The organism is Microbacterium sp. MPR-TSA4 (genome assembly GCF_058792815.1).
On sequence record NZ_JBXAFF010000018.1, the window covers coordinates 9,776 to 64,325 of the forward strand.

General features: G+C 72.3%; 48 protein-coding genes. 30 read left to right on the forward strand and 18 right to left on the reverse strand.

The window, feature by feature from the left end:
- Window positions 1–60: 60 nt before the first annotated feature.
- The 3 genes from AC1Q49_RS09235 to AC1Q49_RS09245 are packed head-to-tail and all read right to left on the reverse strand — an operon-like array spanning window position 61 to window position 2,695.
- Window positions 61–888 (reverse strand): ABC transporter permease, encoded by an 828-nt coding sequence (locus AC1Q49_RS09235; RefSeq protein ID WP_060961007.1) that lies wholly within the window; start codon window positions 886–888, stop codon window positions 61–63.
- Window positions 885–1,757, reverse strand: a complete 873-nt coding sequence (locus AC1Q49_RS09240; protein ID WP_060961008.1) for an ABC transporter permease — start codon at window positions 1,755–1,757, stop codon at window positions 885–887. Before AC1Q49_RS09240 ends, AC1Q49_RS09235 begins: the two co-directional genes overlap by 4 nt.
- Window positions 1,754–2,695 (reverse strand): ABC transporter ATP-binding protein, encoded by a 942-nt coding sequence (locus AC1Q49_RS09245; protein WP_060961009.1) that lies wholly within the window; start codon window positions 2,693–2,695, stop codon window positions 1,754–1,756. The genes AC1Q49_RS09240 and AC1Q49_RS09245 overlap by 4 nt, the downstream gene beginning before the upstream one ends.
- Window positions 2,696–2,894: 199 nt before the next feature.
- On the opposite strand from AC1Q49_RS09245, the gene AC1Q49_RS09250 reads away from it, so the two are divergent.
- On the forward strand, window positions 2,895–4,811 hold the full coding sequence (locus AC1Q49_RS09250; protein ID WP_061782046.1) for an ABC transporter ATP-binding protein: 1,917 nt from the start codon (window positions 2,895–2,897) through the stop codon (window positions 4,809–4,811).
- A 60-nt stretch (window positions 4,812–4,871) separates the two neighbouring features.
- On the opposite strand, the gene AC1Q49_RS09255 is transcribed toward AC1Q49_RS09250, so the two are convergent.
- From AC1Q49_RS09255 to AC1Q49_RS09280, 6 genes are all read right to left on the reverse strand, one after another.
- The gene (locus AC1Q49_RS09255) at window positions 4,872–5,069 is read right to left on the reverse strand and encodes a CsbD family protein (protein ID WP_036314858.1); all 198 of its coding nucleotides are present in this window, start codon (window positions 5,067–5,069) and stop codon (window positions 4,872–4,874) included.
- 75 nt (window positions 5,070–5,144) lie between these two features.
- Entirely contained in the window at window positions 5,145–5,705 is a 561-nt protein-coding gene (locus tag AC1Q49_RS09260) for a hypothetical protein (protein WP_492491771.1), read from the reverse strand.
- On the reverse strand, window positions 5,702–6,304 hold the full coding sequence (locus AC1Q49_RS09265; protein WP_061782044.1) for a DUF6286 domain-containing protein: 603 nt from the start codon (window positions 6,302–6,304) through the stop codon (window positions 5,702–5,704). The genes AC1Q49_RS09260 and AC1Q49_RS09265 overlap by 4 nt, the downstream gene beginning before the upstream one ends.
- The gene (locus AC1Q49_RS09270) at window positions 6,301–6,612 is read right to left on the reverse strand and encodes a hypothetical protein (protein ID WP_061782043.1); all 312 of its coding nucleotides are present in this window, start codon (window positions 6,610–6,612) and stop codon (window positions 6,301–6,303) included. Before AC1Q49_RS09270 ends, AC1Q49_RS09265 begins: the two co-directional genes overlap by 4 nt.
- Window positions 6,613–6,614: 2 nt before the next feature.
- Entirely contained in the window at window positions 6,615–6,812 is a 198-nt protein-coding gene (locus AC1Q49_RS09275) for a DUF2273 domain-containing protein (RefSeq protein ID WP_060961015.1), read from the reverse strand.
- Window positions 6,809–7,228: an Asp23/Gls24 family envelope stress response protein gene (locus tag AC1Q49_RS09280; protein WP_060961016.1), complete on the reverse strand. Its 420-nt coding sequence runs from the start codon at window positions 7,226–7,228 to the stop codon at window positions 6,809–6,811. Before AC1Q49_RS09280 ends, AC1Q49_RS09275 begins: the two co-directional genes overlap by 4 nt.
- Window positions 7,229–7,489: 261 nt before the next feature.
- Here AC1Q49_RS09280 and AC1Q49_RS09285 point away from each other — a divergent pair, with 261 nt between their 5' ends.
- From AC1Q49_RS09285 to AC1Q49_RS09295, 3 genes are read left to right on the forward strand one after another with little or no spacing between them, the layout of a single operon-like run.
- A complete protein-coding gene (locus tag AC1Q49_RS09285) occupies window positions 7,490–8,035 on the forward strand; it encodes an RNA polymerase sigma factor (protein ID WP_060961017.1) in 546 nt (181 codons plus the stop codon).
- Window positions 8,036–8,040: 5 nt separating this feature from the next.
- Window positions 8,041–8,613: an Asp23/Gls24 family envelope stress response protein gene (locus AC1Q49_RS09290; protein WP_492491775.1), complete on the forward strand. Its 573-nt coding sequence runs from the start codon at window positions 8,041–8,043 to the stop codon at window positions 8,611–8,613.
- Window positions 8,610–8,942: a hypothetical protein gene (locus AC1Q49_RS09295; protein ID WP_492491777.1), complete on the forward strand. Its 333-nt coding sequence runs from the start codon at window positions 8,610–8,612 to the stop codon at window positions 8,940–8,942. Before AC1Q49_RS09290 ends, AC1Q49_RS09295 begins: the two co-directional genes overlap by 4 nt.
- A 6-nt stretch (window positions 8,943–8,948) precedes the next feature.
- Here AC1Q49_RS09295 and AC1Q49_RS09300 read toward each other — a convergent pair whose 3' ends face one another.
- Entirely contained in the window at window positions 8,949–10,841 is a 1,893-nt protein-coding gene (locus tag AC1Q49_RS09300) for a phosphoenolpyruvate carboxykinase (GTP) (RefSeq protein ID WP_205283370.1), read from the reverse strand.
- A 121-nt stretch (window positions 10,842–10,962) separates the two neighbouring features.
- Here AC1Q49_RS09300 and AC1Q49_RS09305 point away from each other — a divergent pair, with 121 nt between their 5' ends.
- From AC1Q49_RS09305 to efeB, 4 genes are all read left to right on the forward strand, one after another.
- Window positions 10,963–12,405, forward strand: a complete 1,443-nt coding sequence (locus AC1Q49_RS09305; protein ID WP_060961021.1) for an XRE family transcriptional regulator — start codon at window positions 10,963–10,965, stop codon at window positions 12,403–12,405.
- A gap of 169 nt (window positions 12,406–12,574) precedes the next feature.
- Window positions 12,575–13,504, forward strand: coding sequence for an iron uptake transporter permease EfeU (gene efeU / locus AC1Q49_RS09310; RefSeq protein ID WP_061782041.1), 930 nt, complete (start codon window positions 12,575–12,577; stop codon window positions 13,502–13,504).
- Entirely contained in the window at window positions 13,501–14,730 is a 1,230-nt protein-coding gene (efeO, locus tag AC1Q49_RS09315) for an iron uptake system protein EfeO (RefSeq protein ID WP_060961023.1), read from the forward strand. Before efeU ends, efeO begins: the two co-directional genes overlap by 4 nt.
- A complete protein-coding gene (gene efeB, locus AC1Q49_RS09320; protein WP_492491781.1) occupies window positions 14,727–16,028 on the forward strand; it encodes an iron uptake transporter deferrochelatase/peroxidase subunit in 1,302 nt (433 codons plus the stop codon). The genes efeO and efeB overlap by 4 nt, the downstream gene beginning before the upstream one ends.
- A gap of 13 nt (window positions 16,029–16,041) precedes the next feature.
- Here the strand turns inward: efeB and AC1Q49_RS09325 are convergent, their stop codons facing one another.
- Entirely contained in the window at window positions 16,042–17,115 is a 1,074-nt protein-coding gene (locus AC1Q49_RS09325; RefSeq protein WP_492491783.1) for a winged helix DNA-binding domain-containing protein, read from the reverse strand.
- Between the two features lie 123 nt (window positions 17,116–17,238).
- Here AC1Q49_RS09325 and AC1Q49_RS09330 point away from each other — a divergent pair, with 123 nt between their 5' ends.
- Window positions 17,239–19,269, forward strand: coding sequence for a primary-amine oxidase (locus AC1Q49_RS09330; protein ID WP_492491785.1), 2,031 nt, complete (start codon window positions 17,239–17,241; stop codon window positions 19,267–19,269).
- 5 nt (window positions 19,270–19,274) lie between these two features.
- Window positions 19,275–20,957, forward strand: a complete 1,683-nt coding sequence (locus AC1Q49_RS09335) for an amidohydrolase (protein WP_492491818.1) — start codon at window positions 19,275–19,277, stop codon at window positions 20,955–20,957.
- On the opposite strand, the gene AC1Q49_RS09340 is transcribed toward AC1Q49_RS09335, so the two are convergent.
- On the reverse strand, window positions 20,945–21,559 hold the full coding sequence (locus tag AC1Q49_RS09340; protein ID WP_060960435.1) for a TetR/AcrR family transcriptional regulator: 615 nt from the start codon (window positions 21,557–21,559) through the stop codon (window positions 20,945–20,947). The genes AC1Q49_RS09335 and AC1Q49_RS09340 overlap by 13 nt on opposite strands.
- Window positions 21,560–21,789: 230 nt before the next feature.
- Between AC1Q49_RS09340 and AC1Q49_RS09345 the strand changes: the two genes are divergently transcribed.
- From AC1Q49_RS09345 to AC1Q49_RS09365, 5 genes are read left to right on the forward strand one after another with little or no spacing between them, the layout of a single operon-like run.
- Window positions 21,790–22,803, forward strand: coding sequence for an ABC transporter substrate-binding protein (locus AC1Q49_RS09345; protein WP_101306765.1), 1,014 nt, complete (start codon window positions 21,790–21,792; stop codon window positions 22,801–22,803).
- Complete coding sequence (locus AC1Q49_RS09350) at window positions 22,803–23,576, forward strand: ABC transporter permease (RefSeq protein WP_205283377.1); 774 nt, start codon at window positions 22,803–22,805, stop codon at window positions 23,574–23,576. The genes AC1Q49_RS09345 and AC1Q49_RS09350 overlap by 1 nt, the downstream gene beginning before the upstream one ends.
- Window positions 23,576–24,415, forward strand: coding sequence for an ABC transporter permease (locus AC1Q49_RS09355; protein WP_101306767.1), 840 nt, complete (start codon window positions 23,576–23,578; stop codon window positions 24,413–24,415). The genes AC1Q49_RS09350 and AC1Q49_RS09355 overlap by 1 nt, the downstream gene beginning before the upstream one ends.
- Entirely contained in the window at window positions 24,412–25,218 is an 807-nt protein-coding gene (locus AC1Q49_RS09360) for an ABC transporter ATP-binding protein (RefSeq protein ID WP_492491789.1), read from the forward strand. The genes AC1Q49_RS09355 and AC1Q49_RS09360 overlap by 4 nt, the downstream gene beginning before the upstream one ends.
- Window positions 25,219–27,534, forward strand: coding sequence for an arylsulfatase (locus AC1Q49_RS09365; RefSeq protein ID WP_492491791.1), 2,316 nt, complete (start codon window positions 25,219–25,221; stop codon window positions 27,532–27,534).
- Between the two features lie 26 nt (window positions 27,535–27,560).
- On the opposite strand, the gene AC1Q49_RS09370 is transcribed toward AC1Q49_RS09365, so the two are convergent.
- On the reverse strand, window positions 27,561–29,048 hold the full coding sequence (locus AC1Q49_RS09370) for an APC family permease (RefSeq protein WP_492491793.1): 1,488 nt from the start codon (window positions 29,046–29,048) through the stop codon (window positions 27,561–27,563).
- Window positions 29,049–29,381: 333 nt separating this feature from the next.
- Here AC1Q49_RS09370 and AC1Q49_RS09375 point away from each other — a divergent pair, with 333 nt between their 5' ends.
- The 5 genes from AC1Q49_RS09375 (at window position 29,382) to AC1Q49_RS09395 (ending at window position 34,740) form a co-directional block, all read left to right on the forward strand.
- Entirely contained in the window at window positions 29,382–30,380 is a 999-nt protein-coding gene (locus AC1Q49_RS09375) for a sugar ABC transporter substrate-binding protein (protein WP_191008980.1), read from the forward strand.
- An 82-nt stretch (window positions 30,381–30,462) separates the two neighbouring features.
- The gene (locus tag AC1Q49_RS09380; RefSeq protein WP_492491795.1) at window positions 30,463–31,923 is read left to right on the forward strand and encodes an ATP-binding cassette domain-containing protein; all 1,461 of its coding nucleotides are present in this window, start codon (window positions 30,463–30,465) and stop codon (window positions 31,921–31,923) included.
- A 5-nt stretch (window positions 31,924–31,928) separates the two neighbouring features.
- Window positions 31,929–33,134 carry an ABC transporter permease gene (locus AC1Q49_RS09385; RefSeq protein ID WP_492491797.1) on the forward strand — a complete coding sequence of 402 codons (1,206 nt, stop codon included), beginning with the start codon at window positions 31,929–31,931 and terminating at the stop codon, window positions 33,132–33,134.
- Window positions 33,049–33,615, forward strand: coding sequence for a TetR/AcrR family transcriptional regulator (locus AC1Q49_RS09390; protein WP_267956810.1), 567 nt, complete (start codon window positions 33,049–33,051; stop codon window positions 33,613–33,615). Before AC1Q49_RS09385 ends, AC1Q49_RS09390 begins: the two co-directional genes overlap by 86 nt.
- A gap of 177 nt (window positions 33,616–33,792) precedes the next feature.
- Complete coding sequence (locus tag AC1Q49_RS09395; RefSeq protein ID WP_060960427.1) at window positions 33,793–34,740, forward strand: AraC-like ligand-binding domain-containing protein; 948 nt, start codon at window positions 33,793–33,795, stop codon at window positions 34,738–34,740.
- Between the two features lie 19 nt (window positions 34,741–34,759).
- Here AC1Q49_RS09395 and AC1Q49_RS09400 read toward each other — a convergent pair whose 3' ends face one another.
- Together AC1Q49_RS09400 and AC1Q49_RS09405 are read right to left on the reverse strand one after the other, a co-directional pair.
- Window positions 34,760–35,569 (reverse strand): SDR family NAD(P)-dependent oxidoreductase, encoded by an 810-nt coding sequence (locus AC1Q49_RS09400; RefSeq protein ID WP_061782035.1) that lies wholly within the window; start codon window positions 35,567–35,569, stop codon window positions 34,760–34,762.
- A gap of 38 nt (window positions 35,570–35,607) precedes the next feature.
- Window positions 35,608–36,330: an SDR family NAD(P)-dependent oxidoreductase gene (locus AC1Q49_RS09405; RefSeq protein WP_492491800.1), complete on the reverse strand. Its 723-nt coding sequence runs from the start codon at window positions 36,328–36,330 to the stop codon at window positions 35,608–35,610.
- A gap of 210 nt (window positions 36,331–36,540) precedes the next feature.
- Between AC1Q49_RS09405 and AC1Q49_RS09410 the strand changes: the two genes are divergently transcribed.
- Both AC1Q49_RS09410 and AC1Q49_RS09415 read left to right on the forward strand, forming a co-directional pair.
- Entirely contained in the window at window positions 36,541–37,380 is an 840-nt protein-coding gene (locus AC1Q49_RS09410) for a molybdenum cofactor biosynthesis F family protein (protein WP_492491802.1), read from the forward strand.
- Between the two features lies 1 nt (window position 37,381).
- Window positions 37,382–39,025, forward strand: a complete 1,644-nt coding sequence (locus AC1Q49_RS09415) for an amidohydrolase (protein ID WP_191008986.1) — start codon at window positions 37,382–37,384, stop codon at window positions 39,023–39,025.
- 72 nt (window positions 39,026–39,097) lie between these two features.
- Here the strand turns inward: AC1Q49_RS09415 and AC1Q49_RS09420 are convergent, their stop codons facing one another.
- Window positions 39,098–40,540, reverse strand: coding sequence for an aldehyde dehydrogenase family protein (locus tag AC1Q49_RS09420; protein WP_082734230.1), 1,443 nt, complete (start codon window positions 40,538–40,540; stop codon window positions 39,098–39,100).
- Between the two features lie 263 nt (window positions 40,541–40,803).
- On the opposite strand from AC1Q49_RS09420, the gene AC1Q49_RS09425 reads away from it, so the two are divergent.
- Both AC1Q49_RS09425 and AC1Q49_RS09430 read left to right on the forward strand, forming a co-directional pair.
- Window positions 40,804–42,468: a thiamine pyrophosphate-binding protein gene (locus AC1Q49_RS09425; RefSeq protein WP_492491804.1), complete on the forward strand. Its 1,665-nt coding sequence runs from the start codon at window positions 40,804–40,806 to the stop codon at window positions 42,466–42,468.
- A 244-nt stretch (window positions 42,469–42,712) separates the two neighbouring features.
- Window positions 42,713–44,476 (forward strand): Na+/H+ antiporter, encoded by a 1,764-nt coding sequence (locus AC1Q49_RS09430; protein ID WP_492491806.1) that lies wholly within the window; start codon window positions 42,713–42,715, stop codon window positions 44,474–44,476.
- Between the two features lie 87 nt (window positions 44,477–44,563).
- Here the strand turns inward: AC1Q49_RS09430 and AC1Q49_RS09435 are convergent, their stop codons facing one another.
- Window positions 44,564–46,459 carry an FAD-dependent monooxygenase gene (locus AC1Q49_RS09435; protein WP_492491808.1) on the reverse strand — a complete coding sequence of 632 codons (1,896 nt, stop codon included), beginning with the start codon at window positions 46,457–46,459 and terminating at the stop codon, window positions 44,564–44,566.
- Between the two features lie 18 nt (window positions 46,460–46,477).
- Complete coding sequence (locus AC1Q49_RS09440; RefSeq protein WP_492491810.1) at window positions 46,478–47,866, reverse strand: MFS transporter; 1,389 nt, start codon at window positions 47,864–47,866, stop codon at window positions 46,478–46,480.
- A gap of 112 nt (window positions 47,867–47,978) precedes the next feature.
- On the opposite strand from AC1Q49_RS09440, the gene AC1Q49_RS09445 reads away from it, so the two are divergent.
- From AC1Q49_RS09445 to AC1Q49_RS09470, 6 genes are read left to right on the forward strand one after another with little or no spacing between them, the layout of a single operon-like run.
- A complete protein-coding gene (locus AC1Q49_RS09445; RefSeq protein WP_492491812.1) occupies window positions 47,979–49,523 on the forward strand; it encodes a fumarylacetoacetate hydrolase family protein in 1,545 nt (514 codons plus the stop codon).
- The gene (locus AC1Q49_RS09450) at window positions 49,520–50,188 is read left to right on the forward strand and encodes a GntR family transcriptional regulator (protein WP_060960418.1); all 669 of its coding nucleotides are present in this window, start codon (window positions 49,520–49,522) and stop codon (window positions 50,186–50,188) included. The genes AC1Q49_RS09445 and AC1Q49_RS09450 overlap by 4 nt, the downstream gene beginning before the upstream one ends.
- A gap of 22 nt (window positions 50,189–50,210) precedes the next feature.
- Window positions 50,211–51,731 carry a 5-carboxymethyl-2-hydroxymuconate semialdehyde dehydrogenase gene (hpaE, locus tag AC1Q49_RS09455; RefSeq protein WP_060960417.1) on the forward strand — a complete coding sequence of 507 codons (1,521 nt, stop codon included), beginning with the start codon at window positions 50,211–50,213 and terminating at the stop codon, window positions 51,729–51,731.
- A gap of 29 nt (window positions 51,732–51,760) precedes the next feature.
- Window positions 51,761–52,924: a 3,4-dihydroxyphenylacetate 2,3-dioxygenase gene (hpaD, locus tag AC1Q49_RS09460; RefSeq protein ID WP_191008991.1), complete on the forward strand. Its 1,164-nt coding sequence runs from the start codon at window positions 51,761–51,763 to the stop codon at window positions 52,922–52,924.
- 2 nt (window positions 52,925–52,926) lie between these two features.
- The gene (locus AC1Q49_RS09465) at window positions 52,927–53,709 is read left to right on the forward strand and encodes a 2-keto-4-pentenoate hydratase (protein WP_267956662.1); all 783 of its coding nucleotides are present in this window, start codon (window positions 52,927–52,929) and stop codon (window positions 53,707–53,709) included.
- Complete coding sequence (locus AC1Q49_RS09470) at window positions 53,694–54,497, forward strand: HpcH/HpaI aldolase family protein (protein ID WP_492491816.1); 804 nt, start codon at window positions 53,694–53,696, stop codon at window positions 54,495–54,497. The genes AC1Q49_RS09465 and AC1Q49_RS09470 overlap by 16 nt, the downstream gene beginning before the upstream one ends.
- The last annotated feature ends 53 nt before the right edge of the window (window positions 54,498–54,550 follow it).

Sequence of the window (54,550 nt, forward strand, 5' to 3'; positions counted from 1 at the left end):
GGCCGCGGCCGGGGGGGACCGCGGCATCCGTCGTCTCACGACGTGCGCGCCGCTGCGAGCTCAGTCGAGGAACAGCGCGCGCAGCCGTTTGGTCGTGAACACGAGCCCGATCGCGATCATGACGAGGTAGTAGAGCACGTGCCAGAGCATGTCGACGCTCAGGATGCCGGTCGTGAGCCCGCGGATCAGCTCCACCCCGTGCCACAGCGGCAGGGCCATGACGATCTGCTGCACCCAGCCGGGGTAGACCGTGATCGGGTAGAACGTGGCGGAGAAAAGGAACATCGGCAGGAGCACGAAGTTGATCCAGTCCATCTGCTGGAACGTCTTCATGTAGCTCGTGACGGCCATGCCGAGGCTCGCGAAGCCGAAGGCGATCAGCACGACCGCGGGCAGGGCGAGCACCGCGGTCCAGGCGAGGTTGAGCCCGAGGACCTGCATGATGATCATGAACCCGGTCGCGTAGGCGAGTCCGCGCAGCAGCGCGTAGAGGATCTCGCCCAGGGCGACGTCGAGCGGTCCGAGCGACGTCGCGAGCATCCCCTCGTAGAGCTTGCCGTAGTTGAGCTTGAAGAAGACGTTCCACGTGGAGTCGTAGATGGCGCCGTTCATCGCCGACACCGCCAGCAGCGCCGGGGCGATGAAGGCGGCGTAGCTGACGCTCGCGCCCTGGGTGGTCTCGACGTCACCGATGAGCGCGCCGAGGCCGATGCCCATCGAGGCCAGGTAGAACACCGGCTCGAAGAAGCCGGAGAGCACGACCGCCCAACTCGACGACCGGGCCGCGATGAGCCCGCGTTGCACGACGGCGCCCGGGTTGCCCGCCCACAGCGCGCGGACGCCGCCGCGGCGGGCCGCGGTGGAGGGCACCTCGACGACGGCGCTCATTTCGCGAGCCTCTCGGTGAAGACGCGGCGGGCGAACAGGTAGCCGACCACCGCGAGGGCGAGCAGGTAGACGAGGTGGACCGCGACCATCACCGGGTCCACCGCCGCTCCGTAGGTGGCGACGCGACCGAGTTCGGCGCCGTGCCACAGCGGCGAGACCCACCCGATCCACTGCAACCACAGCGGTAGCGAGTCCAGCGGGTAGAAGGTGCCGGAGAACAGGAACATCGGCATGAACAGGAAGCGCTGCACGAGGGCGAACTGCCCCTTGTCGTCTTCGATCGAGCCCGCGTACGCCATGAGCGGGATGCCGAAGGCGAGCCCCGCCAGCACACCGGCGAACACCGCGAGCCACCCCGTCGCGGGATGCGGCACCGCCCCGAACGGCAGCAGCCAGACGATCAGGTAGTACGCGGCCGAGGCGACGACCATGCGCGCCGTCGCCCCCGCGACCACCCCGTTCGCGATCTGCGGGCTCGACAGCGGCGACGCGTTGAAGCCGTAGAAGTAGCGCCGCCACTTGAAACCGGCCATGACCGGATACGTCAGCTCCTCGCTGGCCACCGAGATCGTCGCCGTCGCCAGCAGCGCCGGCGCGACGAACATCAGGTAGCTGACCTCCTGACCGTGGTCGACGATCGGCACGCGGATGAGCGCGGCCAGGCCCACCGCGAGGCCGAGGAGGTACAGGATCGGCTGGCCGACGGCCCCGACGATGATCGTCCAGCCGTACGCGCGCATCGCGCGCACCATGTGCTCCGTGACGTACCAGCTGCCGCGCCGGCGGGGCTTGCGTCCCCACGCCATCGCCTCGGCACGCAGCTCGTCGAGGCTCGGATGCGTCCCGGCATCCGTCTGCGGCGCGCTCATTCGATCAGCGACCTTCCCGTGAGCCGCAGGAACACGTCCTCCAGCGACGAACGACGAACGAGCGAGGTGATCGGCTCCAGGCCCTGGGCGGTGACGCGCTCGAGGGCCGCTTCGCCGTCGTCGGCGTAGATCAGGATGCGGTCGGGGAGCACCTCGACGCGGTCGCCGATGCCGGCGAGGCTCTCGGCGACGACGGCGTTGCGATCGGAGCCGAAGCGCACCTCCAGCACCTCGCGGCTCGAGTGCGCGCGGATGAGGGATGCCGGGGTGCCCTCGGCCATGATGCGTCCCTTGTCGACGACGATGAGCCGGTCGCACAGCTGCTCGGCCTCGTCCATGTAGTGCGTGGTCAGCACGAGCGTCGTGCCGCGCTCCTTGAGACGGAACAGGCGGTCCCACAGCACGTGGCGCGCCTGCGGGTCGAGGCCCGTCGTCGGCTCGTCCAGCAGGAGGATGCGAGGGTCGTTGATGAGTCCGCGGGCGATCGTGAGGCGGCGCTTCATGCCGCCGGAGAGCTGGTCGACCTTGTTCTTCGCCTTGTCCTCGAGCTGCGCGAAGGCGAGCAGCTCATCGGCCTTCTCGTGGCAGACCTTGCCGGGAAGACCGAAGTACCGCCCGTAGATGTAGAGGTTCTCGCGGGCGTTGAGCTCCCCGTCGAGGTTGTCCTGCTGCGGGACGACGCCGAGCCGCGAGCGGATCTCGGGGCCGTATCGGTCGGGGTCGAGTCCGAGGATCTGCAGCTCGCCCGCGGTGCGGGTGGAGACGGCGCCGATCATCTTCATGGTCGTCGACTTGCCGGCCCCGTTCGGGCCCAGCAGACCGAACGACTCCCCCGGCGCGACCTCGAAGCTGAGACCGTCGACGGCGACGAAGTCGGGCTTCCCCTTGACCTTGTAGGACTTCACGAGGTGACGAGCGGAGATGACAGGAGCGGGCACCGGTCCACCCTATCCGCGGCCTCCGACAGGGCACGCACCGTTCATCCGTCCCGCGATGTCGCGAGCGGCGGCGGGTGGCGACACCGGGGGACGGATGGGCGTCACTCGGCATCCGGATGTGCGGGAAGCGGGAGGGTGACCCCGCGCGGCGCCGCCGAGAGAGAAGATAGAGGCACCCGAACACCGCCCGAAAGCTCCCATGTCTTCTGCCAGCACCACCCGCCCGTCCCGCAGCCGCCGCCGTCCCGCCGACGATGGGCCCCGCGCGAGCCTGCGACAGCTCCTCCCCTTCGTCTTCGAGCAGAAGGGTGTGCTCGTCGTCGTGGCCGTGCTCAGCGTGCTCGCCGCGGTCGCGACGCTCGCCCAGCCGCTCGTCGTCGGCCAGGTCATCGACCGGGTGCAGAAGGAGGATCCGCTCGGGGTGCTCGTCTGGGTGCTGGTGGGCCTCGTCGTCGCGTCGTCGGTGATCAGCGGCATCCAGCACTTCCTGCTGCAGCGCACGGGCACCGCGGTCGTCTACTCGAGCCGCCGCCGCCTCATCGCCCAGCTGCTGCACCTGCCGGTGCAGGAATACGACGCGCGTCGCACGGGAGACCTCGTCTCGCGCGTCGGCACCGACACGACGCTGCTCTACGCCGTGCTCACCCAGGGCCTCGCCGACTCGATCGGCAATGCGCTCATCTTCGTCGGCGCGATCGTCGCGATGCTCATCATCGATCCGGTGCTGCTGGCGCTCATCCTCGTCGTCGTGGGGGCGTCGGTCGCGGTCGTGGTGGCCCTCAGCGGGCGCATCCGTCGCGCGACCGCCGTGCAGCAGGAGAAGGTCGGCGAGCTGGCCTCGGGCGTCGAGCGCGCGGTCGGATCGATTCGCACGATCCGCGCTTCGGGGGCCTCGGAGCGCGAGCGCGAGAGCATCGAGCACACCGCGCGGGGCGCGTACGAGGCCGGCGTGCAGGTCGCGAAGGCGTCGGCGTTCGTCGTGCCGGTCGCCGGCGTCGCGCTGCAGCTGTCGTTGCTCGTGGTCCTGGGCGTCGGCGGGTTCCGCGTCGCCTCGGGCGCCATCACGATCGCCGGGCTGGTCACGTTCGTGATGTTCCTCTTCTTCCTCGTCCAGCCCCTGGGCTCGTTCTTCGGGGCGATCACCTCCGTCGGACAGGCCCTCGGCGCCCTGGGGCGCATCCAGGAGGTGCTGGATCTGCGCACCGAGACCGCGTGCGACGCGGAGGTCGCGGCATCCGTCGCCGTCGGCACCTCGCCGATCTCGACCGCCGCCGCGCACGAGGACCAGACGCCGCCGGCGACGATCGAGTTCCGCGACGTCCGGTTCTCCTACCCGGATGCCGTGGTCAGCGCGCGCCGCCGCTCGGAGGCGGAAGCCGCGGCCCTGCTCGCCGAGGCGCACGCCGACGCCACCGTCGAGGTGTCGGACACCCCGGGCGAAGTGCTGCGGGGCGTGTCCTTCCGCGTCCCGCGCGGCGCCCGCGTCGCCCTCGTCGGGCCGTCCGGAGCCGGCAAGTCGACCACCCTGGCCCTCATCGAACGCTTCTACGACCCCACCGGCGGGGCGATCCTGCTCGACGGCGTCGACCTCCGCGGCATCGACCGCACGCGACTGCGCGCCCAGCTCGGCTACGTCGAGCAGGATGCGCCGACCCTCGCCGGCACCATCGCCGACAACCTCCGGCTGGCGTCGCCGACGGCCTCCGACGAGGACTGCGAGCGGGTGCTGCGCGCCGTCAACCTCGGCGACGTGCTGGAGCGCTCCCCCCTCGGACTCGAGGCCCCCGTCGGCGAGGCGGGCGTCATGCTCTCCGGCGGCGAGCGCCAGCGCCTCGCGATCGCGCGGGCGCTGCTGGCCGCTCCCCCGGTGCTGCTGCTGGACGAGTCGACCTCGTCGCTGGACGGGCTGAACGAGCAGCGCATGCGCGAGGCGATCGACGCCGTCGCGACCGGCCGCACGCTCGTGGTCATCGCCCACCGTCTGTCGACCGTCGTCGACAGCGACCTGATCGTGGTGATGGACCACGGCCGCGTCGTGGGCCAGGGCACGCACTCCGAGCTCGTGGAGACCGTGCCGCTGTATCGCGACCTGGCGAAGCACCAGCTGCTGGTCTGATCCGCCGACACGACGAAGGGCCCGCCGACGCCGGCGGGCCCTTCGCGTGTCACGGTCGGCTCACTTGCCGCCGAGCGCGTCCTTCGCGTCCTTCGCCGCGTCCTTGACGTCGGCGGCCGCGTCCTTCGCGTGGGCCTTGACCTGGTCGGCCTTGCCCTCGGCGACGAGCTTGTCGTTGTCGGTGAGGTTGCCGATGGCCTCCTTGGCCTTGCCGGTCAGGTTCTCGGCGGTGTTCTTGATGTCGTCTGCGAGGCCCATGGGGGTCTCCTTTCTCTGTGGTGGTTCTGGGTGTTCTTCTCAGGGATCCCCGGCAGGCGGGGACGTTCGACGGCGTCAGGCGACGCGGCGCTCGTGGGCGAAGGCGGACCGCAGCCCGCCCGTGAGCTGGACGACCAGCGGGAGGGCGAGCCCCAGGCGCCGATCGGTGTCGGCCACGGCGGCGGACACGCGACGCTGGACGAGTGCCAGGTCGGCGCGGGGGCGCACCTGCACGCGGACGCGCACGAGACGGCCGCGACGACGACGGAGGGTCACCGCCGACACCGTCAGCACATCGGGCACGTCGGCCAGCGAGCGCCGCAGCAGGTCGGCGACGACGCCGTCGTCGATGGCGATCCCCCCGTCGTCGACGGCCGCACGCACGTGGCGCTCGCCACGGGTGAGGACGATCGCGAGAGCGATCACGACGCCCAGGGCCAGGATGCCGGCGGCGATCCCGGCCTGCGCGCGGGGAGCGAGCCCCGTGCTGCGGACGGCGTCGGCGAGCGGTGCCAGCAGCGGCATCGGCTGCCCGCCCGCCAGGACGGGCCAGGCGGCGGTGACGGCGACCGCGACGGCGACGAGTGCGAGCAGGAGCAGGATCGCACGATTGAGGACGCGGGCCCCGAGAGTCATGAGAGTCGTCCTTCCGCGGCGACGTCGATCCGCGCCGTCAGACGCGGCGCGGCGCCGAGTTCGGTGAGCAGGTCGTCGGCCGCGCGCGACACCCGCTCACGGTCGACCGGGAAGCCGGTGGACGGGGTGAGCGAGACCCGGGCGCGGCGCCCGCCGAGCCGGGTGGTCACGTGGGAGGCGGCCACCGCCGCGGCGCTGCCGGCCGTGCGGGACAGCGCGCCCGCCATGACGGCGTCGTCGACGACCAGGGGCACCCGCCCGGCGGCGAGGGCCCGGCGGTGCGTGCGCCCGGGGGCGAGTGCGCCCCAGAGGCACAGGAGGCCGAACACCGCGGCGGTCGCGGCGACGATCGTCCCCGTCGTCCCGCCGCCGGTCAGCGCGGCGCCGATGGCGTCCGGGGCGACGAGTGCGGGCGGCTGCCCGAGCGCGGCGAGCACCGCCTCCACGGCGAGCAGGACCGCGACCGCGGCGGCGACCAGCAGCGCGACGGCCACCCAGACGGCGCGCGAGCGCCCCTGCAGACGCTTCGCAGCGGCCCGCTCGACGCGGTCGGGACGTTCCGCCGGGACGGCGTCCGCCGTCGTCGGTGTCGTGTTCACGAGCCGCTCCTTTCTTCGGTCACGAGATGTGTGATGCGCAGTCGGATCTCGCCGACGCGGGCACCGGTGAGCTCGGTCACGCGCTCGCCGGTGCGGGTGCGCGCCGATGCGGCGCCGGTGGCGATGGGCTCGGCGTCGCCGCGGATGCCGCTGGTGAGATCCAGGGCGAGCGCCCCGCCCGCGTCGCGCACGCTCGCGCGGGCCGCGCGGGCGGGGACCCCCAGCTCATCGGCGAGCACCGCCGCCGCGACGCGCTCGTAGGCCCGTGTGGCGATGGTGACCCGACCGGGGATCCGTGCGGCATCCATGATCAGCCCACCCGCCGTCCGCGGGCCGCGTCGATCGCCGCGCGCAGGTCGATGCGACCCGACACCGCGGCGCCGATGAGACCGCCGAGGGCGGCGAGCACCGCCACGAGCACCATGCCCCAGAACCCGAACGCCAGGACGGCGAAGGCCAGGACGGCGCCCGCGACGGCGCCCCACACCGTGGGGCTCGCGCCGGTCACTGGACGCGCTCCGGGGCGGGCGCGTCGTCGTCACCCGGGATGTGGACGTCCACGACGGTCACGTTGACCTCGGTGACCTCCATGCCGGCCAGCTCCGTGATGGCGTCGGCGACGGCCGCGCGGACGTCGGAGGCCACGCGCTGCAGCTGCTCGGGGTACTCGGCGACGATCGTGATGTCGGCGGCGACCTGCTTCTCGCCGACCTCGACGTTCACGCCCTGGCCGAGGTCCTTCGCGCCGACGGCCTCGCGGATGCTGCCGATCACGCGGGCGGCGCCGCCGCCGAGGGCGTGCACGCCGGGGACGGAGGATGCCGCGATGCCGGCGATCTTCGCGATCACGGGGTCGACGATGACGGTCTTGCCGCCGCCGGCGACGGGAGCGGCGTTCGGGGTGGGGGTGGTCGTGGTGGCCATGATCTGTGTCCTTTCCGCACCCTCGGGTGAGGGCGTTCACGAGTGTGACGGGCGCCGCGGCCCGATCGTCACGGTCGATTCCCTGGCAGTTCGCTGAGTGCCGTGACGCCGGTGCCGGACGTGACCCCGACACCGTCCGCATAGACGCTGCGGGAGGCCGCGCGCAACCCCTTGGCGCGCCGCCGCGTTCGTGTCACGGTCGTCGTAGACCGGGGGGACCGTGCCACTGCGGCACGAGGGAGCACAGGGGAAGGAGAGCGTGTGGAGACGCTGACGCTCGTCGAGGACGGCGTGCTCGCGGCGCGCGCCGCCGACGGGGACGAGCGCGCCTTCGCCGTGCTCGTGCGTCGCCACAGCGGGTACCTGATCGGCTTCGCGACGCGCCTGCTCGGCTCGCGCGCCGACGCCGACGACTGCGTGCAGGAGGCGCTCATCGTCGCCTGGCGGCGACTGCCCGAACTGCGCGAGCCCGCGCGCGTGCGCTCCTGGCTGTCGACGATCGTGGCCCGCAAGGCCACCGACCGGTTGCGCTCGGCGCGCCCCTCGACGCCCATCGAGGATGCCGAGCCCGAAGCGCTGCAGCCGACGCCCGACGAGTCCGCCGTGGCATCCTCTCAATTGGACACGCTGCGGCGCGTGCTGGACGACCTGCCGGTCGAGCAGCGCACCGTGTGGCTGTTGCGCGAGGTCAGCGGGTACGGCTACGACGAGATCGCCCGCGAGCTCGGCGTCTCGGCCACGGCCGTCCGCGGCCGCCTGGCGCGCGCACGCGCGACCATCTACGACCGCATGCAGGACTGGAGGTGAACGAGATGACACGCGAGGAGATCGGAGAGTCGGGCCACACCCTCGAGGAGCTCGCCGCGTACCACGACCGTGGGCGCACCCCGGCGATCGCCGCCATCGAGGGCGATCCGCAGTGCCGCGCCGTCCTCGACTCGATGGATCGGCTCGGGGCGCTGTCGCGCGAGCTGGTCGAGCACGACGCCCGCACCGACGTGTCGGAGTCATGGTTCCAGCAGATCCTCGGCGAGGTGGCTCGCGAGTCGCGGGCCGGACGCGACCTGCCGCTGATCGACGACGAGCCCGTTCGCATCGTCGTCACCGAGGGCGCGGTGCGCGGACTCGTCCGCGACGCGGGAGACGACGTGGAGGGCGTGCTCGTGGAGCGCGTCGACGTGGACGTCGACACCGCCGCGCGGGTCGACGTGCGGATGACGATCAGCGTGCTGCACGCCGTCGTCCTGCGCGGCGACGGGCTGCCCGGCGTCGCCGACCGGGTGCGCACGCGCGTGCGGCACGCGCTGGAGGAGTACGCCGAGTGGACGGTGGGCGACATCGACGTGGTCGTCGATTCGCTGCGGGTGCGGGAGGACGAGCGATGAGCGACCTGTCGATCCCCGCGGCGGACGGCCTGCGCCCTTCCGACCTGGCGGCGACCGTGGATGCCGCCGCGCGCGCCGTCGCCGGCGTCGCGGAGCTGTACTACGCCGCACCCCTGCCCTCACGCCTGTGGCGGGCGACCGTCGCGCCGGACGGCGCCTACAGCGTCGTCGTGCGTCGTGCCGACGCCGTCGAGGCGACGGTGAGCATCGGCGTGACCGGGCGGCGCGTCGCCGAGGTGTCCCGCGAGGTCGCCGCACGCGTCCGCGACGCGATCGGCGACCCCGATGCCCGGGTCACGGTGCGCGTCAGCCGGATCACCCCCGGCTGAGCCCGCTCACGCCTCCCGCCGAAGGCGGTAGCGCAGGGCCGCGAGCTCGGCGTAGAGCGCGGCCGGGACGCGGCCCTCGAAGGTGCGGTAGAACTCCTCGGTGAGGTCGGTCTCCTGCAGCCACAGGTCGCGGTCGATCTCGAAGAGGGCGTCCAGATCGCGCTGCGGCACCTCGATGCCGGCGAGGTTGAGGTCGTCCGTGAGCGGCAGCCGCCCGATGGGGCTGTCCACGGCGGACACCCGGCCCTCGATGCGGCGGATGATCCAGTCGATGACGCGCGCGTTGTCGCCGAAGCCGGGCCAGAGGAAGCGGCCGTCGTCGCCCTTGCGGAACCAGTTCACCTGGAAGATGCGCGGCGCGCGGTCGAACCGCAGCTGCTGGCCGACCGCGAGCCAGTGGCCGAAGTAGTCCGCCATGTTGTAGCCGCAGAACGGCAGCATCGCGAAGGGATCGCGGCGCAGCTCGCCGACGGTCCCCTCGGCGGCGGCGGTGCGCTCGGAGGAGATGTTGGAGCCGAGGAAGACGCCGTGCGTCCAGTCGGTGGCCTCCACCACCAGCGGCACGTTGGTGGCCCGGCGTCCGCCGAAGAGGATGCCGTCCAGCGGCACGCCCTCGGGGGCCTCCCAGTCGGGAGCGATCTGGGGGCACTGGCCCGCGCTCACCGTGAAGCGCGAGTTCGGGTGCGCCGCGGGGCGCCCGGACGCGGGCGTCCAGGGGTTGCCCTCCCAGTCGGTGAGCTCGTCCGGCACCTCGTCGGTGAGGCCCTCCCACCACACGTCGCCGTCGGGGCGCAGCGCGACGTTCGTGAAGATCGTGTTGCCCCAGAGCGTCTCCACGGCCGCGACGTTCGTCGACTGTCCCGTGCCGGGCGCGACCCCGAAGAAGCCCGCCTCGGGGTTGATCGCCCAGAGCCGGCCGTCCTCGCCGGGGCGCAGCCACGCGATGTCGTCGCCCAGGGTCTCCACGCGCCAGCCCGGGATGGTCGGACGCAGCATCGCGAGGTTCGTCTTGCCGCACGCCGAGGGGAAGGCCGCCGCGAGGTGGAAGCTACGCCCCTCCGGGCTGATGACGCGGATGAGGAGCATGTGCTCGGCGAGCCAGCCCTCGTCGCGTCCGATGACGGAGGCGATGCGCAGGGCGAAGCACTTCTTGGCCAGGATCGCGTTCCCGCCGTAGCCGGAGCCGAACGACCACACCTCGAGCGTGTCGGGGAAGTGCACGATGTACTTCTCGTCGTTGCACGGCCACGGCACGTCCTGCTGGCCCGGGGCCAGGGGGGCTCCGACCGAGTGGACCGTCTTCACCCACGGCTTGCCGTCGGCGATCTGCTCCAGCACGGCGGTGCCGACGCGGGTCATGATCCCGATCGAGGTGACCGCGTAGGCGCTGTCGGTGATCTGGACGCCGATGTGCGAGAGCGGCCCGCCGACGGCTCCCATCGAGAAGGGGACGACGTACATCGTGCGCCCGCGCATCGATCCGTCGAACAGCGGCGTGATCGTCGCGCGGATCTCCTCCGGGGCGACCCAGTTGTTGGTGGGGCCGGCATCCTCCTCCCGCGCCGACGCGATGAAGGTGCGCGCCTCGGTGCGGGCGACGTCGCTCGGGTGCGAGCGGGCGAGGTACGAGCCGGGGCGCCACTCGGGGTTGAGCTTGATGAGCTTGCCCTCCTCCACCTGCTCGCGCAGCAGCGCCTCGTTCTCGGCGCGGGAGCCGTCGACCCAGTGGATGCGCGCCGGTTGCGTGAGAGCGGCGATCTCGTCGACCCAGGCGAAGAGCTCCTCGAGACCCGCGCCGGCGGCCGTGGGGCGCCGTCCGAACCGGGCGGGCGCAGCGGGTGCGCTCCCGCCCGCGGGAAGAACGGCGGTGGGGCGGGTGAACAGGTCGGCGATGGCCATGTCAGCTCCTTCGGCGTGGCAGCGGATGTCTGGTGCGTCCCTTCCACTGTGCGGGCTGAATGCGCCCGATTATCAGCCACCTCGGCGTCAAGAATCGCCTTTCTTTCGCTATGCTCAAGGAATGGCGCCCACCCCCCTCGAGCTGTCGACCCTCGGACACCGCATCCGTCACCAGCGCGTCTCGCACGGCCTGACCCTCGACGAGCTGGGCGGCCTGGTCGGTGTCGCCGGCAGCCAGCTCAGCCTGATCGAGAACGGCAAGCGCGAGCCCAAGCTCTCGCTGCTGCAGGCGATCGCCGGTGCGACCGGCACCGACGTCACCGATCTGCTCTCCCCGGAGCCGCCCAACCGCCGGGCGGCCCTCGAGCTCGAACTGGAACGCGCGCAGGCCTCGCCGGTGTTCCGGGCGCTCGGCATCCCGTCGATCCGGGTGACGAAGGCGACCACCGACGAGACGATCGAGTCGGTGCTCGGCCTGCACCGCGAACTGCAGCGTCGCGAGCGTGCCGCCATCGCGACGCCCGAGGAGGCGCGCCGCGCCAACACCGAGCTGCGCCTGCGCATGCGGGCGAAGGACAACTACCTGCCCGACGTCGAGAAGCTCGCGGAGAAGCAGCTGAAGGCGGCCGGCCACGTCACGGGGGCCCTGACCCACCGCACGGTGAGCATCATGGCCTCCCAGCTGGGCTTCGAGCTCATCTACGTCGACGACCTGCCGCACTCGGCGCGCTCGGTGACCGATCTCGAGAACGGACGCATCTACCTGCCGCCCGCCTCGATCCCCGGCGGCCACGGACTGCGCTCGATGGCACTCCAGGCGATGGCGCACCGCCTCCTGGGGCACACGCCGCCCACCGACTACGCCGACTTCCTGCAGCAGCGGCTCGAGATCAACTACTTCGCGGCCTGCTGCCTGATGCCCGAGACGGCCTCGGTCGCCTTCCTGGCCCAGGCCAAGAAGGACCGCAACCTCGCCGTCGAAGACTTCCGCGACGCGTTCGGCGTCACGCACGAGGCGGCCGGGATGCGGCTGACGAACCTTCTGACGCAGCACATCGGCATCCGCCTGCACTTCCTGCGCGTCGACGGGTCGGGGGCGATCAGCCGCGCGTACGAGAACGACGGGCTGCCGCTGCCGCTGGATGTCACGGGGTCGGTCGAGGGCCAGGTCGTCTGCCGGCGCTTCGCCGCGCGGTCCGCCTTCGCGGAGCAGAACCGCACCGTCGAGCACTACCAGTACACCGACACCCCGGCGGGGACGTTCTGGTGCTCGAGCCAGACGGGCCGCACGGCCGACGGCGAGTACTCGATCACCGTGGGCGTCCCGTTCGACGACGCCCGCTGGTTCCGCGGACGCGAGACGCAGAAGCGCGCGAGCTCCACGTGCCCCGACGAGTCGTGCTGCCGCCGGCCGGATGCCGCGCTCACCGAGCGCTGGGCCGGCCGCGCCTGGCCGAGCGCGCGGGTGCACATGCAGATGTTCTCGCCGCTGCCGCGGGGAGCCTTCCCCGGCGTCGACGACGGAGAGGTGTACGCCTTCCTCGACCGGCACGCGCAGGGCTGAGGCTCGGCCGCGCGACGGGTGCGGGTTGAGCGTCGCCGCGCGGGCGGTGTACCCTCGCATCTTGTGAGGTTCGCCTAACCTCACCGGATCCTCCGTCAACGGGGGCCCGGTGGGACTGCGATGGGGCAGCGGGCACCGGCCTCTCTTCTCCTCACCCGAAGAAGCATCTGTGCTCGCCACCTTCCTCATCGGCCTCCGCGAGGGCCTCGAAGCCGCGCTGGTCGTCGGCATCCTCGTCGCCTACCTGGGCCGTATCGGCCGACGCGACGTGCTGCCGCGACTGTGGATCGGCGTCGGGCTGGCCATCGCCCTCGCCGTCGGCATCGGCGCCGTCCTCACCTTCGGCGCGTACGCCCTGACCTTCACGGCGCAGGAGCTGATCGGCGGACTGCTCTCGCTGGTCGCCGTCGGGATGGTCACCTGGATGATCTTCTGGATGCAGCGCACCGCGCGCACCATGAAGGCGACGCTGGAGGGCGGCATCGACCGCGCGCTCGCCACGGGCGGGCTGTGGGGCATCGTGCTGATCGGGTTCGTGTCGGTCGCGCGCGAGGGCATCGAGACGACCCTCCTGCTGTGGTCGATGGTGCAGTCCTTCGGCGACACCCCGACGGCGCTCGCGGGTGCCCTGCTCGGACTCGCGGTCGCCGTGCTGCTGGGGTGGCTGCTCGCGCGCGGCATGGTGCGGCTCGACCTGCGCGTGTTCTTCGGCTGGACGGGGGCGTTCCTCGTCATCGTCGCCGCCGGGGTGCTCGCCTACGCCGTCCACGATCTGCAGGAGGCCGGCGCCCTTCCCGGACCGTTCTCCGCCCTCGCCCCGGTCGACGCGGCCGGCAACGTCGCCGTCGGCCTGTCGGCCTTCCCCTTCGGCTGGGCGTTCGACGTCAGCGCGGCCATCACGCCGAGCGGCCCGCTCGCCGTCCTCCTCCAGGCGACCGTCGGCTTCATGCCGCAGATGTCCTGGCTGCAGGTCGTCGCCTGGGTCCTCTACCTCGCCGTCGTCGGCACCCTCTTCGTCCGCGGCCTGCGCCGCCGGCCCGCCCGTTCCGCGGCATCCCCCGTGATCCCGCCCGTTCCGCACCACCAAGGAGCATCATGACCCGCATGCGTACCTGGGGCGCCGTCGCCGCACTCGGCGCCGTCTCCCTCGTGCTGGCCGGCTGCGTCGCGAAGAGCGACGTCACGGCCTCCGACGCACTCACCGTCACCTCGACCGACACGTCGTGCGAGGTGTCCACGGCGACCGCGACGAGCGGGACCCTGACGTTCTCGGTGAGCAACGCGAGCTCGCAGGTGACGGAGTTCTACCTGCTCGCCGACGACGGGCTGCGCATCGTGGGAGAGGTCGAGAACATCGCGCCCGGCGCGTCACGCACCCTTACCCTCGTCGCGCAGCCGGGGGACTACTTCACGCTCTGCAAGCCGGGGATGGTGGGCGAGGGCGTCGGCCGGGCCGGCTTCTCGGTCACGGGCGACGCCGTGACGGCGGCCGGTGACGACGCGGAGCAGAAGCAGAAGGCCGTCGGACTCTACGCGGCGTTCGTGAAGGACCAGGTCGAGCAGCTCGTGCCCGCCGTCGATGCATTCGTGGCGGCCTACGTCGCCGGCGACGACGAGAAGGCGCGGTCGCTGTTCGCGAGCACGCGCGCGTTCTACGAGCGCATCGAGCCGGTGGCGGAATCGCTCGGCGACCTCGACCCGCGCATCGACTACCGCGAGGTGGATGCCGTCGCGGAGGGTCTCGAGTGGACGGGCTTCCACCGCATCGAGAAGGACCTCTGGGTGCCGGCACAGGACGCGCTCAACTCCGACGGCGCCACGTCGGCGTGGAAGGACTGGGCTCCGTCCACCGCCGCCGAGCGCGCGACTCACGGCGACAAGCTGATCGCCGACGTCGCCGAGCTGAACGCGTACGTGCACTCCGACGCCTTCCAGACGGCACTGGACGAGCAGGGTGTCGCCGGCATCTCCAACGGGGCGATCGCCCTGCTCGACGAGGTCGCGACGGGCAAGATCAGCGGCGAGGAGGACTGGTGGAGCGGCACCGACCTCGCCGACTTCGCGGCCAACGTCGAAGGCTCGAAGATGGCGTTCTCGCTCGTCAAGGACTTCGCCGTCTCCTCCGGCGACGAGGGCACGCAGCTCGCGGGGCGGATCGAGGCCGGATACGCCGACCTCGAGGCGGCGCTCGCGACGCACGGCTCGCTCAGCGCCGGCTTCGTGAACTACCGCGAGCTCAGCGAGAGCGACAAGCGTCAGCTCACCGATCTCATCAACGCGCTGGCGGAGCCGCTGTCCAAGCTCACGTCCGCCATCCTGCAGTGAGCGGGGAGCTCCCCGACGACGCCGCGTCGCCGCGCGCAGGCCTGAGCCGTCGGGGCCTCCTGGGCCTCGCCGCGGGCGTCGGCGCCGCCGGTCTCGCCGTCGGCGCCGGAGCGGGCGCCGCCGCCGGTGTCGCGGTCGGCCGGGCGCGCGGCGCGGCCGGCACCGCCTCGCCCTACGCGTTCTACGGCGCGCACCAGGCGGGTATCACGACGCCCGTGCAGGACCACCTGCACTTCGCCTCGTTCGACATGATGGACCGCACCACGCGCGCGGACCTCATCGAGCTGCTGCAGGACTGGTCGTACGCCGCATCCCGGATGACCCAGGGACTCGACGTCTCGGCGAGCGGGGCCGTCGGAGGCTCCCCCGAAGCGCCGCCGGACGACACCGGCGAGGCGCTGGGGCTCGCCGCGAACGGGCTCACGATCACGTTCGGCTTCGGCCCGACGCTGTTCACCGCCGCGGACGGCACCGACCGCTACGGCATCGCCGACCGCGCGCCGGCCCTGCTGACGACGCTGCCGCCGTTCCTCGGCGAGGACCTCTCCCCCGACCACACGGGCGGCGACCTCTGCATCCAGGCGTGCGCGGACGATCCGCAGGTGGCGGTGCACGCGATCCGCAACCTCAGCCGCATCGCCTTCGGCCGCGCCCGGCTGCGCTGGTCGCAGCTGGGGTTCGGCAAGACCTCGAAGACGACCGCCGACCAGGCGACGCCGCGGAACCTCTTCGGGTTCAAGGACGGAACCGCCAACATCCTCGCCGACGACCAGGCCGCCCTCGACGCCCATGTGTGGGTCGGCGACGGCGACGGGCCCGCCTGGCTGACGGGCGGCTCCTACCTGGTGGCGCGCAAGATCGCCATGCTCATCGAGACCTGGGATCGCGTGCGGCTGAGCGAGCAGGAGCGCATCACCGGTCGGGACAAGGCCCACGGCGCTCCCCTGTCGGGCGGCGAGGAGCAGAGCGCTCCGGACTTCTCCGCGGTCGGCGCGACCGGCCGGCCGGCGATCGACGCGCGCAGCCACGTGCGGCTCGCGCACCCCGACCTCAACGGCGGCATCCGCATCCTGCGGCGCGGGTACAACTACGTCGACGGCAACACCGAGCTCGGCCGGCTCGACGCGGGCCTGTTCTTCCTCGCGTACCAGCGCTCGCCCGAGCAGTTCGTCACGCTGCAGCGAGCGCTGTCGACGGACCTGCTCAACGAGTACATCCGCCACATCGGCTCCGGCCTCTGGGCCGTTCCTCCGGGAGCCGTCGCGGGCTCGTACGTGGGCGCCGGCCTCTTCGCCTAGCGTCGGGCATCGCTCAGGCGCGCAGGAAGCGCGCGAACCGCGTGAGCGCGTCGTCGAGGGATGCCGCGTCCACCCCGTCGGCGAACGGCTCGGGCACGGGGTCGAGATGGTGGCGGCCGACGGCCGTCGAGTGACGCCAGGTGCCGACGACCTCGCCGTCGACGACGAGGACGGGGCGCACCAGGCCGTTCAGCGTGGGCCCCACGGCGGCCAGGTGGCCCGGCGGGCAGACGAGCGAGCGGTCGGCGTACGACAGGTAGTACTCGTCGAACGGGGGAAGCGCCAGCGCGGCGCCGGGCGGCGGCGCGGACGACGGGGACGGCGGACGGTGCGCCGCGTCGAGAAGATCGTCGTCGAGCTCGACCACCCGCTCCCCCGCCCCCTCCCGCGCCGCACGCGCCAGGCCGATGGGCAGACCCGCCCACCAGCCGAAGTCGGCGAGACCGGCGGGGCCGTGCCCGGCCAGGTAGCGCACGAGGAGCTCCGCGAGCGGATCGGCCGGGGCCGCGGCATCCGCGAGCCAGTCCTCGGCCGCGACGAGGTACTGCTCCCGCGTGGGCGCGCCCGCGCGCGGGACGACGGGCCCGAGCACCACGACCCCGCGGACGGCGAGCGCGGACAGCAGGTGGTTGCCGCGCGAGGCGCTGACGTCGCCGCCGGACGCGGAGACCAGGTCGGCGAACTCGGCGCGGGTCAGCCGGTTGCCGCCCGCCAGCGCGGCGCGCGCGGCCCGCTCGGCGCGGTCGATCGCGTCGGCGTCGATGCCGAGGCGGCGGTGCATCGCCGCGGACTGGCGCTGCTGGCGCTCGCGGGTGACGGACAGGATCCACGCGAGGTCTTCGGCGGCGACGATGTGGAGCGTCCCCCGCTGCGTCCAGGAACGCACGAGCGCGCCGCGCGCGAACGCGTCGTCGACGTCGGCGAGCGTCGGCGAGCCGGCCGTGCGGATGCCGAGGGCCCAGCGTCCCGCCCAGAACTCCTGGGCCTGGGTCGCCGCCAGCCGCCGCGCGGCGGAGGCCGGGTCGGGCTGCGCGGCGGGCAGGGCGTGCGCGGCCAGTCGAGCGGCGCGCAGCGGGTGCGGGTGCATGTACTCATCCTGCCCCGCTCCGCCGACACGGTGCGCATCGACGGTCACGGAGTCTGCGCACCGCGTCAAGACCGGCCGGCGCCGACGCCGCACACTGGAGCGAGGACGATCGAGGAGACCGCCATGTCCCACCACGAACACCACGACGCCGCGGGCGGCAACCCGGACCTGATCCCGATCCGGGTCGCCGATGCGACGCCGCGCCATCCGCTCGACCCGCTCACCGCCGCCGAGATCGAGCGCGCCCGCGAGATCCTGGTCGACGCCGGACTGCTCACCGAGACGGTGCGCGTGCCGATGCTGCTGCCCGACGAGTACGACCGGGCGGAGCTGGCTGCGTGGTCGCCCGGCGACGAGATCGATCGGCGGGTGGACGTCACACTGCTGGATGCCGCGACGGGCGCGGTCACGGAGGCGATCGTCTCGATCACCCGCGGCGCGGTCGTCTCGCAGCGCGCGCACGACCCGTCGGCGGCGCCGTACGGTCAGCCGCAGTATCTCTTCGAGGAGTACGAGCGCGCCGCGGAGATCGTCAAGGCCTCCCCCGAATGGCGTGCCGCGATGACCCGGCGCGGTCTCGCCGACCGCACGGAGCTCGCGTTCTGCGGTCCGCTCGCCCCCGGTTTCGTCGGGCGGGCGAACGAGGTCGGGCGCCGCGTGATCCGCTCGCTCACGTTCCTGCGCGACAGCGAGGACGACAGCCCCTGGGCCCACCCCGTCGAAGGGCTGATCGTGCACGTCGACCTCGTGAGCGACGAGGTGATCGGCATCGAGGATGACGGCGACATCCCGGTTCCCGCCGGCAGCGGCAACTACACCCCGGATGCCGTGGGCCCCGCACGCCGGAGCCTGAAGCCGATCGAGATCGTCCAGCCGGAGGGGCCGAGCTTCCACGTGGACGGCCACCACGTGCAGTGGGAGAACTGGACGCTGCGCGTCGACTTCAACGCCCGCGAAGGTCTCGTCCTGCACGACGTGCGCTTCGACGACCGCCCCGTCCTCGCGCGGGCGAGCGTGCCGGAGATGGTGGTCCCCTACGGCGACACGACGCCGACGCGTTTCTGGATCAGCTACTTCGACGCCGGCGAGTACCTGCTCGGCAAGAACGCGAACCACCTCGAGCTCGGCTGCGACTGCCTCGGGGTCATCCGCTACTTCGACGGCTACGTCGCCGACGACCACGGCCACGCGGTGCAGATCCCGAACGTCGTGTGCATGCACGAGGAGGACTACGGCGTGCTCTGGAAGCACACCGAGCCCGGTCCCATCGGCGCGCACGTGCGCCGCTCCCGCCGGCTGGTCGTGTCGTACTTCTCGACGATCGGCAACTACGACTACGGGTTCTTCTGGTACTTCTACCTCGACGGCTCGATCCAGGTGGAGGCGAAGGCGACGGGCATCGTCTTCGTCGGCGCCGGCATCCCGGGCTCGACCAACCCGCACGCGGCCGAGATCGCCCCGGGCGTCTTCGCGCCCGTCCACCAGCACCTGTTCTCGGCGCGGCTCGACGTGGCCGTCGACGGCGTCGACAACCGTCTGGTCGAGATCGACGCGGCGCGCATCCCCATGGGAGCGGACAACCCCTTCGGCAACGCGTTCACCTGGACCGAGACGCCGCTGCGCACCGAGCGGGAGGCGCAGCGCCTCGCCGACACCTCGGTCGCGCGCGTCTGGGAGGTGCGCTCGGCATCCCGGACGAACTACGTCGGCAAGCCGACCGCATACCACCTCATCCCCCAGCCGACGGCGCTGCTGATGGCCGACCCCGCCTCCTCGGTGGCCGCGCGCGCCGCGTTCGCGACGAGACACCTGTGGGCGAGCGCCTACGACCGCGACGAGCGGTGGCCGGCCGGCCGGTACCCGAACGCCCATCAGGGCGGCGCGGGTCTTCCGGCCTACACGGCCGACGACCGCTCGATCGACGGCACCGACCTGGTGCTCTGGCACACGTTCGGCCTCACCCACATCCCGCGCCCCGAGGACTGGCCCATCATGCCGGTGGACTACGCCGGGTTCTGGTTCAAGCCGTACGGGTTCCTCGACGTCAATCCGGCGATGGACGTGCCGGAGTCGAGTCAGGCGCACGCGGTCGGCACGGCGACGACCGGAGACGGCGGCTGCGGCCGCGGCGAAGACTGCACCTGCGGTCGGTGAACGACATGACGGCCGACGTCGTCCTGCGCGGCGGGACGGTGCTCACGCTGGACGGGTGGGCACCGGGCCGGACCGGTCGCGTCGCGGATGCCGTCGCGATCCGCGGCGGGGTCGTCTGCGCGCTCGGCGCGGCGGCCCGCGAGATGATCGGTCCCGGCACGCGGGTGATCGAACTGGACGGGCGCACGGTCGTCCCCGGACTCAACGACACCCACCTCCACCTCGCCTGTTACGCGATGGGACGCCACGGCCTGCGCGACGCGTCGCCCGAGCGCATCGGATCGTGGAGCGGGCTGTCCGAGGTGCTCACGCGCGACGCGATCGGTCCGGACGGCTGGATCCGAGCGCGCGGCTGGGACAGCGCGCGCATGGGCCGTGCACCGACCCGCACGGACGTCGACGCGGCGCTGGCGGCGAACGCGCTGTCCGGCACGCCCGCGGTGCTCTTCGACGCGACCGGTCACGAACTGCTCGTCGGCTCGGCCGCACTCGAGCGGTGCGGAATCGATGCGCGCACGCCCACCCCCGACGGCGGTGCCGTCTCCCGCGCGGCCGACGGCACCCCGACGGGCGTCTTCTCCGACGCCGCCACCAGACTGGTGCTCTCCGCCCTGCCCGTCATCGGACGCGATGCCCTGACCGCGGTGCTGCGGACGGCGCTGCAGGATCTCGCACGGCTCGGCATCACGTCGGTCACCGACCCGGCGATCGGGCCGGGTCACGCGACGCTGTTCGACGGGTCGGCCTCCTACGAGGCGCTGGAGGCGCTGCGGCGGCTGTCCGCGCAGGACCGGCTCACCGTCCGCACCCAGGTGCTGCTGCTCTTCTCCGGTACGGGCGGCGAGACCGCGCGCACGGTCCGCGAGGGGATCGCCGGCGCACCGCGCCTCGCCGCGGGAGAGGAGCGTCGCCTGCGCATCGCCGGGGTGAAGGTCTTCGCCGACGGCATCCCCCGCAGCGCAACCGCCTGGCACCGGGAGCCGTACGGCGACCCGCACACCCGGGGCCGCCTGGCCGTCGCGGGCGACACGGACCAGGCCCGCCTGCGCGAGCTCGACGACATCCTGGGCGTCATCGCCGAGGCGGGACTGCAGGCCGGTGTGCACGCCACGGGAGACGCCGCGTCGGATGCCGTCGTGTCGAGCCTCGCGAACCGCCCGGCGACGAGCGCGACCCGCCCGTACCTGATCCACGGCGACTTCCTCCCGGCGGACGGGATGGACGCGCTCGCCGCCGCCGGGATCGGGTGGACGGCCAACCCCGTCATCTCCACGGCGGTGTGCCATCTCGGCCATCGGCTGTTCGGGCGGGAGCGCCAGGAGCAGCGCCAGCCGCTGGCGAGCGCCCTGCGGGCCGGCGTCGCTGTCACGCTGTCCTCGGACGCCCCCGTCGTGGATCCCGACTGGCGCCCGGCGATCATCGCCGCCGTCGAGCGCACCCAGATCGACGGGGCCCGCCGCGCGGGCGATCCGGAGGCGGTCACCGGGATGGACGCGCTGGCCATGATGACCGTGAACGCGGCGCGACTGGACGGTGCCGAGAGCTGGAAGGGGCGGCTGGCGCCCGGGTTCGCCGCGGATCTGGTGGTGCTCTCCGGCGAATGGCCCCCGGATGAGGAGATCGGCGCGCTCGCCGACCTGCGCACGGATCTGACGATGGTCGGTGGACGGGTCGTCTACGAGGGCTGAGGCACCGCCCGGTGCGGACGCAGGCCGTCCAGCAGATCGTCCAGCGCCGCGACCTGGCGCTCGGGCGTGGTGGTGTCGGGCATGAGCAGGCACATGATCTGCAGGCCGGCGTTGAAGCTCGTGATCTGGTCGATGACGACGTCGATGTCGACGTCGTCACGGATCTCCCCGTCCTCACGGGCCTCGGCGAGCGAGGCGGCCATCTGCCGTCGCCAGGCCAGCGCGTTCGCGCGGTGCGCGTCCCAGAGCTCCTCGTCCTGCACGGCGCGATCCCAGAAGGCGACGACCACGCGCGCCTCGAGGGTGCGCTCGACACCGAGCGGCATGATCTCGTGACACAGGGTGCGCAGGGCCGTCAGCCCGCGCTGACGGGCGAGCGCCTCCCGGGAACGCTCGTTCGTGCGGGTGTGCGCGCGGACGAAGGCCGCGGCCAGGAGGCTCTCCTTGTTCGGGAAGTACCGCTGCAGGGCCCCGTGGGCGAAGCCCGCCTCCGCCGCGATCTCCCGCATGGTGGCGCGTTCGAATCCGCCCCGCTCGATGAGACGCCACGTCGCATCGACGATGAGCTCGCGACGCTGGTCATGATCGACGATCTTCGGCACAGAAGCCCTCCGTTCTCCCCGCATCCTACGGCGCCCGCTTTTTCGTCTCCAATTGGTTACAAACCGTTACCCGAACGTAATACCACCCCGACAGAATCGGGACTAGCTTTTAGTCACCACATGGTGACGAAAGCAAGGAAGCCTCGTCCCCACCGCTGTCCGCCGTCACGACGCATCCTCGCGATGCCGACGCCCGACCCGCACCATCCGCACCCTCGAAGGAGATCCCCATGACCTTGCTCTCCCGCCGCGGCCGCACGCTCCTCGCCGCCACCACCGCCGCCGCGCTCGCGATCGCCCTGAGCGCCTGCGGCTCCTCCCCCGCCGACACCGGCGCGACCTCCGGAGGGGGCGCGTCCACCACGCTGAAGGTCGCCACGATCGGCCTGCTCGCCGACGGGGCCCTCCACCTCGGGGTCGAGAAGGGCTTCTTCGCCGAGGAGGGTCTGGAGATCGAGACCTCGGTCGTCGCGAATCCGCCGGCCGGTCTCGCCGCCGCGCAGGGCGGCCAGGTCGACCTCGCCTACGCCCCGAGCATCCCGGTGCTCAACGCCCTCAGCCAGGGCGTTCCGCTCAAGATCGTCGCCGCCGCGGACGGTTACCGCGACGGCGCCGCCGACGAAGCGGACGCCGCCAGCCTCGACGACAGCGGGCTCTACGCGAGCGCGCAGAGCGGCATCACGAGCCTCGACCAGCTGGCCGGCAAGACCATCGCCGTCCCGGCCCGCAAGGCGCAGCTGGAGGTCACGATCTCGGCGGCCCTCGAGGATGCGGGGGTCGATCCCGCGTCGATCAACTGGGTCGTGCTCGACTTCACCTCGGCCGCGGCGGCGCTCGCGGCGGGCAGTGTGGATGCCGCGGGACTCGTGACGCCGTTCACCGACCAGGCCGCGGCCGCGGGGGCGCACCTGGTGGCCTCCCCCGGCATCCAGTTCTTCCGCGAGGGCGCCGTCGGGCTGTGGACGGCGGGCGCGTCCACCGTGTCGGGCAAGGCCGACGCGATCGCGGCCTTCCAGCGCGCGATCGCCAAGGCGAACGCCTACGCGAACGAGCACCCCGAAGAAGCGGTCCAGGCCGGCATCGACGCCGTGAAGTCGTCCGTGTCCGTCGCCGACGCGACCGTGCCGTACTGGCCCACCGAGGTGCGCGAGGCCGACATCCAGCGCGTCGACGACACGCTCGTCACCCTCGGCTTCCTTCCCGCGCCGGTCTCGCTGTCGGGCGTCATCGTCCCCGCACCGTGATGAGCACCCTCGCCAAGCAGGCCGCCGTCGGCGCGGCGGGCGTGATCACCGCCCTCGGCGCGTGGCAGTACGCCGCCGTCGGGCCGCTCGCCGGGTCGCCGCTGCCGCCCGCCACGGACGCGATCGCCGCGGCCGTGGGGCTGCTGGGGACGGCCGATCTCTGGTCGGCCGTCGCCAGCACCCTGGCGATGGCCCTCGGGGGGCTGGCCCTGGCCGCGGTCGTCGGCATCGCCGTCGGCATCGGCATCGGCACCTCGCCGCTCGCGCTGCACGCCACCCGCGTGCCGCTCGAGTTCCTCAAGCCGATCCCGCCGATCGTGATCCTGCCGGTCGTGGTGCTGGTGCTCGGCCCCACGGCGAGCATGGGGATCTTCCTCGTCTTCTTCGGCTGCGTCTTCGCGATCGCGATGCAGACCTCGGCGGGTGTGTTCGACACCGATCCCGTCGCCCTGGCGACGTCGCGCTCCTACGGCATGGGTCGCGGCGAGATCCTCCTGCGGGTCGTGCTGCCCAGCTCCCTGCCCTACGTGGGCACCGCGATGCGGGTCGCCGCGCCGACCGCGCTGATCGTCGCGGTGGTCGCCGGCCTCCTCGGCGGCGGTCCGGGGCTCGGCCAGAGCCTGCTGCTCGCGCAGCTCTCCGGCAGCCGGACGGCGCTGTTCGCCTATGTGCTGATCCTCGGTGCACTGGGCCTCGTCGTCGCCGGGGTCAGCCAGTGGGCCGAACGCCGGCTCCTGCACTGGCACCCGCAATACCGCGAGGGGGCGCGCTGATGGCGGCCTCGGTGCCCACCGGGCACATCAGCACGGCGCGCCTGCGACGCACCCGGGCCCGCCGCGTGCCGCGCGGCGTCCTGGTCGCGGTCGAAGCCGCCGTCCCGATCCTGCTCGTCGCGGCGTGGTGGGTGGCCTCGGCATCCTCCACGAACGCGTTCTTCCCGCCGCTGCAGACCATCCTCCGCCGCCTCGTGGAGATGTCCGCCGCGCCCCGGTTCTGGCTGGACGTCGGATCCTCCCTCGGCAACCTGTTCCTGTCGTTCGCGCTGGCCTCGGTGCTCGGCATCGTGCTCGGCACGGTGTTCGGGCTCGTCCGCCCGGTCTCCTGGTTCGTCGATCCGGTCCTGCACTTCTTCCGCGCGATCCCGCCCGTGGCGCTCGTGCCGATCTTCGTGTCACTGATCGGCTTCGGTAACGAGACCCGCATCGTGTCCATCACCCTGGCCGCCCTGTTCCCCACGCTGATCGCCACGATCGACGGCGTGCGCGCGGTGGACCCGGTGCTGAAGATGGTCGTGCGCGCCTACCGGATGCCGCTGCCCACGCGCGTCGCGCTGGTCACCCTGCCGGCGGCGAGCCCCCGCATCCTCTCCGGGATGCAGGTCAGCCTCGTCACCGCCTTCATCGTCATGATCGCCAGCGAGATGCTCGGCTCGTCGAGCGGGCTCGGCGCCGCGACGCTGCTGGCCCAGCAGTCGTTCGCCATCGCCGACATGTGGGCCGGGATCCTCCTGCTCGGCGTCATCGGATACGCCACCTCCGCGCTCTTCGGCCTCCTGCGCAGGGGCGTCCTGCGCTGGTACATCGCCGCTCAGCAGATGGGAAGAGAACTGTGAACACCCTCAACGCCGGCTCCCCCCGCCGCGCCGACACCGCGCGTCTGTCCGTCCGGAGCCTCTCGAAGTCGTACCCGACCAAGCGGGGCGAGGTCCTCGTCATCGACGATCTGAGCTTCGACGTCGGCGCGGGCGAGATCGCCTGCATCGTCGGCCCCTCGGGAGTCGGCAAGACGACGCTGCTGACGTGTCTGGCCGGCCTGCAGCATCCGAGCTCGGGCGCCGCCTTCGTCGACGGCGCCGAGATCGACGGCCCTCCGCGCGAGATGGCGCTCGTGTTCCAGGAGTACACCCGCTCGCTCATGCCCTGGCTGACGGTGACGCGCAACATCGCCATGCCGCTCGCGCACCTGGGCCTGTCGCGGGCCGAACGGGCCGCGCGCATCGCCGCGGCCGTGCGCGCGGTGGGCCTGTCGGGCGCCGAGGACAAGTACCCGTGGCAGCTCTCGGGCGGCATGCAGCAGCGCGTCGCCATCGCCCGCGCGGTCGCCTACCGTCCGGAGGTGCTCGTGATGGACGAGCCCTTCGCCTCGGTCGACGCCCAGACCCGGTTCGAGCTGGAGGATCTGTGCCTGCGGATCCGCGACGAGTTCGGGATGACGATCGTCGTCGTGACCCACGACATCGACGAGGCCGTCTACCTCTCCGACCGCGTCATCGTCCTGGGCAGCAAGCCCGCCACGGTCTCCCGGATCCTCGAGGTGCACTTCCCCGAACCGCGGGACCAGATCTCCACCCGCGCCCAGCCGGCGTTCGCCGAGCTGCGCGGAGAGATCCTCGCGCTCATCCGCGGGGCGCGCTGAATGACCGCGCACGCCCGCGGGTACGAACGCTTCCGCGGCCGGGCCGCGGAGTTCACGTCGCAGTCGACCCCGTCGTGGAACGCTCCGGCGTCGGCGCGCGCCGGAGCGCCGAACGTGATCGTCATGCTCATCGACGACCTCGGCTTCAGCGATCTGGGACCGTTCGGCAGCGAGATCGACACCCCGCACATCGACCGACTGGCGCGGGACGGCTGGGTGTTCACGAACTACCACACCGCCCCCATGTGCTCACCGTCGCGCGCCGCGCTGCTGACGGGGCTCAGCCCGCACCGCGCCGGCTTCGGCTACGTCGCCCACATCGATCCGGGCTATCCGGGGTTCGCGGGCGAGCTGCCGGCGGATGCCGCGACGCTCGCCGAGTCCCTCCGGGCGGGCGGCTACGCGACGTTCATGGTCGGCAAGTGGCACCTGACGGTGGAGTCGCGTCTGCACGACGGCGCGGACAAGTCGTCGTGGCCGCTCCAGCGCGGCTTCGACCGATACTTCGGCAGCATGGACGGCTTCACGTCGCTGCACCACCCGCATCGCCTGGTGGCGGACAACTCGCCCGTCGACGTCCCCGCCTTCCCGGAGGGCTACTTCCTCACCGACGACCTCACCGACCGCGCCCTCGGGATGATCGACGATCTGCGCGCCAACGACGCGACCAAGCCGTTCTTCCTCTACTTCGCCCACACGTCGGTGCACGGGCCGATCCAGGCCAAGGCGGTCGACATCCAGAAGTACCGCGGCCGCTACGAGGCCGGCTGGCAGCGCGTGCGCGAGGAGCGGTTCGCCCGCCAGCGCGCCGAGGGGATCGTCGGCGCCGACGCCGCACTGCCCGGCGACGACCTGCCGGATGCCGCGGGCATCCCCGCGTGGGAGGAGCTGACGGCCGAGGACAGGGCGCTGTTCGCGCGCCACATGGAGGTGTACGCGGCGGCGGTCGACGAGATCGATCAGAGCGTCGGACGGCTCGTGGCACGGCTGGAGGAGCTCGGCGAGCGCGAGGACACGATCATCATCGTCACGAGCGACAACGGCGGCACCGCGGAGGGCGGCCCGCACGGCACCCGCAGCTACTTCGCCCAGTTCGGCGCCGACCTCGCCCTGCCGCCCGACTGGGTGCGCGACGTGCCGCGAGATCCCGATCTGATCGGCGGCCCCCGTCTGTTCAGCCAGTACCCCGCGGGTTGGGCCCGGGTCTCGAACACGCCGTTTCGGGCGTTCAAGTCGTCGACGTACGAAGGTGGGGTCCACGCCCCGCTGATCCTGTCGTGGCCCCATGCCCCCGAGGGGGCGACCACCGGCATCCGTCGGCAGTTCGTGTTCGTGTCGGACCTGGCGCCCACCGTCCTGCAGCTGACCGGCACGCCCGCACTCGCGCACCGCCAGGGCGCGCCGACGGTCGAGATCGACGGATCGTCGTTCGCGGCGACGCTGTACGACGCCGATGCCGCCGGTCGGCAGCGCCAGTACTTCGAGTGCGTCGGTCGCCGCGCGCTGTACGACACCGGGCTCAAAGCGGTCGCGCCGACCGCACCGACGCGCGCCGAGGGCGCCGCGGGCGGCGTCTGGGAGCTGTACGACCTCGACCGCGATCCCACGGAGACGCGCGACATCGCCGGCGACCACCCGCACGTCGTCCGTCGCCTGGCGCAGCGCTGGCGCGACGAGGCCTGGCGCAACACCGTGTTCCCCCTCGACGACGACGGCACGCTCTACAGCGTGCGCCCCGCGTCGGAGGGCGCACTGTCCGAGCCCGTCGTCGTGCCCGCGTTCCGTCCGCCGCTGGAACGCTACCGGTCGGCGCGGCTGACGGTGCTGCGCTCGTTCCACGTCGAGATCGACGTCACCGTGACCGCCGCCTCGCGCGGCGTGCTCCTCGCGCACGGCGATCAGGGCGGCGGGTACACGATCTTCGTCGACGACGAGGGCCTGCACCTCGCCTACAACGCCTACGGCGCGATGCACCGGTGCCCGTCCGCGCCGCTGCGACCGGGACGCCGCCGCATCCGTCTGGACGTGACCGAACTGCCCGGACTGCGCTGCCGCCTCGCCGTGACCGTCGACGCGGAGCCGGCCGGGAGCATCGCCGAGGTGCCGCTGCTGTTCGGAATGGCGCCGTTCACGGGGATCAGCGTCGGCTACGACTACGGCAGCCCCGTCGACTGGGAGCGCTACGAGCGCTCCGGGCCCGGCCGCTGGGAGGGCGGCGGCCTGAGCGGCGCCCGCTACGTCCCGGGCCCGCGCTCGGCGCACGACACGACCGTGCTGCGCGCGATCGAGGCGGCGGTGGCCGTCATCGGGGATTGACGACGATGACGGCCACCGCCCGGCACTCAGAGCTCCGCGAGCTCCTCGAAGTTCTCGAGGTCCGCCGACAGCCCGGCGTACACCTCGGGCTTCTTCGCCTTGAGGTACGCGGCGTAGGCGACGCCGCCGACGAGCGCCAGCACGAGCAGCCACGGCATGAGCTGGACGTACAGGGCGTCCGAGCCGGCGACGAGGGTGAAGTTCAGCAGCGCCATGATGCTGAAGGTGAACAGGGCGACGAAACCCAGGCCCGGCGCGATGAAGGTGCTCCACAGCCGCGGGTCGCGCTTGCGGCGGAAGTGGACGACGACCGCCAGCGCGGCGATGGCCTGCACGATCATGACCGCGAGGGTGCCGAAGCCGAGTCCGACCGGCACGACGGTGAGCACCGGCGGCAGCGGGTTGCCGTCCGCGTCGGGCTGGACGACGACCGCGAAGACGGCGGCCACGAGGATCGCGAAGACGAGGTTCACCAGCAGCGCGCGCTGGGGCGCCCCGTTGCGGTTGGTCTGCGCGAGCCAGGCGGGCAGCACCCGCGCCCGCCCCAGGGCGTAGAGGTAGCGCGCCGCCGAGTTGTGGAACGCGAGCTGCGCGGCGAAGAGGCTCACCACCAGCAGGACGAGCGTGATCGCGCCGACGACCGGACCCAGGTAGCGGTCGATGAGGACGAGGGTCATGTCGCCGGCGGCGAGGTGGTCGAGGGCGTCCGCCTGCGCCTGGGGGACGCCCACGGCGCTGACGATCGCCCAGCCGACGATCGCGTGCAGGACGCCGATGATCACGATCGCGGCGTAGGTGGCCCGCGGGATCGTCGTGCGCGGCTCGCGCGCCTCCTCACCGAACAGCGCCGTCGCCTCGAAGCCGATGAACGCCGTCGCGACGAGCAGCAGGCCGATCCAGATCGAGCCGCCGACGAGGATCTCGGGGCTGAAGGCCTGGGTGAAGGCGTCCAGGCTGAAACCGGTGTTGACCAGCACCGATACCGCGAAGGCGAGCAGGATCAGGGTCTCCAGGACGAGCGCGACCCCCAGCACGGCCGCGCTGACGTGGATGCCGGCGCGCGCCAGGAGGAAGACCACGACGAACAGCACGACGGCGCACAGGAACCAGTTCAGCTCGATGCCGAACAGCGCCGGCAGCACCACCGCTCCCGTGAAGAAGCCGATCGTGCCGAGGGCCCCCGCGACGAAGAAGTTGTAGCCGAGGGTCGCGATCATCCCCGTCACGAGCCCCGCCGTGCGGCCGAGACCCTTCACGGCGATGGCGTAGAAGCCGCCGGCGTTGACGAGGTCGCGGGTCATCTGGGCGTAGCCCACGGCGAACAGCAGCAGCGCGACCGCGACGATCAGGACGGCGACGGGGATGCCGCCGCCGTTGCCGAAGCCGATCGCGAGCGGCATCACGACGATCGCGACGGTGAGCGGGGCGACGGCGGCGAGCACGAGGAAGACGATCGCGGGCACGCCCAGCTGATTCGCCTTCAGCGTGCCGGTGCCGGTGTCGGATGCGGACATGCGGACTCCTGTCGAACGGGTGGACGTGGCCGCCGCGTCTCGGGGAACGCGGCCCGCCACGGGTTGCGAGCGAGTATGACGGACCCGCGCCCGCGCCGGGTTGCCGGGCGATGCGGGTGAGTTGACGACGCGCGCACGCCGTACGGCATCCGGCCGGCGCTCTTGCCTGGACGGGCACGTGCGTTGACTTCGGGCGCCCGATGCGGCGCCCCTCGTTGAGCCCGCCCCGTCGGCGGGCGAAAGTGGCCGCACGTTCCCGACGTCGCACGCCCGACCGGGCGGAACGGGCAGACCGATGCCCGATGCGACGCGACCTCCGAGAGGACAGCACTCATGATGAACACCGCGCTGATGAAGGGGCTCGGCCGCACCGCCGCCCTCCTCGCGGCCACCGGCCTCGCCGTGACGATGGCCGGCTGCTCCGCCTCGTCCGACGCCGCGGGAGGCTCCACCGCCGGCGCTTCCCAGGGCGCCATCGCGTGGAGCTTCGCCTCGCAGGACGTGGCGATCTGGGCCTCGCAGCTGGAGCTGATGAAGCCGATGATCGAGGACGCCGGCTACGAGTTCCTGACCGACAACCCGTCCTTCGACGTGCAGACCCAGGTCGGCGACTGGCAGTCGTGGATCACGCGCGGTGACGTCAAGGCGATCGGCGGGTTCCCCGTGGACCCCGCGTCGATGGTGTCCGTCACGAGCGATGCGACGGCCGCCGGCATCCCCGTGGTCAGCTATGCGGTGACCTGGGACGGGGTGACGGCGACGACCGAGATCTCCAACTACGACGCGGGCTTCGCCGTCGGCAAGGCCGCGGGCGAGTGGATCGCGACGGAGTACGGCTCGACGACCGTGTCGGTGGCCCTCCTCGCCGACACGCAGACGGGCCTCGGGATCGATCAGCTCAAGGGTCTCACCGAGGGCGTGCAGTCCACGAAGGCTTCCGTGAAGCTGTACCCCCTCGAGGCCACCACGCGCGACGTCGGCTACAGCGTCGCCCAGAGCCAGCTCACCGCCGACCCCGACACGAAGGTCTGGCTGGGCATCGGCGCCGACATGGTGCTCGGCGCCCGTCAGGCCCTGCTCGACTCCGGCGTCTCGGCGACGGATGCCGGGTACTACGTGTCGGCGACCGACGCGAACAAGGAGGTGCTCGGGCTCATCGAGAGCGGCACCGACATCTGGCGCACGTCGTTCGCGTGGAAGGCGCAGGACCTCGCCAAGGCGAACGTCGACCTGCTGCTCGCCGCCGCGAAGGGCGAGAAGCCGCAGAACATCGAGGTCGGCGTGACGCAGGTGACGGCCGACAACGTGGCCGACTTCGCCGCGAACGGCTGAGCGCGGGGCGCCGGGACGGGGATCCGCTCCGTCCCGGCGTCCTCTTCCCCCTCCCCCGTCGTATCCCCCTCCGAGGAGACCCATGTCCCGCATCGCCTTCCGCGGCGTCACCGTCGACTTCGGCGCCACCCGCGCCCTCGACGACATCACGGTCGCGATGGATGCCGGGGAGATCGTGGGCCTGCTCGGCCACAACGGCGCCGGCAAGTCGACCGTCATCAACGTCGCGGCCGGCGTCGTGAAGCCGACGGCCGGCCACTACGAGCTGGACGACGAGGTGGTGGCCGCCCCCACGCCCGCCGCCGTCGCGGCCCGCGGCGTCACCGTGGTCAGCCAGGAGCCCGCGCTCGTGGGCACCCTCTCGGTGCTCGACAACCTCTTCCTCGGGCAGAGCCACGTCCACCGCGGGGACCGGCGCGAGCTCGCCCGTGCGGCGCTCGGCCGCGTCGGCCTGGCCGACCTCGACACGGCGACGCTCGTCGGCGTGCTGCCCGTGGGTCAACGCCAGCTCGTCGACCTCGCCCGCGGCCTGGTGCGCGGCGACATGAAGGTGCTGTTCCTCGACGAGCCCACGGCCGCGCTCGGAGCCGCCGAGACCGCGACGCTGCACGCGCTCATCCGTCGGTTCGCGGCGGAGGGGACCACCGTCGTGTACGTCTCGCATCGCCTGCCCGACATCCTCGACGTGTGCACCCGGGTCGTGGTGTTCAATGCCGGGCGGCTCGTGCGCGACGAGCCCGCGGCGACCCTCGGCATCCGCGATCTGGCCGTCGCGCTCGCCCCCGACTTCCACGACCTGGAGGAGTACACGCCCGCCGCGCGCGGGGCGGAGGTGCTGCGGGTCGCCGGGGCCATGGAGCTGTCGTTCCACGAGGGCGAGATCGTCGGGCTGTTCGGCATGGCCGCGGGCGGGCAGTTCGCCGTCCTCGAGAGCGTCTTCGGCTGGCGGCACGACGCGGTGGCGGGAGAGCTGTCGTACACGCTCGACGGCCGGCGGTTCGCGCCCCGGCATCCGGCGGCGGCCATCGCCGCGGGCGTGTTCATGTCCCCCGCCGACCGCGAGTCGGACGGCCTGGTGAAGAACCTCACGGCGCGCGAGAACACCCTGCTGCCGTGGCTGCGCGGCCTGTCGCGCTTCGGCTGGATCGGCGCGCGCACCGGTGAGGCACCGTACCGGGCGGCACGCGAGTCGCTGAAGATGATCGGACCCGGCGGCGGCGCACCGATCGGCGCGTTCTCCGGCGGCAACAAGCAGAAGCACCTGCTCGCGCGGTGGATGTTCCCCCGGACGCCGCGCGTGCTCCTGCTCAACCAACCCACCCAGGGCGTCGACATCGGCGCGAAGAACGACATCGTGCGCGCGCTGCGCGCACTCGCGGCGAGCGGCGTGACCGTCGTGGTCGCGTCATCCGAGTCCGACGAGATCGCCCGCATGTGCGACCGCGCCTACACCATCTATTCCGACCGCGCCGCGGAGATCGCCCACGGCCCACACATGGAGGAGGAGCTGCTGCGCTCGTTGCTCGAGCTCGCCGCAGCGTGACGACTATGCCCCGCATCACCGCCGAGAGAATCCGTCTCCTGCTCGTGCAGAACGGGGTGCTCATCGCCCTCGTCCTGCTGATCGCGCTGTTCGCGATCCTCAATCCGCGCTTCATCTCCGTCGGCAACCTGCAGACCATCGTGCTCCAGATCGCCGAACTGGGCCTGATCGCCCTGCCGGTGGCCTTCCTCATCATGCAGGCGAACGTCGACCTCTCGGTCGGCTCCGTGGCGACCCTGTCGGCCGTCGTGGGCGGGCTGACGATGGTGGGCACCGGCAGCCCGGTGGCCGGCATCGTCGTCGGGGTGGCGGTCGGCGCGTGCGCCGGACTCGTCAACGGCACCCTGGTCTCGGTGCTCGGGCTGAACTCCTTCGTCGTGACCCTCGGGTTCATGAGCGCGTGGAGCGGGCTCGCACTGTTCCTCACCAACGGCAAGACGGTGAGCGGCCTGCCGTCCTCGTTCACGTCCCTCGGCTCGTTCGCCCCGTTCGGGGTGCGGATCCAGATCATCCTGCTGGTCGCCGCGATCGTGGTGGCCTGGTGGGTGCTCAACCACACGACACGCGGCCGCGAGATCCTGGCCGTCGGCGGCAACCTGCGCGCGTCGCAGCTGATGGGTCTGAGGATCAACCGCATCCGCGTCAGCACCTACGTCGTGACGGGTGCCGTCGCCGGGTTCGTCGGGCTGCTGCTCGCCGCGAAGCTCGGCGCCGTCAGCCCGATCGTCGGACAGGGGATGGAGCTGGACGCACTGACGGTGGTCCTGCTCGGCGGCGTCGCGTTCGAGGGAGGATCCGGACGCATCCGCAGTGTCCTCTACGGCCTCGCCTTCGTCGGCGTGCTCAAGAACGGGCTCGTCATCCTCGGCATCTCCCCGTACATCCAGACGATCCTCGTCGGCCTGACGCTCGTGATCGCGGTCGGCCTCGACCGGGGGATCCAGCAGGCGGTCGCGCGCTCGATCGCCCCCCCCCCCCCCCCCCCCCCCCCCCCCCCCCCCCCCGCCGCCAGCGCCGCTACCAGCAGGAGCTCAGCCAGACGAGCGCCTAGAGTGGGCACAACGCCGCCCGCCACCGCCCAGATCCGAAGGGGAGACCGTGCCTCGACTCGTCGACCACGAGGCGATGCGCACCGAGATCATCCGCGCGACCTGGCGCCTCATCGCCGAGCGCGGGATCGCCGCCATGACGATGCGCGAGCTCGCGCGTGAGCTCGGGTTCGCCAACGGCAGCATCACGCACTACTTCCCCAACAAGTCGGCGATCCTCACGGCGGCGTTCGAGCTCGTGTACGAGGCCACCAACACGCGCTACCTCGCCGCGATCGCCCAGACCCACGCGACCGGCGTCGCGGCGCTGCGGCAGTTTCTCGTGCAGACCCTGCCGGTCGACGAGGAGCGACTGCTCGAGGCGCGGATCGTCATCCCCTTCCTCGAGCACGCCGCCGCCGACGACGAGATGGCGGAGCTGTTCCGGGCGATGATGACGCAGTGGCGCGCGCACTTCGACGCGCTCCTCGCCGAGGCCGCGGCGTCCGGCGAGCTGCGGCCGGGACTCGATCCCCGCGCCGCCGGCGATGCCCTGCTGGCCCTGCTCACCGGCGTCCAGGGCACCGGGATCCTCCTGCCCGACTCGCGCGAGCCCGCGCGCATGGAGGCCATGCTCGACACGGCCCTGCAGATGCTCCGCTGACGCCCCGTCCGGCACGACGGGGGCGCGGCGGCGACACGGCGGCGCGCGTCACACCGATTTTTCACGGCGCATTGTCACAGCACGGTAACAATCCCGACATTATGGTCCTCCAAGCGTCGGATAAAAAGGATCATGGCAATCACCCGACAGCACCACCGCAACGAGGCGAGGTCATCCATGTCAGCGAGCCCGGCGGCGCCCAGCGCCACACTCCATCGTTTCGACAGCATCGATCGGTTCCGCACCGCCGTGAACGACTCCTTCGTGCCGCTGCGGGTCGAATCGGCCCGCCCCGGCCTGCGCGCCTACATCCGCGGCTGCGCGTCCGACGGCATCCACCTCACCGAGGTGGGCGCCACCGCCCACCGCGTCGAGCGCACCGACGATCTCATCGCCCGCTCGCCGCGCGCCGCCTTCAAGGTGAGCCTCATGCTCTCGGGCACCGGCATCCTCGTGCAGGACGGCCGGCACGCCGTGCTCCGCGAGGGCGACTTCGCCATCTATGACACCAGCCGCCCCTACACGCTGAGCTTCGACGACGACTTCCGCAATCTCGTCCTCATGTTCGGGCACGACGCCGTGAGCCTGCCGCCCGAGGTCATGCGTCAGATCACCGCGACCCGCATCGCGGGAGACGGCGGCATCGGCTCGGTCGTCGCTCCGTTCCTCGCCCGCCTCGGCGGCCGCATGAGCGAGTTCGCCGGGGCGACGGGCGTGCGTCTGGCCCGCTGCGGCGTCGACCTGATCACGACGGCCGTCGTGCGCGAGCTCGGTCTGGACACCACGGCATCCGACCCGCACCGCGCCCTCCTGAACCGCATCCACCTCTACATCGACGAGAACCTCGACTCCCCCGAGCTGTCTCCGGGGACCATCGCCGCGGCGCACTACATCTCCGTGCGACACCTGCACACGCTGTTCCAGGAGTCGGGCACGACGGTGTCCGCCGTCGTGCGACAGCGCCGCCTCGAACGCTGCCGGCGCGACCTGCTCGACCCGATGCTCGCGGAGCGGCCCGTCGCGGCCGTCGGCGCGCGGTGGGGGTTCCCCGACGCGGCCCACTTCAGCCGCGCGTTCAAAGCGGCCTTCGACGTCTCCCCGAACGCCTACCGCCGCGCCAACTGAGCCCGCCGCCCCGGGGCCGTCACATGCCCGCGTGATCGAACGCGATCGTCGGCACATCCACGATGTGGGCGCCGCCGTCGGCGACGAGCACGGCGCCCGTGAGGAACGACGACTCGGCCGAACCGAGGAACCGCACGACCGCGGCGATCTCCGCGGGCTCCGCCGCCCGCCCCAGCGGGACGTCGCGCGTCACGACGCCGTACGCCTCCTCCCGCGAGGCGAGACCGGCGTGTGCGGCGAACTCGTCCATCTCGGCATCCGCCATCGGCGTGCGCACCCACCCGGGGCACACCGCGTTGACCCGCACACCGCGGCGCCCGTAGTCGCGCGCCATCGACCGCGTGAGACCGATCAGCGCGTGCTTGCCGACCGTGTAGCCCGCCACCGACGGGCCCGCGAACAGCCCCGCGATCGAGGAGACCACCACGATCTGCCCGCGACTGTCGAGGAGCGCGGGAAGGGCGGCGCGCGCCATGACGAACGCCGTGTCGAGGTTCGCCCGCAGCGCGTCGTGCCACGCGACGTCTCCGGTGTCGAGGACCGTGGAGAAGCCGTGGCCCCCGGCGTTGGCCACGAGCACGTCGATCCGCCCGAACCGGGCCAGGGTCTCGGCGACCGCCGCTGCCGCCGCGTCCGCGTCGGCGGCGTCCGCGACGACCGCGACGGCTCCCGTGGCGGCGGCGACCGCGGCGAGCGGCTCGGGGCGACGGCCGACGACCACGACGTGCGCGCCGTCGTCGGCGTAGCGGCGTGCGATCGCGGCGCCGATGCCGGTGCCGCCGCCGGTGATGACGACCACCGGGGTGGGGGGCTGCTCGTGCTCGGTCATGACGGTGTCCTTTCGGGCGGGCCGGACGCGCCGGCGACTCAGGCGGGGAAGGCCGATCGGGCGCTGAACCCGAAGTCGGAGACGATGCCGGTGCCGGCGATGGCCCGCGCCGCCGGCGAGAGGAGGTAGACGATCGTCCCCGCGAGCTCGTCGGCGCTCTGCACGGGATACGCGACATCGGAGAAACCGGTCGCGAGGTCGAGATCGCCCCGACTCATCGGGGTGTCCACGATCGACGGGCAGACGGCGGCGACGCGGATGCCGTCCGGCTGCAGTTCCACCGCGGCGGCGCGCGCGAGCTGCAGCGCGGCCGCTTTCGAGGCGCCGTAGGGGACCATGCCGCCCGTGGCGACGAAGGCCGAGTCGCTCGCGACGATCACGACCGCCGCCTGCGCGGAGGCTGCGAGCCACGGCAGGGCGCTGCGCAGCGTGAGGAAGGTGCCCGTGACGTTGACCGCCATGACCGCGTCCCAGTCGGCGAGGGAGGTGCGCCCCAGCGGCGTGCCGACGGGGCCGGAGATGCCCGCGGCGCACACGAGCAGATCGATGCCGCCGAGCCGCGCCGCGGCGGTGTCGACGGCCTCCGCGACCGCAGCCTCGTCGCGGATGTCGGCGACGACCGACAGGCGACCGGGCACGGCGACGCGATCGATCACGGCGACTACCGCGCCCTCGGCCTCGAGGGTGCGGACCACGGCCGCACCGATCCCACCGGCCCCGCCGGAGACGACGGCGCGAAGCCCTCCGATGTGCAGATCCACGACGCCCTCCCCCGGCGATCCGTTGCCGCCACTGGCATCCTGCCGGAGCGCGCGGCGGGCGAGCGGGGCTCTGCACGCAGGACACACCGCCGCGCACTCGCCGTCAACCATCCCGCCCGCGCACGCCGCACAATCGCAGAGACGGCGCGCGACGCCCCGTCGGGCCGGGCCGACCCCTGCCCGCCGCGACCACCGAGAGGACCTCGCCCGATGAGCGAAACGATCAACCTGTCCGACACGTCGACCTGGCTCCCCCTGGACGGCCTCGCCCCCGGGTTCGACGCGGGCAAGGCCGAGCCCACCTCCGACCTCGCGGGCCGCACCTTCACGATCGTGGACGAGCGCGGCACCCGCATCCGCCACACCTTCGGCGAGGGCACCGTGTCGTGGGACTTCCGGCCCGGGGACGGCGACGAGACGGCGCCGTCGGCGCAGACCGACGCGTGCGAGGTGATCCGCGTCGACGAGGACCTCTACTACGCGCAGTTCCACCACACCCACCTCCCCGAGGAGGCGGTCTCGCTCTTCCTCGACCTCCGCTCGGGTCGGGCCCTGTCGGTCATCTCCCTGCTGGGGACGGCGGCGACCGGCACGACGGCCGTGCGCCACCTGTTCGCCCCGGGCTCGATCGTCGAGGTGGACACCGTCGGCGACGCCCCCGCCCCGACCAGCGAGCTGATCGGCCGCCGCGTCCTCTGGGTGTACTCCAGCGTGCACGCGTACGAGCACGTCTACCTGTCGCCGCACTGGTACACCTGGCAGTGCCTCGCCGGCCCCGAGCAGGGCCTCGCCGACACCGACGAGAACACCGTGTGGCGGCTGCGTCCCGGCATCTACGTCTTCACGTGGCGCGAGAAGGTCATCCCCTGCGGGTCGGTCACCGTCGCCGACCACCGCGATGCGAAGGCGCTGCGCGCCCACGGCGTGCTCTTCGGCACCGACGAGTCGGGCGCGGGACAGACCCACTTCACCTTCGGTGCCCACGGACGCCTGCTGTCCAACACCGTCCACCCCGCCGAGTACGACCCTTCGCGTCCGCTGGAGCGCTGAGGTGAGCGCCGAACTCATCCTGACCGGAGCGACCGTCCGCACCGCCGACGCCGAGCGCCCCCGCGCCGAGGCCGTGGCCGTCGCGGGCGGCCGCATCCTGGCGGTCGGATCGGCCGCCGAGATCGAGGCCCATCGCGGTCCCGACACGCTCGTGCGGGACCTCGCGGGGGCGGCGCTCTACCCCGGATTCATCGACGTGCACAACCACCACGCGATCGCCGGCATCACCGACCTGTTCGAGCTGTCGTTCGGCTCCGCGCTCGGCCTCGACGAGATCCTGGCACTCGTCCGCGAGCGCGCCCGCACCCTGCCCGCCGGGGCGTGGATCACGGGCGGCTCGTGGGCCAGCACGCTCATGGACGAGCTGTCGTCGTCGGCCACGCGCGCGCGTCTCGACGAGGCGTCGGACGGGCATCCCGTCATGCTCTCCGACGACAGCCGGCACAACCGCTGGGCCAACACCCGCGCCCTGGAGCTGGCGGGCATCGACGCCGGGCACCTGCCCGACGGCGGCGTGACGGTGCTCGACCCCGGCGACGGGCATCCCACCGGGGTGCTCCTGGAGGCGGCGGGCATCCCCGTCGCGCAGGCCCACGCGCGCGACGGGGCGCTCACCGCGGCGCAGCACCGGAGCGCGTCGCGCCGTGGGATCGAGCTGCTCGCGAGCTACGGCATCACGGCCTTCCAGGACGCGGCCGTCTCGCTGGAGATCCTCGAGGCGCTGCGCTCCCTGGACGAGGCGGGCGAGCTGGATGCCTGGGTGGTGTCGAGCCTGACGATCAACGACGACATCTTCGGGTTCGATCCCGTGGGACGGGCGCTGATCGACGCCGGCGAGCGCTTCCGCACGCGGCACCATCGCCCCGACTTCGTGAAGATCTTCCTCGACGGCGTGCCGCCCGCGCGCACCGCCTGCTTCCTCCATCCGTACCTGCCCGACACCGAGCACGGCGACGGCTTCACCGGCACCACGACGATGACCGGCGACGAGCTGTACGGATGGCTGCGACTGGTCGCCGACCGCGGCCTCGGCGCGAAGGTCCACTGCACCGGCGACGGCTCGGCGCGGCTGTTCCTCGACACCGTCGCGCGGCTGCGGGCCGAGGGTTTCACCGACACCCGATTCCAGATCGCGCACGGCCAGTACCTCGCCGACGACGACATCGGCCGGATGGCGTCGCTGCGGGTCGTCGCCGACATCTCCCCGTTCATCTGGTTCCCCGGGGTCATCCCGCAGGCGCTCGCGGCGGTGCTCGGCGAGGATCGCGCCGCGCAGCTGCAGCCCAACCGCGCCCTGCTGGATGCCGGGGCGCTGGTCGCCGGCGGCTCCGATTGGCCCGTCAGCGAGTCGCCGAACCCGCTCGAGGGCATGCAGGGCCTCGTCACCCGCGCCGACCCGCTGCGCCGCGCGCCCGGCGTCCTCTGGCCGGAGCAGGCGATCACCCCCGACGAGGCGCTCGAGGCCTTCACGATCAGCGCCGCGCGGGCGATGGGGATCGACCACGAGACCGGCAGCCTCACGCCCGGCAAGTCGGCGGACTTCGTCATCCTCGACCGCGACGCCGTCGGCGGCGACCCCGACGCCATGATCGACGCCCGGGTCGTGGAGACCTGGTTCGCCGGTCGGCGCGTCTTCGCGGCCTGAGCGACGTCGGCTCCCGGGGCGCGCACGAAGAAGGGGCGGATGCCGCGGCATCCGCCCCTTCCTCGTGCGCGGTCAGGAGGTGCGGCCGGGGGTGCTCACGACCTGCGGCACGGCGACCGACTTCAGGCCCTCGACGCCGAACTCGAGGCCGTAGCCGGAGGCCTTCACGCCGCCGAACGGGACCATCGGGTGCAGCCCGCCGTGCGAGTTGACCCAGACGGTGCCCGACTGCATGCGCGTCGCGTAGGAGGCGGCCTCGGCCGGGTCGCTCGACCACACCGACGCGCCCAGTCCCACCTCGGCCGCGTTGGCGCGCGCGAAGGCGTCGTCGATGTCGCTGTAGCGGATGACGGGGAGCACGGGACCGAACTGCTCCTCGTCGACGAGCGCGATGCCGTCGGTCACATCGGCGACGATCGTCGGGCGGTAGAACAGCTCGCCGAGCTCGGGGGCCGCCTCGCCGCCGGTGACGACCCGGCCGCCGTGGGCGCGGGCGTCGTCGACGAGCTGGGCGACCAGGTCGAATTGGGCCTTGTTCTGCACCGGGCCGAGGACGTTGCGCTCGTCGAGGCCGGGGCCCATGGGTGTGCGCGCCGCGATCTCGGCGAGCGCGTCGACGACCTCGTCGTAGACGGAGTCGTGCACGTACAGCCGCTTCATCGCGGCGCACGTCTGCCCCGTGTTGATGAACGCGCCCCAGAAGAGGTCGTCGGCGATCGCGCTGACGTCGGTGTCCGGCAGCACGATGCCGGCGTCGTTGCCGCCGAGCTCGAGCGTCAGGCGCGCGAAGTTGCCCGCCGAGCTCTCGATGATCTGGCGCCCGACCTCCGTCGAGCCGGTGAACATCACCTTCGCGACGTCGGGGTGGGCGGCCAGGCGCCCGCCCACCGCGCCGGGGCCCGACACGGCGATGAGCACGTCGGCGGGGAGCACCTCGTTCATCACCGAGACCAGCGCGAGCACGCTGAGCGGCGTGTTGCTGCTGGGCTTGATCACGACCGTGTTGCCCATCCGCAGCGACGGGCCGATCTGCCAGATCGAGATCATCATCGGCCAGTTCCAGGGGCTGATCGCACCGACGACGCCGGCCGCCTTGTAGACCAGCTCGGCGTGCAGGTTCGCGTCGTCGACGAGCACCTGGGGCTCCAGGACGGTGGCCGCGTTCGTGCGCAGCCAGGCGGAGCACGCCCCCACCTCGAACCGCGCGTTCGGACCGTTGAGCGGCTTGCCCTGCTCGCGCGAGAGGAGCCGCGCGAGCGCTTCCGCGTTGGCGTCGATCGCGTCGGCGGCGGCGTTCAGCAGGGCGGAGCGCTCCGCGTGGCCGAGGGCGTCCCACGCGGGCTGGGCGGCCTTGGCCCGTGCGACCGCCGCGTCGAGCTCCTCCTCCGACTGGACGGGGGCGCGCCCGATGACCTCACGGGTGGCGGCGTCGAGGATCTCGCGCCCCTCCCCTTCGGGGGCCTGGACGCGCGCGAGCAGCGCGGCCTCGTCGAGCATGGTCGGTGAGTCGGACATCGATGTCTCCTTCGTGGATCCGAGCGCGGCGGTGCGGCGCGATGACTCTCATTGTCGGCGGCGGCGCCGCGCGCGGATTGTCGCCGGGTGCGCGGGGGTTGCCCGTGCGAGAGGGGATCGGCGACGCGGTCCCGGGCCGTACTCCCCGGCATCCCCGCCCCTATAATCGACACGTCCGGACGCGACGCGGCATCCGGTGCTCGAAAAAGGGGCACGCGAGACACATACGGCATCCATTCACCGTCCCGTCTCCCGGAGGACCCATGCCCACCGTGTCCGCGCACGTCGCCCAGACCCTCGCCGCCCACATCGACCACGTCTTCGGGGTGATGGGAAACGGCAACGCCCACGTCCTCGACGCGCTGGAGCGCTCCACCGACGTGCACTACACGGCGGTCCGCCACGAGGCGGGCGGCGTCGTCGCCGCCGACGCCTATCACCGCGCGAGCGGGCGGCTCGCCGCCGCGACCGCCACCTACGGCGCCGGCTTCACCAACACGCTCACGGCTCTCGCGGAGTCCGTGCAGGCGCACGTGCCGCTCGTGCTCGTCGTCGGCGACGAGCCCACCTCGGGGCCGCGGCCCTGGGGCGTCGACCAGATCGCGCTCGCGTCGGCCGTCGGCGCACGCACGTACACGGTGGGTCGAACGGATGCCGCGGCCACCACCGTCATCGCGATCGAGCACGCCTTGACCTATCGGGTGCCGACCGTGCTCGCGATCCCCTACGACGTCGCGAAGCTCGACGCGGGACCGGTGCCCGCGGCGCCCCAGCCGGTGCTCCCCGCCCCTCTCGCGCCTTCGCCGTTCGCCCGCGCCGCCATCGCCGACCTGGGCCGGGCCCTGGCCGCCGCCGAGCGTCCCGTCCTCCTCGCCGGTCGCGGCGCATGGATCGCGGGTGCGGGCGCGGCCCTGGGCCGCCTCGCGGACGCGACCGGCGCCGTCACGGCGACCACGGCCCTCGGGCGAGGCATCTTCCCGCGCGGCGAGTTCGACCTGGGCGTCACGGGCGGGTTCGGCGCCGAAGGAGCGATGGAGCTCCTCTCCACCGCGGACGTCGCCGTCGTCTTCGGCGCGGGACTCAACCAGTTCACGATGCGCTTCGGCGCGCTGTTCGCGCCCGGCACGCGCGTCGTCCAGGTCGACATCGCCCCCGCGGCGACGCATCCGCACGTCGGCGGGTACATCCGCGCCGACGCGCGGCTGGTCGCCGAGGCGCTGTGCGCGGAGCTCGACGCCCTCGGCCGGACGCCGAGCGGCTGGCGCGAGAGCATCGATCTCGCGGCCCTGCGGGGGCGCGAGGACGGCGACCGCCTCGCTCCCGACGGACGCCTCGACCCGCGCGCCGTCGCCGCGCGCATCGGCGAGCTGCTGGAGAGCGCGCCGTCGACGCGCGACCGGGTCGTCGTCACCGACGGCGGCCACTTCCTCGGGTGGCCCAACATGTACTGGCCCGTGGCATCCCCCGACCGGATGATGATGGTCGGCACGGCGTACCAGTCGATCGGGCTCGGCTTCCCCTCGGTGCCGGGCGCCGCGATGGCGAAGCCGGATGCCACCGTCGTGCTGTGCACGGGAGACGGCGGCGGGCTGATGGCGCTCGCCGACCTCGAATCCGCCGTGCGCGTCGCCGCGGGCCGCGGGCTGGCCGTCGTGTGGAACGACGCCGCCTACGGCGCCGAGGTCAACCTCTACGGCCTGCAGGGGCTGGCGCGCGGACCGATGCTCATCCCCGAGGTGGACTTCGCCGGCCTCGCCGCCGCGGTCGGAGCCCGCGGCGTCGTCGTGCGCACGCTCGACGATCTGGACATGCTCGGGGAATGGGCCGCGGCCCCGGCATCCGACCGGCCGTTCCTGCTGCTCGACTGCCGCATCTCCGGCGCGGTCATCGCCCCCTACCAGCAGGAGATCATCCGCGTGAACTCCTGACCCCGCCCCTGGGCTCCCATCCGTCGGCGCGTGCCGTACTCCGTCTGCGCACGCACCAGCCGCGGACCGACCGCGGAATCCCGCGGCCGGTCCGAGCCGAGCCCGGCATCGAGACTGAATACGGAAGCGGCGGGGCGAGGACGCGGGCGGGAATGCCGGGGCCTGTCGGAACGCTGTGTCTGTGGCGCACACTGGGGTTCGACGGGAAAGCCGTCGGCGAACGCGCGCGCGGAAACGGGGTGCCATGGAAGGCCTGGAAGTCACGGTCCTGCTGGGGCTCGCGGTGCTGGCGGGGACGATCCTCGCGCCGCGGCTGCGCGTGGCGACACCGCTGGTCCTGCTCGTCATCGGGCTGCTGCTCGGCTTCGTCCCGGCGCTGCGGCAGATCGAGCTGCCGCCCGAGACCGTCCTGCTGCTGTTCCTTCCGGTCATGCTGTTCTGGGAGAGCCTGACGACATCGCTGCGCGGCGTGCGCCGGTCGCTGCGGTACATCATCCCGATGAGCACGCTGCTGGTGGTCGCCTCGGCGTTCGCCGTCGCCTGGGTCGCGACGATGTTCGGCCTGCCCTGGCCCGCCGCGATGATCCTCGGCGCGGCGGTGGCCCCGCCCGACGCGACCGCCGTCGCGGCCCTCGGACGCCTGCTGCCGCAGCGCACGTTCATGAAGCTCAAGGCCGAGAGCCTGACCAACGACGGCACGGCCCTCGTGCTCTACGCGATCGCGATCTCGGTCGCCCTCGGCGACACCGTCACCGGCTGGTCGATCACCGCGACGGTGCTGATGTCGTATCTGGGCGGCGCGGCGGCGGGCATCGCGGTGGCGGCGCTCGCCTACGTGTCGCTGCGGCGGATGCGCAACGCCCTGTCGATCAACGTCACCCTGCTGCTGGTCCCGTTCACGGCCTTCCTGCTCGCCGAGCTCGTCAACGCCTCGGGGGTGCTCGCCGTCGTCTTCGCGGGCCTCATCATCGCCTGGGCCTCCCCGCGCATCACGACGGCGGCCTCGCGCCGCACGGCGACGGCGGCGTGGCCGTTCGGGGTGTACCTGCTCAACGGGGCGCTCTTCGTGCTGATCGGGCTCGAGGTGCAGCTCGTCCTCCACGAGATCTCCCCCGGCGAGCTGTGGGGGCTCGTCCTGCTCACGATCGCCGCGTGGGCGGCGCTGCTGGTGGTCCGGTACGTCTTCCAGCTGCTGGTCTCCCCGTTCTCGCGACCGCGCACGCGCGGCCTGTCCGCCCGGACCGGCCCGGGCTCGCTCAACCGCGCCCGCATCGTCAGCACCGTCGCGGGCTTCCGCGGCGCCGTCTCGCTCGCGATCGCGCTGTCCGTCCCCCTCACGACGTCGGCCGGCGACCCCCTCACCGGGCGGGATGCCGTCGTGTTCGTGACCGCCGGGGTGATCGTGCTGAGCCTGCTCGTGCAGGGTCCGCTGCTGCCCGCGGTCGTGCGGTGGGCGCAGCTGCCGAGCGACGAGTGGGCGGCCGACGAGCTGGAGCTCGCTCAGCGCACGATCACGGGCGCCGCCATCGCGGCCCTCGACGACATCGCCGCCGAGCACGGCATCAGCGACGAGGTCCGCGAACGCGCGCGCCGCGACGGCTACGACATGCTCGAGCTGGCCAACGCCCGTGCCTTCGCCCGGGCGCAGGCCGCCTCGGATGCCGATCAGATCGCCCAGCTCGAGGGTATGGTCGCCGCCCCGTCGGCTCCCGACACGGGCGCGCAGGCCGTCGTGGATGCCGCGGCATCCCCCGCCGAGGCGGCCTCGGAGAGCGTGACGGCCCTGACGATGCTGGCCGCGTCGACGGGGATCGATCTCACGCAGCGCTCGCCGCTGACCCGGTTCGAGGAGATGACCCGGCTCAAGCTCGCACTGCTCGACCGCAAGCGGGAGGTGCTGCTGCGCCTGCGTCGCGAGGGCACGGTGGACGACCTGCTCGCCCGGCGGCTCGAGGCCCACCTCGATGCGGAGGAGCTGCGCGTGAGCGGTTTCGACGACCTCGACTGACGGACCGGGAGAGCGCCCCGGCCGTTGAGCGGCGCAGCGAGTCGAGACGCCCCCCGCCGGCCGACACCACCGACCCCACGGGGCCGGTCACGCCACGGGCAGCATCCACTCCGCGAAGAACGATGCCAGCTCGTCCGTCGCTTCCAGGGGCAGGACGGCCGCGACGTACTGGTCGGGGCGCACGACGACCAGCACACCGTCCCGCGACAGTCCGCGCGCGTCGAAGATGTCCACGTCGCTCCAGCGGTTCGGTGCTGCGGCGAACACCTTCTCCCAGTCGGTGAGGGCGAGGGCACCGGATCGGGGCCGGAAGATCGCGGGGGCCCGGGTGACGTCGATCTCCTCGAACCCCTCCTGATAGATCACCTTGGCGTCGAAGATCGCGTCGACGTCGCTCCCGTGCGGGGTGTAGCGGCGCACGGGCGAGTCCGGCGCCTCGGCCAGCCACCGCGCGAAGCCGGCGACGGCGGAGTCGGCCCGCGTGCCGGCGGCGTCGGCGAAGGCGTACAGGCGCCAGCGGCCGTCGGCCTTCGCGTGATGACCGAGGTGCACCACGTTGCCGTCCGCCGCGAGCGTCACGGGTGCGCTCTTGAACCGCTTGCCGACGGGGAAGCCCGTCGCGAGGTGCTGGTACGCGTCGCTCGCCACGACGCCCGCGCCGGCGGTGTAGGTCGTCATGAATCCGGACGGGAACTCGGCCGTCGCCAGGTAGTAGGTCGCGAGGTCGGTGGGGTCGGAGATCTCCTCCGGCTTCCTCGCCATCAACGACGACCACTCCTTGTCGAAGTCGATGAGCTGCTGCGCGACCGGACGCCGTTCGGCGCCGTACGTCGACAGCAGGGATGCCGGGCTCAGCCCGGTGAGCACCGAGCCGAGCTTCCAGCCGAGGTTGAACCCGTCCTGCATCGACACGTTCATGCCCTGTCCGGCCTTGGCGCTGTGGGTGTGGCAGGCATCCCCGGTGAGGAAGACCCGCGGGTCGCGGCCGCCGTCGAGCACGTCGTCGAAGCCGTCGGTGACCCGGTGACCCACCTCGTACACGCTGTGCCAGGCCACGCTCTTCACATCGAGCGTGTACGGATGGAGGATCTCGCCTGCGCGCCGGATGATCTCCTCGATCGGCGTCTGGCGCACCCGGTGGTCGTCGTCCGCGGCGACCGCGCCGAGATCCACGTAGACGCGGCTGAGATAGCCGCCCTCGCGCGGGATGTGGAGGATGTTGCCCGCTTCGGCGTTGATCGCGCACTTGATGCGCCAGTCGGGGAAGTCGGTCTCGACCAGCACGTCCATGACGCCCCAGGCGTGCTGCGAGATGTCGCCGACGTGCACGCGCCCGATCGCCGCCCGCACGCCGCTGCGCGCCCCGTCGCATCCGACGACGTATCTGGCGCGCACGACCCGCTCGTCTCCCGCGTCCGGCCCGGCCACGACCCGCAGCCCCACCTCGACGGGATACTCCCCCGTGTCGTGGACGGTGAGCCCGGTGAACTCGATGCCGTAGTCGGGGACGATCCGCCCGGGCCCGTGGGCCGCCGCCTCGGCGAAGTAGTCGAGCACGCGCGCCTGGTTGACGATGAGGTGCGGGAACTCGCTGATGTCGTACGCGTAGTCGGCGGTGCGCGAACGGCGCACGATGGCGCGCGGGTTCTCGGGGTCGGGCCCCCAGAAGTTCATCCAGCCGATGTTGTAGGCCTCGGCGATGATGCGTTCGGCGAAGCCGAACGCCTGGAACGTCTCGACGCTGCGCGGCTGGATGCCGTCGGCCTGACCGAGCGGCAGGCGTCCGCTGCGCCGCTCCACGATGCGGGTGACGACATCGGGGTACTGCGACAGCTGCGCGGCCAGCAGCATCCCTGCCGGACCCGAGCCCACGATGAGCACGTCGACCTCGTCGGGCAGCGCGGCGGGACGGTCGAGGCCCGTGCCGGCGGCGGGGAGCACCCGCGGATCCTCCGAGACGTACCCGTGGTGGTGGAACTGCATCGTCGTCGCCTTTCCGGCTCACGCCTTCGACATGCCGTAGAGGGGACTCACGGCTTGCTCCGCCTCGTGGTCGGGACCGAGCGGGATGCCGCTGCGGTCGCGCAGCAGCAGGGTCGCGACGAGGCCCAGCACCGTCATGCCGGCGAGGTACCAGGTCACGCCCGTGGTCGACCCCGTCGCCTGGACGATCGCCTGGGCGATCGTGGGTGCGAACGCCCCGCCGAGGATGGCCCCGATCGCGTAGGAGATGGAGACTCCCGAGAAGCGGATGGATGCCGGGAACAGCTCGGCGTACAGCGCGGCCTGCGGGCCGTAGGTGAACCCGAGGCCGACGGTGAGGATCACCAGACCGACGGTCAGCGTCACGATCGATCCCGTGTCGACGAGCGGGAACAGGAGGAACACGCCGATCAGCTGCAGCACCCAGCCGATCAGGTAGGTGGTGCGGCGCCCGATGCGGTCGGAGATCCAGCCGGACAGGAACGTGAACAGCAGCCAGGTGATCGCCGACAGGGTGACGGCGCCCAGCACGTCGGCCGTCGCGAGGCCGATCGGCCCCTTGGGGTCGGTGGCGTAGCGCTGGATGTAGCCGCCGGTGGTCATGTAGCCGACGGCGTTGTTGCCGGCGAAGACGAGCGCGGCGACGATCACGAGGAGCGCGTGACGACGGAACAGCTGCACGATCGGCATCCGGGTCTCCTCCTTGCGTTCGGCGAGCTCGGTGAACACGGGGCTCTCCTCGACTCGGCGGCGCACGTAGGAGCCGATGACGATCAGGACGAACGACAGCAGGAACGGCACCCGCCACCCCCACTGCAGGAAGGCCTCCCCCGGCGCGATGAGCGCCATCAGGGCGAGCATGCCCGACGCGAGGAGCAGTCCGAGGGGAACGCCCATCTGCGGCGAGGCGCCGAAGACCCCGCGGCGCGTCTTGGGCGCGTGCTCGACGGCCATGAGCACCGCGCCGCCCCACTCGCCGCCGGCCGAGATGCCCTGGAGGATGCGCAGGAGGACGAGGAGGATCGGCGCGGCCATGCCGATCGCGGCATACGTGGGCAGCAACCCCACGAGCGTCGTCGCGATGCCCATCAGGACGAGCGTCACCATGAGGACGAGGCGGCGGCCGTACTTGTCGCCGAAGTGGCCGGCGAGGAAGGCTCCGAAGGGCCGGAACAGGAAGCTGATGCCCACCGTGATGAACGAGAGCACCTGGGCGAAGCCCTCGCCGGCGGGCGCGAAGAACAGCTGGCCGAAGACGAGGCCGGCCGCCGAGGCGTAGATGAAGAAGTCGTACCACTCGACCGTCGTGCCCACGATGGTGGCGAACACCACCCGGCGGCGATCGGTGTGGGTGGCGATCGTGCCGGTCGGGGTGAACCCGCCGGCCTGGCTCGGGGATGCGCTCATCGGTGTGTGACTCCCGTGTCGTGTGACGTCTCTGTCGTGCGGAGAAGCGATGCTTGCTCCGGTGCGAACGATCATATACGATTTCGGATACGACGCAAGGGCGAGGGAGCTCATGACCATCGACCACCCCACGGTGACTGACAACGACACGACGGATGCCGTCGACACCCGTTTCGCCGCGCTGCCGAGCCGGCCGGGGAAGATCGTCGCCGTCCACCTCAGCTACGAGTCGCGGGCCGCCCAGCGCGGCCGCCGACCCGCCGCCCCCTCCTACTTCTTCAAGGCGTCCAGCTCCGTCGCCGCCTCGGGCGGTGTCGTGGAACGCCCCGCCGGCACCGAGCTGCTGGCGTTCGAGGGCGAGATCGCGCTCGTCATCGGCGCCGCCGCCCGACGGGTGGGCGTGGACGACGCCTGGCGGCACGTCGGCTGGGTCACCGCGGCCAACGACCTCGGCCTCTACGACCTGCGCGCCAACGACAAGGGCTCCAACGTCCGCTCCAAGGGCGGCGACGGGTTCACGCCCATCGGGCCGACGCTGCTGCCCGCCGCCGACCTCGACCCCACCGCCCTCCGCGTGCGCACCTGGGTGGACGGCCGGCTGCGGCAGGAGGGCACCACCGACGACCTCCTCTTCCCGCTCGCGCAGCTCGTCGCCGACCTCTCGCAGCACTTCACGCTGGAGTCCGGCGACATCATCCTGACGGGCACACCGGCCGGCTCCTCCGTCGTCGTCCCCGGCGAGGTCGTCGAGGTCGAAGTCGACGTGCCGGCGACCGGCGCGAGCACCGGACGCCTGATCACCACGGTGGTCGACGGTCCCGACATCCCGTTCGACGAGACGCTCGGATCGCTGCCGGCCGTCGACGATCTGCAGCGCGAGGAGGCCTGGGGCTCGCGGGAGGCCGCCGGCCTGGCGGGTGACGGCGTGTCGGCTCAGGGTTCCGCCGGGCCGGAGGGCCGCGTCGGAGGGCCGCTGAGCCCGCAGCTGCGCGACAAACTCCTGCGCACCCCGGTGGCCGCATTGTCGCAGCAGCTGCGCAAGCGCGGACTCGACAACGTCACGATCGACGGCGTGCGCCCGCTGCACCCCGCGAGCAAGCTCGTCGGCACCGCGAAGACGCTGCGGTTCGTCCCGGGCCGCGAAGACCTCTTCGCCAGCCACGGCGGCGGCTACAACGCGCAGAAGCGCGCCTTCGACACCGTCGCGGACGGCGAGGTCATCGTGATCGAGGCCCGCGGCGAGGCGGGGTCGGGAACGCTCGGCGACGTCCTCGCCATCCGCGCCCACGCCCGCGGCGCCGCAGGCATCGTCACGGACGGCGGCGTGCGCGACATCGCCGCCGTGGCGGACGTGGGCATCCCGGTCTACACCGTCGGCGGGCACCCTGCCGTGCTCGGCCGCAAGCACGTGCCCTGGGACGTGGACGTCACGATCGCCTGCGGCGGCACGACCGTGCAGCCCGGCGACATCCTCGTCGGCGATGCCGACGGCGTCATCGTCATCCCTCCGGCACGGGCTCAAGAGATCGCGGACGCGGCGCTCCTCCAGGAGGAGGAGGACGCGTGGATCGCCGCCCGGGTCGCCGAAGGCCATCCCGTGGAGGGCCTGTTCCCGATGAACGCGCACTGGCGGGCCATCTACGAGGAGTCGCGATGACCACGGTCGCCACCGGCAGCAAGTCGGAGATCGCCTACGACTGGATCCGCGAGCGCATCCACCGCCACGAGTACGGGCCCGGCTACCGGCTGGTGCTCGGCGCCATCGCCGCGGAGCTGGAGATGAGCGTGGTGCCGGTGCGCGAGGCGATCCGCCGCCTCGAGGCGGAACATCTGGTCACGTTCGAGAAGAACGTCGGCGCGCGGGTGTCGGTGGTCGACGAGGAGGCCTACGTCCACACGATGCAGACGCTGAGCCTCGTCGAGGGCTACGCGACGCGCCTCGCCGCGCCGTTCGTGACGGCGGACGACCTCGCCGCGGCATCCGAGATCAACGCACGCATGCACCGGCTGCTCGACGACTTCGACGCGCACACGTACACCCAGCTCAACCAGCGCTTCCACGCCGTGCTGTTCGACCGCTGCCCCAACCCGCACATCCTCGACCTCGTCGATCGCGGCTGGTCGCGCCTGGCGGGTCTTCGCGACACCTCCTTCGCGCTCATCCCGGAGCGCCCGCGCCACTCCGTGGAGGAGCACGATCGCATCCTCGACCTCATCCGCGGCCAGGCCGACCCGGACGAGCTGGAGATGTTCACCCGCACCCACCGCCTGCGCACGCTCGACGCGTTCCTGCAGGCCCGACACGACACCCCCGGGCGTTGACCCGCCATCGATCGGAGAGACCATGACCGACACGACGACTCCGGCCCTGGACACGCGGCATGTACCCGCCGACCTGCCCGACCGCATCCGCCACTACATCGACGGACGCTTCGTGGATGCGGTCGACGGCGACACGTTCGAGGTGCTCGAGCCGGTCAGCAACGAGGTCTACGTGCGGGCCGCGGCCGGCAAGAAGGCCGACATCGACCTCGCCGTCGCCGCGGCGCGACGCGCCTTCACCGAGGGGCCCTGGCCGCGGATGCTGCCGCGCGAGCGCTCCCGCATCCTGCACCGCATCGCGGACATCGTCGAGTCGCGCGACGCCCGTCTCGCCGAGCTCGAATCCTTCGACTCGGGCCTTCCCATCACCCAGGCCCTCGGTCAGGCACGGCGGGCCGCGGAGAACTTCCGCTTCTTCGCGGACCTCATCGTCGCCCAGTCCGACGACACCTTCAAGGTGCCGGGCCGGCAGATCAACTACGTCAACCGCAAGCCGATCGGCGTGGCGGGACTGATCACGCCCTGGAACACCCCCTTCATGCTCGAGTCGTGGAAGCTCGGCCCCGCCCTGGCGACCGGCAACACCGTCGTGCTCAAGCCCGCGGAGTTCACGCCGCTGTCGGCATCCCTCTGGGCGGGGATCTTCGAGGAGGCGGGCCTGCCGCAGGGCGTCTTCAACCTCGTCAACGGCCTCGGCGAAGACGCGGGCGACGCCCTCGTGAAGCACCCCGACGTGCCCCTCATCTCCTTCACGGGCGAGAGCCGCACGGGCCAGATCATCTTCGGCAACGCGGCGCCGTTCCTGAAGGGCCTGTCGATGGAGCTCGGCGGCAAGAGCCCGGCGATCGTCTTCGCCGACGCCGACCTGGATGCCGCGATCGACGCGACCATCTTCGGCGTGTTCTCCCTCAACGGCGAGCGCTGCACGGCCGGCAGCCGCATCCTCGTCCAGCGGGGCGTCTACGACGAGTTCGTGGAGCGCTACGCGGCGCAGGCGTCGCGCGTGAAGGTCGGCTACCCGCACGACCCGGCGACCGAGGTCGGCGCGCTCGTGCACCCCGAGCACTTCGCGAAGGTGATGGGCTACGTCGAGATCGGCAAGACCGAGGGGCGCCTGGTCGCCGGAGGCGGACGGCCCGAGGGCTTCGCGTTCGGCAACTTCGTCGCCCCGACGGTGTTCGCCGACGTCGCCCCCGACGCCCGCATCTTCCAGGAGGAGATCTTCGGTCCGGTCGTCGCGATCACGCCGTTCGACACCGACGAGGAGGCCCTCGCGCTCGCCAACGACACGCGCTACGGGCTCGCCGCCTACGTCTGGACCAACGACCTCAGACGCGCGCACAACTTCGCCCAGGCGGTGGAGGCCGGCATGGTCTGGCTCAACTCGAACAACGTCCGCGACCTGCGCACCCCGTTCGGCGGGGTGAAGGCGTCGGGCCTCGGCCACGAGGGCGGCTACCGCTCCATCGACTTCTACACCGACCAGCAGGCCGTGCACATCACGCTCGGCGCGGTCCACAACCCGACATTCGGCAAGAACTGACCCACCCCTCATCACGCAAGGACGCTGACATGACCGACCGCTCGACCATGACGAAGACCTCGTCCGGGTTCTTCGTCTCGCCCGAGGCGCCCATCGCCTCGGACAACCCCGTCGCCACCCCGACGTCGCCGGCCCCCGACATCCTGCGCTGCGCCTACATGGAGCTCGTCGTCACCGATCTGGCGCGCTCCCGCGAGTTCTACGTGGACGTCCTGGGGCTGACGGTCACCGAGGAGGACGAGGACACCGTCTACCTGCGCTCGCTCGAGGAGTTCATCCACCACAACCTCGTCCTGCGCCGGGGACCGATCGCCGCCGTGGCCGCGTTCAGCTACCGGGTGCGCTCCGCGGACGACCTCGACCGCGCCGTCGCCTTCTACACCGAGCTCGGCTGCGACGTGCGCCGCAACCCGGAGGGCTTCACGAAGGGCATCGGCGACGCCGTCCGGGTCGTCGACCCCCTCGGCTTCCCGTACGAGTTCTTCTACGAGACGGAGCACGTCGAGCGGCTCGCCTGGCGGTACGACCTGTACACGCCGGGAGCGCTCGTGCGCCTCGACCACTTCAACCAGGTGACGCCCGACGTCCCCCGGGCGGTGCGCCACTACCAGGACCTCGGCTTCCGCGTGACGGAGGACATCCAGGACGAGGAGGGCACGGTCTACGCCGCCTGGATGCGCCGCAAGCCCACCGTGCACGACACGGCGACGACCGGCGGCGACGGCCCGCGGATGCACCACGTCGCGTTCTCGACCCACGAGAAGCACAACATCCTCGCGATCTGCGACAAGCTCGGCGCCCTCCGCCGCAGCGACATGATCGAGCGCGGGCCGGGCCGCCACGGCGTCAGCAACGCGTTCTACCTGTACCTGCGCGACCCCGACGGCCACCGCGTCGAGATCTACACGCAGGACTACTACACCGGCGACCCGGACAACCCCGTCGTCACGTGGGACGTGCACGACAACCAGCGCCGCGACTGGTGGGGCACCCCGGTCGTGCCGTCCTGGTACACCGATGCGTCGCTCGTGCTCGACCTGGACGGCAACCCGCAGCCCGTCGTCACCCGCACCGACGCCTCGGAGATGGCCGTGACGATCGGCGCCGACGGCTTCAGTTACACCCGCGGCGACGACGAGTCGTCACTGCCGGAATGGAAGCAGGGCGAGTACAAGCTGGGCCACCAGCTCTGATCATGGATGCCGAGACCATCGCCGGCCTCGCCGAGGAGCTGGCCGAAGCCGACCGCACCCACACCGTCATCCCCCGGATCACGGCGCGACACCCCGAGGCGACGATCGAGGACTCCTACGCGATCCAGGGCGTCTGGCGCGACCGCATGATCGCGGCCGGACGCACTCTCGTGGGCCGCAAGATCGGACTCACCTCGAAGGCGATGCAGCAGGCCACCGGCATCACCGAGCCCGACTACGGCGTCATGTTCGACGACACCGTCTACCCGACGGGAGCGGCCATCCCGGTGGACCACTTCTCGAACGTGCGCATCGAGGTCGAGCTGGCCTTCGTGCTGAAGACCCCGCTCGCGGGGCCGGGCTGCACGCTCGAGGACGCGCTCGCGGCGATCGACTACGCGGTGCCCGCGCTGGAGGTGCTCAACTCGCACATCGAGCTGGAGGGCCGCACGATCGTCGACACGATCAGCGACAACGCCGCGTACGGCGCGATGGTGCTCGGCGACGTCCATCGCCGGCCCGACGAGATCGACCTGCGCTGGGTGCCCGGCGTGCTCAGCCGCAACGGCGAGATCGAGGAGACGGGTGTCGCCGCCGGCGTCCTCGGCCATCCCGCGGCGGGCGTGGCGTGGCTTGCCGACAAGTTCGCGCAGCACGGTGCCAGACTCGAGGCGGGCGAGATCATCCTCGCCGGGTCGTTCACGCGGCCCATGTGGGTCCGACGCGGCGACGAGGTGCGCTGCGACTTCGGCGAGATGGGGGTCATCGAGTGTCGTTTCGTCTGAGCCCGACCTTCCGCGACCGGCTGGCCGCGGCATCCCGCCCCCTCGCCGGCGGCTGGGTGTGCTCCGGCTCCGCGCTCGTCGCCGAGATCATGGCGGGCTCGGGCCTGGACTGGCTGCTCATCGACATGGAGCACGGGCCGAACACCCTCGCCTCCGTGCGGGAGCAGCTGCAGGCCGTCGAGGGGTCGCCCGCGACGGCGGTGGTGCGCGTGCCGATCGGCGACGTCGTGACCATCAAGCAGGTGCTCGACCTGGGCGCGCAGAACATCCTCGTGCCGATGGTGTCGTCGGCCGCCGAGGCACGCGCCGTCGTGGAGGCCACCCGCTATCCCCCGCGCGGCCGGCGGGGCGTCGGCTCCGCGCTCGCGCGTTCCGCCCGCTGGAACCGCGTCGAGGACTACCTCACGAACGCCGACGCGTACGTCTCGGTGTTCGTGCAGGTCGAGACGGCCGAGGGCGTCGACGCGGCCGCCGAGATCGCCGCGGTCGACGGCATCGACGGGGTCTTCGTGGGGCCGAGCGACCTGGCCGCCTCGATGGGACTGCTCGGTCAGCAGACCCATCCGGACGTCACGGCCGCCGTGATCCGCGCCTTCGAGGCGGTGCGGTCGACGGGCACACCCGTGGGCGTCAATGCGTTCGACCCGCACGTGGCCCAGTCGTATCTGGATGCCGGGGCCGCCTTCGTCCTCGTCGGCGCCGACGTGGCGCTGCTCGCGCGGGGGTCGGAGGCGCTCGCGGCGCGGTGGGTGCCCGCCGCGGACGACACGGTACGCGGCTCGTATTGAGGCCCCGCACCCCCGGTCGTTGAGCGAGCGCAGCGAGTCGAAACACCCCCGCC

Bases quoted from the DNA above. Each gene is read 5' to 3' on its own strand.
- AC1Q49_RS09235 (WP_060961007.1), bottom strand. From the start codon at position 888: ATGAGCGCCGTCGTCGAGGTGCCCTCCACCGCGGCCCGCCGCGGCGGC.
- AC1Q49_RS09240 (WP_060961008.1), bottom strand. From the start codon at position 1,757: ATGAGCGCGCCGCAGACGGATGCCGGGACGCATCCGAGCCTCGACGAG.
- AC1Q49_RS09250 (WP_061782046.1), top strand. From the start codon at position 2,895: ATGTCTTCTGCCAGCACCACCCGCCCGTCCCGCAGCCGCCGCCGTCCC.
- AC1Q49_RS09255 (WP_036314858.1), bottom strand. From the start codon at position 5,069: ATGGGCCTCGCAGACGACATCAAGAACACCGCCGAGAACCTGACCGGC.
- AC1Q49_RS09260 (WP_492491771.1), bottom strand. From the start codon at position 5,705: ATGACTCTCGGGGCCCGCGTCCTCAATCGTGCGATCCTGCTCCTGCTC.
- AC1Q49_RS09270 (WP_061782043.1), bottom strand. From the start codon at position 6,612: ATGGATGCCGCACGGATCCCCGGTCGGGTCACCATCGCCACACGGGCC.
- AC1Q49_RS09280 (WP_060961016.1), bottom strand. From the start codon at position 7,228: ATGGCCACCACGACCACCCCCACCCCGAACGCCGCTCCCGTCGCCGGC.
- AC1Q49_RS09290 (WP_492491775.1), top strand. From the start codon at position 8,041: ATGACACGCGAGGAGATCGGAGAGTCGGGCCACACCCTCGAGGAGCTC.
- AC1Q49_RS09295 (WP_492491777.1), top strand. From the start codon at position 8,610: ATGAGCGACCTGTCGATCCCCGCGGCGGACGGCCTGCGCCCTTCCGAC.
- AC1Q49_RS09300 (WP_205283370.1), bottom strand. From the start codon at position 10,841: ATGGCCATCGCCGACCTGTTCACCCGCCCCACCGCCGTTCTTCCCGCG.
- AC1Q49_RS09305 (WP_060961021.1), top strand. From the start codon at position 10,963: ATGGCGCCCACCCCCCTCGAGCTGTCGACCCTCGGACACCGCATCCGT.
- efeO (WP_060961023.1), top strand. From the start codon at position 13,501: ATGACCCGCATGCGTACCTGGGGCGCCGTCGCCGCACTCGGCGCCGTC.
- AC1Q49_RS09325 (WP_492491783.1), bottom strand. From the start codon at position 17,115: ATGCACCCGCACCCGCTGCGCGCCGCTCGACTGGCCGCGCACGCCCTG.
- AC1Q49_RS09330 (WP_492491785.1), top strand. From the start codon at position 17,239: ATGTCCCACCACGAACACCACGACGCCGCGGGCGGCAACCCGGACCTG.
- AC1Q49_RS09335 (WP_492491818.1), top strand. From the start codon at position 19,275: ATGACGGCCGACGTCGTCCTGCGCGGCGGGACGGTGCTCACGCTGGAC.
- AC1Q49_RS09345 (WP_101306765.1), top strand. From the start codon at position 21,790: ATGACCTTGCTCTCCCGCCGCGGCCGCACGCTCCTCGCCGCCACCACC.
- AC1Q49_RS09350 (WP_205283377.1), top strand. From the start codon at position 22,803: ATGAGCACCCTCGCCAAGCAGGCCGCCGTCGGCGCGGCGGGCGTGATC.
- AC1Q49_RS09355 (WP_101306767.1), top strand. From the start codon at position 23,576: ATGGCGGCCTCGGTGCCCACCGGGCACATCAGCACGGCGCGCCTGCGA.
- AC1Q49_RS09365 (WP_492491791.1), top strand. From the start codon at position 25,219: ATGACCGCGCACGCCCGCGGGTACGAACGCTTCCGCGGCCGGGCCGCG.
- AC1Q49_RS09370 (WP_492491793.1), bottom strand. From the start codon at position 29,048: ATGTCCGCATCCGACACCGGCACCGGCACGCTGAAGGCGAATCAGCTG.
- AC1Q49_RS09375 (WP_191008980.1), top strand. From the start codon at position 29,382: ATGATGAACACCGCGCTGATGAAGGGGCTCGGCCGCACCGCCGCCCTC.
- AC1Q49_RS09380 (WP_492491795.1), top strand. From the start codon at position 30,463: ATGTCCCGCATCGCCTTCCGCGGCGTCACCGTCGACTTCGGCGCCACC.
- AC1Q49_RS09385 (WP_492491797.1), top strand. From the start codon at position 31,929: ATGCCCCGCATCACCGCCGAGAGAATCCGTCTCCTGCTCGTGCAGAAC.
- AC1Q49_RS09390 (WP_267956810.1), top strand. From the start codon at position 33,049: ATGCGCACCGAGATCATCCGCGCGACCTGGCGCCTCATCGCCGAGCGC.
- AC1Q49_RS09395 (WP_060960427.1), top strand. From the start codon at position 33,793: ATGTCAGCGAGCCCGGCGGCGCCCAGCGCCACACTCCATCGTTTCGAC.
- AC1Q49_RS09400 (WP_061782035.1), bottom strand. From the start codon at position 35,569: ATGACCGAGCACGAGCAGCCCCCCACCCCGGTGGTCGTCATCACCGGC.
- AC1Q49_RS09410 (WP_492491802.1), top strand. From the start codon at position 36,541: ATGAGCGAAACGATCAACCTGTCCGACACGTCGACCTGGCTCCCCCTG.
- AC1Q49_RS09420 (WP_082734230.1), bottom strand. From the start codon at position 40,540: ATGTCCGACTCACCGACCATGCTCGACGAGGCCGCGCTGCTCGCGCGC.
- AC1Q49_RS09425 (WP_492491804.1), top strand. From the start codon at position 40,804: ATGCCCACCGTGTCCGCGCACGTCGCCCAGACCCTCGCCGCCCACATC.
- AC1Q49_RS09430 (WP_492491806.1), top strand. From the start codon at position 42,713: ATGGAAGGCCTGGAAGTCACGGTCCTGCTGGGGCTCGCGGTGCTGGCG.
- AC1Q49_RS09435 (WP_492491808.1), bottom strand. From the start codon at position 46,459: ATGCAGTTCCACCACCACGGGTACGTCTCGGAGGATCCGCGGGTGCTC.
- AC1Q49_RS09440 (WP_492491810.1), bottom strand. From the start codon at position 47,866: ATGAGCGCATCCCCGAGCCAGGCCGGCGGGTTCACCCCGACCGGCACG.
- AC1Q49_RS09445 (WP_492491812.1), top strand. From the start codon at position 47,979: ATGACCATCGACCACCCCACGGTGACTGACAACGACACGACGGATGCC.
- AC1Q49_RS09450 (WP_060960418.1), top strand. From the start codon at position 49,520: ATGACCACGGTCGCCACCGGCAGCAAGTCGGAGATCGCCTACGACTGG.
- hpaE (WP_060960417.1), top strand. From the start codon at position 50,211: ATGACCGACACGACGACTCCGGCCCTGGACACGCGGCATGTACCCGCC.
- hpaD (WP_191008991.1), top strand. From the start codon at position 51,761: ATGACCGACCGCTCGACCATGACGAAGACCTCGTCCGGGTTCTTCGTC.
- AC1Q49_RS09465 (WP_267956662.1), top strand. From the start codon at position 52,927: ATGGATGCCGAGACCATCGCCGGCCTCGCCGAGGAGCTGGCCGAAGCC.